This window comes from Paenibacillus sp. UNC496MF, assembly GCF_900113915.1.
Taxonomy (GTDB): domain Bacteria; phylum Bacillota; class Bacilli; order Paenibacillales; family Paenibacillaceae; genus Paenibacillus_Z; species Paenibacillus_Z artemisiicola.
Window position 1 is genome coordinate 63,501 of record NZ_FORE01000021.1, and the last position, 57,671, is coordinate 121,171.

A 57,671-nucleotide genomic window follows, 5' to 3' on the forward strand; every position below is an offset into this window, starting at 1 on the left:
CGCAAACCAATCCGCTTTTGCAGCGGAATGCCGCATGCCCAACCTCCGGTTGTACACGCAATCCAATCCGCTTTTCTGGAAGGTTTTGGAGGGATGGCGGCGAATAGCGTTACTAGCCTGCGCTTTCGCCGCGCCGCGTCGCGAGCGCAGCCGCACCCATCCCACGCTCTTGAAGGAGGAACTGGCATGACCGCGAAAATCGCATTTATCGGCGCCGGCAGCTTGGTGTTTACGAAAAATTTGGTGCGCGACCTGCTGACCTTCCCCGCGTTTCAAGACAGCACGATTGCCCTGATGGACGTCAATCCGGACCGGCTCGCGTTCGCGCAGGCCGCGGTGGAGCGCATCATCGCCGCCGGCGGCTACGGCGACGTCGCCGTCGAGGCGACGACGGACCGCGAAGCGGCGCTCCGCGGCGCGGACGGCGTCGTGATCACGATTCTCGTCGGCGATCTGGACGTGTACCGGCACGACGTGGAGATTCCTAAGAAATACGGCGTCGACATCAACATCGGCGACACGCGCGGACCGGCGGGCATATTCCGCTTCCTGCGGACGCTGCCGGCGATGCTGGACATTTGCCGCGACGTCGAACGCATCTGCCCGAACGCGATCGTCCTGAACTACACCAACCCGATGGCCATGCTTTGCCGCGCGCTGCAGGGCGAGACGAAGGTGCAGGTGACGGGGCTGTGCCACAGCGTGCAAGGGACGGCGGCCATGCTGGCCGGCTGGATCGGCGCGCCGACGGAGGAAGTGACGTATACGTGCGCCGGCATCAACCACCAGGCGTTCTACCTCGACTTCAAGTGGAACGGACAGGATGCCTATCCGCTCATCCGGGACGCGGTGGCGAACCAACCCGCCGTCTACAACGAAGAGATCGTCCGCAACGAGATGTTCCTGCACCTGGACTACTACGTGACGGAGTCGAGCGGCCATAATTCGGAATACAACGCGTGGTTCCGCAAGCGGCCGGAGCTCATCGAGCAATACTGCCTCCACGGGACGGGCTGGAATCCGGGCGAGTACGGCCTCATCGTGAAGTACGGCGAGAAGATGAAGAACCAGTGGCAGCAGCAGATGGAGCAGTGGCGGGACGCGCCGATCGACCTCGCGCGCGGCGAGGAATACGCGGCGTATATTTTCAACGCGGCGTTCGGCGACGGCACGCTGTTCAAGTTCAACGGCAACGTGCGGAATTTCGGCTTGATCGACAACCTGCCGGAAGGGGCATGCGTCGAGGTGCCGGTGCTGGCGTCGCGCCGCGGCCTCGAGCCGATCCATGTCGGCAAGCTCCCCGACCATCTGGCGATTCTCGTGAACACGAGCGCGCGCTGCGAAGAGCTGGCGGTCGAAGGCGCGCTGACGGGCGACCGGCGGAAAATCTTCCAGGCGGTCGCGTTCGATCCGCTGACCTCCGCCGTCTGCAGCCTGGACGAGATTCGGCGCATGGTGGACGAGCTGTTCGAAGCGAACCGCGGCTGGCTGCCGCAGTTCGAAGGCTACGGGCGCCAAGAAGCGCAAGCGGCGGGGCCGCGTACGGGCGCCTAACGGCGGCCCGGGGAAGGAACGGCCATGGCAGACAACGGAACGGCCCCGGCTGCGGGCGATCATCCGCGAGGCGGCGCCCGAAGCGCAGGAGAAGATCAGCTACGGGATGCCGGCCTTCGAGCAGCACGGCATCCTGGTGTATTACGCGGCCAACAAGCAGCATATCGGCTTCTATCCGACCGCGAACGGCATCGCGGCGTTCAAGGACGAGCTGGCCGCGTACAAGAGCTCGAAGGGCGCCGTGCAGTTCCCGTTCGGCGAGCCGCTGCCCGCGGAGCTGATCCGCCGGATCGTCGCGCGCCGGACCGCGGAGAACGAAGCGAAGGCGGGCGCCAAGAAGGCGAAGAAGCGGTAACGCGCGCGGCGCGCCGATCATCGGCGAACGCAGGCGGACGGCGGCAGCGCGAGGAAGCCGGGGCGGCGATGCCCCGGCTTCTTCGCGTGCACACGGCTTCCCGTGCGCGGCATACGCATTTTCGGTGCTTTACGGACTCGGCGCCCGGCGCCATTCGTGCTACAATAAGCCTGATTTCTAAAAAAATAACCGGTAAAGGATCCTGTGCGATGATTAAAATCAACAAGCCGCAAGCGGAAGCCGAGCTCATGCGGTTCGTCGGGACGGAGGCGTACGTGCACAGCGAAGCGACGTCGTTCGTGTTCGTCCGCAACTTCAAGGTCAAGGTGACCCACGCCTACCTCGCGGGCGAGGCGCCGTCCTTCCGCGCCGCGCTCCGGTTCGACGGGCACGGCTGGCTGCGCATGGAAGCGCTCACGCATTTCGAAACCGACGAATACGGCCGCCTGCTGCTGGCCGGCTACGACGACAGGGGACGCATGCATACCGCGCTCCACCTTGGAAAGGAGCCGTTTCCGGAATGAACACGCATGCACAAGAGACGCGCAAGCTGCTGGCGGTATTCGCCCATCCCGACGACGAGACGTTCATCTGCGGCGGCACGCTCGCCAAGTACGCGAGCGAAGGCGTCGAGATTACGCTGGTCAGCGCGACGAAGGGCGATATGGGCCGCCGGATGGGCAATCCGCCGTATCTGAACCGGGAAACGATGGCATCCGCCCGCGAGCAGGAGCTGCGCGAAGCGTGCGACTGCCTCGGCATCGGCGAACTCATCTTCTTCGGCATCCGCGACAAGACGGTGGAGTTCGAGGACGAGGAATCGCTGACGGGGCGCATCGAGGCGCTGATCCGCGAGATCGGGCCGGACGTCGTGCTGACGTTCCACGAGCGGTACGGCGGCCATCCGGACCATTGCGCGATCGGCAAAGCGGCGACCGCCGCGTTTCGCCGCTCCGCAAGCAAGGGCGCGCTCTATTTCATTACGTTCGGCGACGCGATGGAGCATCCGAAGCGCTACGGCTATACCCGCAAGGACGTCATCAAGGTCGACGTCGGCGCCCATCTGGAGGCGAAGCTCGCCGCGTTCCGCGCGCACCGCTGCCAGACGGAGATCGACGAGTGGGTATGGCTGGCCGACGACGAGGCGCTGTCCCGGTTCGGCGATTACGAGTATTTCCTGAAAGGCGACCCGGACGCGCCGCAGCGGGCCGGCGACGATTTGTTCTAGCAGGCTATCGCGCGACGGGCGACGGTCTGCTTGAGCGTGCGGAGCATGGAGCCGCGAATGGAAGCGTCGTAGGAACGCGTATGCCGCAACCGGAATAGCCCGGGCAATGTTGCCCGGGCTATTCTTGCGCAATGGCCGTGTTATGTTCCGCGCGCCTTCCGCCCCTCGCGCCTTAACCGGGCATCGACTCGCCCAGCGCGGCGGCGGCGAGGCTCGAGACGACGGCGTTGTCCATCGGCGGGTTATGCAGGCCGGCGCGCACGTCGCGGTAATACCGCTCGAGCGGATGGCTGCGCGACAGGCTCGCGCCGCCGACGATGCGCATCGCGAGGTCGACGATCCGCAGCGCGTTGTTGGTCACGGCGTATTTCGCCAGGCCGAGCTCCGGCTTGAGCGACGTCCGGCCCTCCGGCTCGCGGTCCCAGCGGTCCGCCGCCTCGTAGAGCAGCGCGCGCGCCGAGCGTAGCGCGATCTCCATCTCGCCGATCTGCTGCTGCACCGGCGGCAGGGCGGCGATCGGCTTATCCATCGTGTTCGGGCGGTACGTGCGCGCGAAGTTCAGCGCGAAGTCCCGGGCGGCGAACGCGATCCCCATGTAGCAGGCCGGGATGTGCAGCATCCAGCCGGCTCCGTCGTCCGTGCCCTTGCCCGTCAGCCGGCCCTCCGGCGCGGCGTAGGCGCCGTCCAGCACCACGTCGTGGCTGCCGGTCGCGCGCATGCCGAGCGTATCCCATGTCTCCACGACCGTCACCCCGTCGCCCCTGCGGACGAGAAATTCGCCCGTGGCGTCTTCGTCCGGGATATGCGCGGTTACGACGAACCGGTCGAGAATCGGCGACAGCGTGCTGAACGTCTTGCGGCCGGTGATCCGCCAGCCGCCGCCCTCGGCGGGCACGGCGACCGTCTCCGGCCGTCCGCCGCGGCTCGGGCTGCCCGTCGCCGCTTCGCTCGCGAACGTGTTGATCATCGCGCCGTCCGCGACGATGTCCCGGCACAGCCCGGCGAAGGCCGCGTCCGGCCATTTGCGGGTCGTCCGCAGATGCAGCAGCTGGCCGACGTGCCAGCCGACGGCGAGCGCGGTCGAGCCGTCCCCGTACGCCAGCCGCTCCTGCAGCAGGACGAGCTCGTGCAGCGATGCTTCTTCCCCGCCGTATTCCTTCGGGACGGTAATGCGTAAGTACCCCGCTTCCCGCAGGTCCGCGAAGTTGTCGAACGGAAACGACCCTTCCCGGTCGTGACGCTCCGCCCGTTCCGCGAAGCGCGCGGCCAGCGCCTCGATTTTCCGGACCCGGGCTTCTTCCATCTCGTTGCGAATATAGCGATCGATATAACGGCTCATCCGTGTCTCACTCCTTTACATCTCGTATTATACCAAGCGGCGCGCGAAAGGGGAGGGCGAAACGGCGTTTTGTCCGATTTCTTCCGGCTCGGGCGCACTGGTTGCGCCGGCTAGGGCGCATTGGCGCGCCGGCCGCTTGGAGTCCCGGCGCGCCCGGTTACGGCCGCGCGCCGCGCAGCCGGCAAGCGGATTTCGCCCAAGGCCCGCTCATCGCGCCGGCGCCAAACGCCCCCCTCCCAGCCATGGAAGCGTTGACAACCCGGCCCGGCAGGCGGCAAACTGGCAGTAGACGCCATCCTACACGATTCTACACGAAGCGGAGATGCTCCACGATGCTCAGATGGACCCTACAAGCTTTGCGCGGAATCGCGCGCCCCTTCCAGCTCAGCCTCCGGTACAAGCTCATGCTGCTCATGGTGCTAATCGCCGTGCTGCCGCTCTCGCTCGTTACGCTGTTCGCGACGAACACGACGAAGAAGTCGCTCGCGAAGGAGGTCATCCGTTCGAACGAATCCCGGATGGAGTGGGCCTCGAAATATTTCGACGAGAAGTTCGACCAGCTGCAGGCGGTCTCCTACTCGCTCCTCCTCGACAATACGTTGTTCCCCAACGCCAACGGCGGCCCGGTCCAGAGCACGGGGTCGCCGTCGTTCGTGAACCAATACACGCTCGACCGGCTGAAGTCGCTGTACAGCGCCAATAACAAGAACATCGCCCAGATCGCCCTCTACCTGAAATCCCAAGGCCGGCTGTACGTCGTCGACAAGGACGCGGGCGTCTCGACCGACCAGCTGAAGACGCCGCAGGCGGATTGGGGCGCGATCGGGCGGACGCACGAAAGCCTGAACCTGCTCCTCAACAACGGCAAGAACACGTTCTCCATCGTGCGCAGCATGAACCGCTTCTCCGACCGCGGGGTGCTCGGCGGCGTCATGCTCGAGGTGCGGTGGAAAATGATGAACAGCGTGCTCGACATGGTCCATTCGGAGGCCAACAGCGAGGTGTTCGTGGCGGACGCGGACGGCAACGTCATGTACAATCCGTACGGCGAGCGGATCACGACCGGCAAGGAGACGGTGAAGGCGGCGCTCTCCGGCCCGGACGGTCCCGGCTACGCGGAATCGAAGCGCGGCTTCCTGTTCTACCAGCCGAGCGTCTCGGGCCAGGTCTGGATCGTGAAGTTCATCCCGATCGCGTACGTGACCGAGGGCGCGTCGTCGACGCTGAACTTCAGCCTGTTCACGGCGCTGGCGTTCGCGATCGTGGCGATCGCGGCGTCGGTGCTGATCGCGTACGTGACGACGCGGCCGATCATCCGGCTGACGAAGTCGATGAAGGCCGTCGAGATCCAAAATTTCGAGGTGGACATCCGCGAGCCGCGCAGCGACGAGATCGGGACGCTGGAGCGCCGGTTCAACTCCATGCTCGGCCGGATCAAGGAGCTCATCCAGACGGAGTACAAGGCGACGATCGAGAAGCGGACGGCCCAGGTGAAGGCGATGCAGGCGCAGATCAACCCGCATTTCCTGCATAATGCCCTGCAGGCGATCGGGGGCATCGCGCTGTCGCGGAACGTCCCGGAGATCAACGATCACGTCCAGGCGATCAGCGACCTGTTCCGCTACGCGATCCGGATGAAGTCCGACCTGGTCACGGTCGCCGACGAGCTCGAGCACGTCGAGAACTACCTGCACATCCAGAAGCTGCGGTTCCAGAGCATGATCGGCGTGCGGATCGAGGCGGACGAGGACTGCCACGGCTGCCGGATTCCGAAGTTCTCGCTCCAGCCGATCGTGGAGAACTGCTTCTTCCACGGCCTGGAGGGCAAAATGGACGCCTGGACGATCGCGATCCGGGTGGAGAAGGTGCTCGACGAGATCGAAATCGACATCGCCGACAACGGCGCGGGCATTCCCGACGCGCGCCTGGCGGAGATCCGCCGCCGGCTGAGCCAGCCGGCGGACGGCCCCGAGCACGGCGACGGCATGGGGATGAGCAACGTCAACGCGCGGATCAAGCTGCTGTTCGGCGAGGAATACGGCCTGTTCGTCTCGAGCGAGGCGGGCAAGGGCACGACGGTCAAGCTGCTTATACCCGCGATCGAGGAGGGGGAAACGGAATGAAGGCGGTCATCATCGACGACGAATTTTGGACGCGGGACAGCATCAAGCGGCTCGCGGATTGGACGCGCTTCGGCATCGAGCAGGTCGAGGAGGCGGAGGAGGGCCTGAGCGGCCTGCGGATCATCGACGAGATCCGCCCCGACATCGTCATCACGGACATGCGCATGCGCGGGATGGACGGCGCGGAGCTGCTGCGGAAGCTGACGGAGGACTATCCGTTCATCCGCAAGATCGTCATCAGCGGCTTCGACGACTTCGCGTACACGAAGCAGGCGATCCTCTCCAAGGTCGACGAATACATCCTGAAGCCGGTCCAGGCGGAGGAGTTGAACCGGGCGCTGGAGAAGGCGGCGTCGGAGCTGCGCATCGCCCGGGGGCTGCACGCCGCGCAGCCGCTCGGCAAGGACGTCATGAGCGTCGTCACGGCGTACAAGGAGCAGATCTCGCGGCAGTTCCAGGAGCTGCGGGCAGGCGCGGTCGGGGAGTCGTTCGCGTCGCTGGAGGCGCTGCTGCGGACGCAGGCGCAGGCGGCGCCGGGGCTGTATCATCTGCTCTACAAGCATTTCATGCTGCTGCTCGGCGAGCTCGCGGCCAAGGCCGGCGCCGACGACGCGTCCGCCCTGCCGGAGCAGGCGGCGTCGTTCTTCGTGACCGACTTCACGCCGCTCGAGCAATGGATCGGCATGCTGCGCGCCGCGTACGGGGCGGTGCTCGAGCAGACGATCCAGCTCCGCCGCAGCAAGCACCGCATCGACATCGAGGACATCCGGCGGTTCATCGACCGTTCGTTCGCCGAGCCGATCACGCTGGAATCGGTCGCGGGGCTCTACTTCGTCAGCAAGGAGCATCTGTCCCGGACGTTCCGGCAGGCGACGGGCTCGACGGTGATGGATTACATCATCGCGAAGCGGGTGGAGGAGGCGAACCGGCTGCTGCAGGCGTCCGCGTCGATCAAGAGCGCGGCGGAGGCCGTCGGCTACTCCGACCTGACGTATTTTCACCGCATCTTCAAGAAAATCACGGGCATGACGCCGGCCCAGGCGAGGCGGGAAGCGGCGGACGAGCGCTGAGCAGGCGCTGAACAATCGTTAAGCAAGCGCTAAGCAAGCGCCGCCGAATATCAATATCGTCCATAACAACGCGCAAATGCGGTCCAATGCCAAGCGCGACGCCTCCCCGTTATACTCGTTACGTAAGCGTTATCACAACCTAGGGAGGTCTTGTAATGAAGAAATCCATCTCGATCTTGGCAGCGGTTGCTTTGCTGGGATTGACGGCAGCTTGCTCTTCGGGGGGCGGCAATAACAACAACGGCGGCGACACCGGCAACGCGGGCGGCGACGGAGGCAACCAGGCGGCGAACAACCAGCCGGCCGATGCGGCGGGCGGCAACGAAGCGGCGGCCGCGCCGAAGAAGGTCGAGCTGAAGATCTTCCTCGGCGGCCTCGACCGCTTCCGCGAGCAGTTCGACGGGTACTTCGAGAAATTCGCGGAAAAAGAGAAAGCCGAGAAGAACATCGAAGTGACGTTCAACTCCGAATATCCGGGCGCGGACAACGCCCCGCAAATTCTCAAGACCCGCCTCGCCACGGGCGACGTGCCGGACGTCTTCAGCCTGCACGCCGGCAACGACATGCCGTCCTTCTACAAGGCCGGCTACCTGACCGACCTCTCCGGCCAGCCGCTCGCGGGCAAGCTGATCGACGGCATCAAGGACCTCGTCTCCATGGACGGCAAGGTCGTCGCGGTGCCGATGGAAAGCTTGTCGTGGGGCTACCTCTACAACAAGAAAATCTTCAACGACCTCGGCCTTACGCCGCCGACGACGCTCACCGAGATGAAAGCGGTCGTCCAGAAGCTGAAGGACAATAAAATCACGCCGTTCCTGCTCAGCTACAAGGAAAGCTGGATTCCGCAATTGTTCCTGCCGCTGACGGTCGGCGGGCTCGTGAACAGCAGCCACAAGGATTTCATGGACAAAATGAACAGCGACCAAGGCAGCTTCGCCGACATCAAGGAGATGTTCGACATCATCGATCTCGTCAACGCGAACGGCACGGACCGCGCGTTCGAGAAGGGCAACGACGACGGCGCGGCCGACTTCGCGAACGGCAAGGCGGCGATGTGGGTGCAGGGCACGTGGGACGCGGACGCCATCCTGAAGATGAACGACAAGATGGAATTCGGCGTCGCGCCGCTGCCGATCAACGACGACCCGGCTTCGCTCCGCATCAACGTCTCGGTGTCCACGGCGCTGTCCGTGCCGCCGAACAGCAAGAACAAGGACGTCGCGACCGACCTGCTGAACTTCATCCTCGACGACCAAGCGTCGAACGACCTGTACCAAAGCCTGAAGTTCAACCCGGTATCGAAGAACCATACGTTCAAGCCGTATCCTTGGGTGGAAGACGCCGCCGTATACGTGAACAAGGGCCAATCCTACCGCGATCCCGCGATTCCGTCCGCGGTCAAGGACGAGTCGGGCAAGGCGCTGCAATCCTACTACGACAAGAAGCTGTCCAAGGAAGACGTCATCAAGGACCTGGACAAAGCGTGGAAGGAAGCCAACGCGGCGAACAAGTAACCGACCGGACCCGGATCACAACGAGCGCACCCCGCTTTCGCCGCCCCGCGCCGGCGGAAGCGGGGCGCGTCTTCCCTAAGGAGTGAATGGAACCATGACGAGCCGACGCCGCAAGGCGACCGTGTCGCTCATTTTGTTCGTGCTGCCCGCCTTCGTGCTCTACCTGCTGTTTCTGGTCATCCCGATGCTTCAAGGCTCGTACTATAGTTTCACGGACTGGAACGGTCTGAACAAAACGTACGGCTTCGTCGGCATTCAAAATTTCGTCGAGGCGCTGCGGGACGACCGGTATTTCCGTACGGCGATCCTGTTTACCGCCAAATACGTCGTCTTCGCCGTGATCTTCACGAACGTGCTCGCCCTGCTGCTGGCCCTGCTGATCGAATCCCGCACGCGGGCGAAGGGGCTGTTCCGGACGATCTTCTTCATGCCGAACATGCTCAGCGTCATCATCAGCACGTTCATGTGGGTGTTCGTGTTCTCGAAGGTCATTCCGGCGCTGTCCGAGCACGCGCTGTTCGGTTTTCTGGATTTGTCGTGGCTCGGCGATCCCAAGATCTCGTTCTGGTCGATCCTGCTCGTCTCCGTCTGGGGCGGCGTCGGCACCCTGATGCTGATCTACATGTCGGCCATCCAGGGCATCCCGCAGCATCTGAAGGAAGCGGCGATCATCGACGGGGCGACGCCGTTCCACATGCTTCGCTACATCACGCTGCCGCTGATCGCGCACGCGCTGACGATTTGCATCTTCCTGACCCTGAACAGCTCGTTCAAGATCTACGACCTCGTCTACGCCTTGACCGGCGGCGGTCCCGGACGAGGCACGCAGGTCATTACGATGAATATCCTCGAGGAAGCGTACCAAGGCAATAACCGTTACGGGTATGCCAGCGCCAAGGCGATCATCCTGTTCTTGATCATCCTCGTCATTACCATGATTCAAGTGACGGTCATGAAGAAGCGCGAGGTGGAAGCATGAGCAAGCGCGTCTATTCCGCGTTGGGGTGGGTCGTGCTCGCCCTGCTGGCCGTTTACTTCCTGTTCCCGATCTACATGGCCATCGTCAATTCGTTCAAGACGGAGGGCGAGGTGTACAGCTCCGTTCTGGGCTGGCCGTCCGCCTTGAAATTCAATAATTACGCCGAAGCGTTCAAGAAAGCGAACATGCTGCACAGCGGCTGGAACACCGTCGTCGTCACGGTGACGGGCATCGTCGGCATCGTCGCCTGCAGCTCGCTCGCCGGCTACAAGCTGTCCCGCACGCGCGGCAAGCTCAGCAACGCCATCTTCATGCTCTTCGTCGCGTCGATGCTCATTCCGTTCCAGACGATCATGGTCACGCTGACCAAGATGGCCCGCGACCTCGGCCTGCAGGGCTCGCCGTTCGGACTCGGCGTCGTCTGCGCGGGACTCGGCGTCAACATGGCGATCTTCCTCTACCACGGCTTCGTGAAGGGCATCCCGCGGGAGCTCGACGAATCCGCGAGCATGGACGGGTGCGGCGAGTGGAGAGGGTTCTTCCTGATCATCTTCCCGCTGCTGCTGCCGATCACGTTCACCATCGTCGTGCTGAACCTGCTTTGGCTGTGGAACGACTTCCTGCTGCCGGTGCTGCTGCTGAACGACTTCCGCCAATACACGCTCGTCCTGACGATCAACATGTTCTTCGGCAAGTACAGCCGGGACTGGGCGCTCATTCTCGCTTCGCTGATCCTGGCCTCGATTCCGATCGTGCTGATCTTCGCGTTCTTCCAGCGCTGGGTCATCCAGGGGATCACGGACGGGGCGGTCAAGGGGTAACGGAACGCGGGCGCCGCGACGATCGGATTCCGGATTGCCAACGCTTCGGCCTTGTGCTAAGATAATGAAAATTCAGACAACGCGATGATGAGAAAGAAAGGCAAACGGTCCTTCCGTCCAGAGAGCGAGGGGAAAGCTGAAACCTTCGCCGGAAGCCCTTGTCCGATGTCGCCCTCGGAGCGGTCGCCCGACATCCCGGCCCCGGCGCTTGATGCCCGGAGGCGAGACGTAGGCGCGAACGGGCCGGCACCCGTTAACGTGCCGCAGGCAGGACGCGCCGGATCGCTTCGATCGCACGGCGGACGCTCCTTGCCTCATGAGGCCGGCATCGCGAGATGGCGGCAAACCAGGGTGGTACCGCGAAATCGAACCCCTTTCGTCCCTTGGCCAGACAGGATGTCTGCGCCTTCGGAGGAAAGGGGTTTTTGGTGTATACGGCGAACGCGATGAAGAGAAAAAAGCGCAGGACGTGCTTACGTCCAGAGAGCGGGGGGAACGCTGAAACCCTCGCCTTAAGTCCCTGCGCGATGTCCTCTCGGAGCGGCCGACCGAAACCCGCGACCGGCGCAGGCGCCGCTGTCGCGGGCGGTAGGCTCGGACGGACGGGCACACGTTACCGTGCCGCGGGCAGGCGCGCCGCAGAGGCGCTCCCTGCCTCGAGAGGCCGAAGCCGCGAGGTTTCGGCGAACCCGGGTGGTACCGCGAAACGATCGACCTCTTTCGCCCCTTGGCCAGACAGCCGACGTCTGCCGCGAGGGGAGGAAGGGGTTATTTTCGATTCGGGAGGAACCGGGCATGAAGCGAATGGAATGGATGGAACAGGCGGAATTGGGAACCCAGGACGAGCAGGCGGAACAAACGAGCATGGAAGCGATGGACGGGCAGGTACGGGCGCAGCGGCTGGGGCTGGATGGTCAGGCGGAACGGGCGGGACTGGCGGAGCAAGCGGGAAAAGGAACGACGGAGCGGGAAGGCCAAGCGGAACGGGCGGAACCGTCGGGGCAATCGGAACAGGCGGGAGAAACGGATGAGACGGAGCGGTGTTCCGCCGCGGCGAGCGGAGAGTATCCGCTAGAACCGGAGACGATCACCGGATCGGAAGCGCTGCTGCGCGGCCTGCTGGCCGAAGGCGTCGAGTGCGTATTCGGCTATCCGGGCGGAAGCGCGCTGAATATCTACGACGCGATGACGGACAATCCGGACTTTAAGCATCTGCTCGCGCGGCACGAGCAGGGCGCCGTGCATGCGGCGGACGGCTACGCGCGGTCGACGGGCAAGGTCGGCGTCTGCCTCGCGACCTCCGGACCGGGCGCGGCGAATCTCGTGACCGGCATCGCCACGGCGTACATGGATTCCGTGCCGCTCGTCGTCATCACCGCCAACGTGCCGACGGGCCTGATCGGCACGGACGCGTTCCAGGAGGCGGACATCGTCGGCATCACCATGCCGATCACGAAGCACAGCTATTTCGTGCGGGACGCGGTCGACCTGCCACGCATCGTCCGCGAAGCGTTTTACGTGGCGAACAGCGGCCGCAAAGGACCGGTCCTGATCGATATTCCGAAGGACGTGTCCAATCAGCGCTTCGCGTACCGGCCGGCCGAGGACGAGCCGCGGGTCCGGGGCTACGAGCCGGCGCCGGCCGTGGATCCCGGCGAAGTAGAGCGGCTGCTGGGCGCGATCGCGGCGGCGGAGCGGCCGGTCATCATCGCCGGCGGGGGCGTCGTCTACGCGGACGCGTCGGCCGAGCTGCTGGCGTTTGCCGAACAGACCCGGGTTCCGGTCGTCACCACGCTGCTCGGGCTCGGCGGCTTCGCGAGCAGCCACGAGCTGTGGCTCGGCATGCCCGGCCATCACGGCGAATACGCGGCGAACATGGCGATTCAGCGCGCCGACCTGCTGGTCGCGATCGGCGCGCGGTTCGACGACCGCGTGACGATGAAGCTGGACGGCTTCGCGCCGCTGGCGAAGACGATCGCCCATATCGACATCGACCCGGCGGAGGTAGGCAAGAACGTGCGGACGGACATCGTCTGCATCGGAGACGTCAAGGACGTGCTGCGGCTCGCGAACGAAGCGGCCAAGCCGGCCCGGTCGGAGGCCTGGCGCGCGGAGCTGCGGGCGAACAAGGCGGCGTACCCGCTGCGGTACCGCGATTCGGAGACCGAGCTGAAGCCGCAGTTCGTCATCGAGCTGATCCACGAAACGACGGGCGGCGACGCGATCGTGACGACGGACGTCGGCCAGCATCAGATGTGGACCGCGCATTACTACAAGTTCAACCGCCCGCGGTCGCTGATCACCTCCGGCGGCATGGGCACGATGGGCTTCGGCTTCCCGTCGGCCATCGGCGCCCAGCTCGGCAATCCCGGACGGCTCGTCGTCTCGATCAACGGCGACGGCGGCATGCAGATGTGCGCGCAGGAGATGGCGGTGTGCGCCATCCATCATATTCCGGTCAAGATCGTCGTCATCAATAACCAAGTGCTCGGCATGGTCAAGCAGCAGCAGGAGATCATGTACGAACGGCGTTACAGCCAGATCGACCTGGCGGGCAGCCCCGATTTCGTGAAGCTGGCCGAAGCGTACGGAATCAAAGGTCTGCGGGCGAGCACGAAGGCGGAAGCCCGGCAGGTCTGGCGGGAAGCGCTCGATACGCCCGCGCCCGTGCTCGTCGAGTTTAAGGTCCCGATGGACGAGAACGTCTATCCGATGGTCGTCGCCGGCACGACGCTGGACCGGATGATCCTGGGCGGGTTCGGCGAACATGAGGCATGAGTAGGGCAGAAGAACGCCAGGGTTGGCGCGGATTGTGTCCGGACGATGCCGGCGATTTGTGAATAGTCTGTAAATTAATCCAAAATAAATGGCTCCAGGCGAGTAGGCCTTGGAGCCATTTTTGTCGAATTTTCGCGAATTCCGGGATGCTTGGCCCGATTAAAACGGAGTTTCGCGCTCGTACCTTTACAATCTCTTAAGCGGTATGCGCAAAAGCGGTGGTTTATACTTTATACGCTGCATATTAGCTATTTTTCAACATATGTCGGATTACGATTAACGGGTCGGGTGGATGGGATTGCAGCAGAGGAGTGGATGGACTGAATTAGCGCGGAAATCGTTTTGATGGCATAGGGCAAAGGTCGTGCGGTCATCAATGGTATTACATATTTCTAGGGAGCGTGAAACACGGGAATGCAGTCATTTATACGAAAGAACCGGAAGTGGATCGGGCTGGCGCTGACGTTCGTCTTGCTGGCCGGCATGCTGCTTCCGCAGCCGCGGACGGCGCGCGCGGACGGAGCGCCGGAATTATTGGCGAAATGGGATAATTTCAGCGCGACGACCATGATGGCCACCGAAGGCAGTGCGGCTAATAAAGGCAATGCCGCGACAGCTTTTTCATCTGTAGGCGCTTCAGGAACCATAAGCTATCCTGGAGGAGCTACGACAGGTAAAGCGGTTTCCAACACGGGCTGGGCGGCGGGAACGTCATATTGGCTCGTGAGGCTGAGTACGGCTGGCTACGCCGGGATTACGCTTTCCTCGGCACAATACAGCTCGGGAACCGGTCCCAAATCCTTTACGTTGGAATACAGCAAGGATAATTCGAATTGGAATACGGTTGTTCAGAAATATGACGTCGGAACCAACTTTACTACGGGCGTGCTTTCTACTATTAGTCTGCCGTCCGGTGCGGACGATTCTTCCGATGTCTATTTAAGATGGCGGGTCGCTGATGATTCGACCTCTGTAGGCGGCGATGTAATCGGAACTGGTGGTACGAGCCGGATTTCGGACGTTTCTATCTACGGCACGCCGATCGGCACATCGACGCCGGCCAGCGCGACGGGCGTGACGCTGGACAAATCGGCGCTGACGCTGCCCACGGGCGGAACGGACAAGCTGACGGCTTCCGTCCAGCCGAGCAACGCGACGAACAAAGCCGTCACCTGGACGTCCAGCGACGCCGCGGTAGCGAGCGTCAATAACGGTACCGTGACGGCGGTAAGCGTCGGCACGGCGACGATCGCGGTCACGACGGCGGACGGCGGCTTCACGGCGACGGCCCAAGTGACGGTCGACGATACGCCGGTCGCCGTAACGGGCGTCGCGCTCGACAAGAGCAGCCTGTCGCTCGACGCCGGCCAGACGGGCCAGCTGACGGCGACGGTGCAGCCGACCAACGCGACGAATAAAGCGGTGCAATGGTCATCCGACAACGCCGCTGCCGCCACGGTCGACGGTACCGGCAAAGTCACGGCCGTCGCGGCCGGATCGGCCGTCATTACGGCAACGACGGCGGACGGGAATTTTACCGCTTCCGCTACGGTTACGGTATCGACGCCGGCGACATACACGGCGGGCGACGTCGTCATCAGCCAGCTGTACGCGAACGGCGGCAACGGCGGCGCGTTCTACAACACGAAATATTTCGAGTTGTACAACCGTACGAACGAAGACATCAACTTCAACAATAAGTGGGCGCTTGTCTATACGTCCGCGGGCAACGGCACCATCGGCAACGGCTATAAGCTGACCGGGACGATCAAAGCCCACGGCTACTACCTCGTCTCCGGAAGCACGAGCACGACGGGCGGTCCGCTGCCGATCGCGGCCGACCAATCGGCCGGCACGGCGCTCAGCCCGAGCGCGAGCGCGGGCGGCATCATCACGCTCGCCTACTCGACGACCGGTATGACGGATCAGGACGATCCGCGGGCGATCGACATCGTGGCGTTCGGCGACGGTTCGAACAAGAACTTTACGTTGAAAACCGACCATTGGGGCGCGCCGTTCTACAACGGCAGCATCAAGGGCGGCGCCATCGTGCGCAAGACGGATGCCGGCTCCGATCCGCGGCATGCGTTCGGCCTCGGCAACGGGTATTTCAACCGGGACACGGCGAACGACTTCGTCCTGAACGCGCCGGACGTGCAGACCGATCCGAAAGAAATCGTCATTCACAACTCGAAATCGATGACGACGCCGGACGCGTCGAAAATCACGCTCGTTAGCGCGGCGGGCAGCGCGGTCGTAACGGGCGCGGCAGGCTCCGTACCGGCATCCGCGTCCGTCCAAGCGTACGTCGTGACGGACGGCGCCGTAACGGCGGCCGGCCAGCCGGCGACGGCGGAAGCGGACGGCTCCTTCAGCTTGACGTACAGCGATGAACAAGGCAACGGAGTCGTCTACGTGACGTTCAAGGACGGCGGGCAGCCGGAGAGCTTCTACGCGCATGTCGACGCGGCGCCGGCGGCAACGTCGACGATCGGAAGCCTTGACGGCACGGACGCGATCGGCGTTCCGCTGAACGTCGGCTACGCCACGACGATCGAAGGCATCGTAACGTCCGCCAACCAGGCGGTCGGCACGGAGAACGCCAGCTACTACGTGCAGGATAGCACGGGCGGCATCCATGTCGTCAGCGCGCAGGCGCCGGCGGAGACGATTCAACCCGGCCATAAGGTGCTGCTCGAAGGCAAGGTCGCTTTCGCGGCAGGCTCCATGCAGTTCGTACCGACGACGGTCACGGACGAAGGGATGGACGCTCCGGTCGCCGCGGCTTCGGCAACGGTTGCCGACCTGAGCAGCTCCGCGAAGGCAGAGCCGCTGGAAGGCACCGTCGTTACCATTCGCGGCAAAGTGACGAACATTCCGGCGAACGGTCCGGATTACAACGTCACGATCGCCGACGATGCCGGCAACGTGGCTAACGTGAAGATCGCCGCAAACTCGGGCATTGACGTCAATGCGGCGGTTTCGCTGGGCGACACGTTCGGCTTCACGGGCATCGTGGAGCAGGCCAAGTGGGGTTCGCCGTACACAAGCGGCTACTACCTCGCGCCAAGAAACGCGGCGGATATTAAAGGCGACATGCAGTTCAGCCATACGCCGCTGGCCAAAGCGTACGTCGGACTGGACATTCCGTTCGCCGCGAAGGTCAAATACGCGGATTCCGTAACGCTTTACTATAAGAACGAAGGCGACGCGAGCTTCGCCTCGATTCCGATGGTCGCAACCGACAACCTGAATTACAACGCCAAAATTCCGAAAGAAAACGTGAACGCGGCGGAAGCGAAAATCCTGTACTACATTGAGGCGGAAACGTCCGGCCAACCGAAGCAAAATTCCGGTACCGCCGCGGAACCGCACGAAGTACCGGTCGTCGAGGATACGGACGGACCGGCGTACTCGAACGAGCAGCCGGCGCCTAGCGACCGGGTCGAGAGCTATCATCCGGCCGTGTCCGTGAACGTCGACGATCCGAACGGCGTCGATACGGCCACGCTCGCCATCTCGATCGACGGCAAGAACCTGACGTCCAAGGCCGAGCTTTCCGAGACGCAGATCAAGCTGACGCTGACGTCGGATGACGATCTGGCGGTCGGCACGCACACGGTTCAAGTCAGCGGCAAAGACAAGCTGGGCAATGCGTCCGCGCATTCCTGGACGTTCGAGGTGCTGGAGCGGTTCACCGGCGGCAACCACTACCGGGGTACGACGCACAACCATACGAACATTTCGCATGACGCGCAAGGCACGCCTGAAGACGCGCTGAAGGCAGCGCAGGCGCACGGCTACGATTACTTCGCGTTCTCCGATCACTCGCACGACATCGACGCGGAGCTGGTCGGGCAAGACACCGTCGACCATAACGGCATGCCGGAACGGACGGGCGGTTCGGATTGGCAATTGACCAAGGATTTGGCCGACCAATACACGAAGGACGGCAGCTTCGTCGTCTTCCCGGCGTTCGAGATGACCTCGACGACATGGGGCCACTCCAATGTCTTCGGCACGACGAACTTCATCGACCGCGTACAGAACGGCGGCAAGTACCAAAGCCTGCAAAACTACTACGCATGGACGCTGACCTACGATAACATCGTGGCGCAGTTCAACCATCCGGCGATGGGCGCCAACGCGTTCGACAATTTCATTCCGTACGACAAAAACGTGGACAAGCTGTTCACGATGCTCGAAGTCGGCAACGGCTCGGGCAACTACTCGTACGTGAACGCGGAGAACAAATTCTTCAGCGCGCTCGACCTGGGCTGGCATGTCGCGCCGACGTACGGCGAAGACAACCACGACGGCACGTGGGGTCAGACGAAAGAGCGCACGATCATCGTCGCGAAAGACCTTTCGCAGGAATCGCTGCTTGACGCGATGCGCAACATGCACGTGTATTTCAGCGAAGATCCGAACGCGCAGTTGGACGTCCTGGCCAACGGCTATTACATGGGCGCGACCGTCGACTCGAAGACGCTGAACTTCGACGTGACGGGCAGCGACCCGGTATCCGAGAGCGCCGGCGATCCGAAATACAGCTTCATCAAGACGCCTTCGAACGACAATGTCGCGAAGGTCGAGCTGGTCACCAACGGCGGCCGCGTCATCGACACGTACACGCCGTCCGGCGACAGCGCGTCGTTCAACTGGAAGCCGAGCGTGAACGTGGTCGGCGGCCAGCAGTGGTTCGTCATCCGCGTGACGCAGAAGGACGGCGACCGCACGTATTCCGCGCCGATCTGGTCGCCGCAGGATCCGCTGTCCGTGAAGGTCAACGATCTGTCCGTCGCGGAGGGCGCGGCCATCGCCGGCGTGCCGGCGACGCTGAAGGCGGGCTTGTCCAACCTCGGCACGATCAGCCTGACGAATTTGACGGCGCATTTCTACTACGACAGCATCGACGCGGCGCATCTGATCGGCGACGCGACGATCGAGTCGCTGGCATCGAACCAGAGCGCGACCGCCAGCGTCAGCTGGGCGAACCCGACCGCGGGCGACCATAAGCTGATCGTCGTCCTTGAGGCAGGCGACGGCAACGATTTGGGCGACAACCAATTCGAGCAAGCGCTCAGCGTCAAGGCGCCGCTCGGCATTAAAGTCATGATCGACGCGACGCACGGCAACGAGAATACGTCAACCGACACGGGCACGTACAAGGATAACCTGACGTCCCTGACGCTGACGCTGAAGCAGCAAGGGTACACGGTCATCGAGAATAAAACGGCTTTGACCGCCTCGCTTCTCGCCGACGTCGGCGTTCTCGTGGTCACGCACCCGAGCACGCAGTACACGCCGGCCGAAATCGATGTGCTGAAAACGTACGTCCAAGGCGGCGGCTCGCTCCTGATGAGCGAGAAGAGCAATTACAACGGCACGCCGCAAAACTTGAACAGCCTGCTCGCAGGCATCGGCTCGGGCATGCTCGTGAATAACGACGGCGTCTTCGACGAGACGAAGGAAGGCAACTTCTGGTCGACGCCGCTTACCTCGAACTTCTCGCTGCGCCTGCACAATTCGCCGGTCGATAGCGGGCTCACGGACTTCATTCCGCTGCTCGACTTCTACAGCGGTTCGAGCTTGGCCGCCAATGACGGCAGCGGCGGCAAGAAGGCGCTGGCCGACAGCGATACCGTGACGATTCTGGCGCGCGGCAACGAGACCACGTTCCAGGATAGTCCGCAGGTGAAGGCGGACACGTATCCGTACAACGTCTACACATCGAACGGCAAGAACGGTCCGGCGCTGACGGACGTCAAGGGCGGCTCGGTCATTCCGCTCGTGGCTTCCGAACAGATCGGCAAAGGGCGCATCGTGCTGTCGGGCATGAACATTTTCAACGATAAGCAGATGACGCAGAACGACGGTCCGACGAACAACATTCCGTTCTCCGTCAACGTCGTCAACTGGCTTACGAATCGCGAACCGAACGTCATGCCGATCAACGAAGCGCGCCAGCAGCCGGAAGGCACGAGCGTCGTGATCGAAGGGCAAGTGACGACGACGGCGTTCTATGATTCGGCTTACATGCAGGATGCGAGCGGCGGCGTCGTCGCGTTCGGCGAAGTGCCGGCAGGCTCGCTGAAGCTTGGCGATACGGTTCGCGTCTACGGCAAGATCAGCACCTTCGAGAACGACAAGGAGCTGGTGTTCGACCGGTTCGCCAACAGCATCGTCGTGCTGAAGTCGGGCACCCCGGTCGAGCCGAAGAAAGTCACGACGGCGGATTCCGTATCCGATTCGTACCAGGGCCAATTGGTCCAAGTGGAAGGCACCGTCAAAGAAATCAAGGATAGCAGCACGTACATCCTCAATGACGGCTCCGGCGACGTTACGGTCTTCGTGGACGGCTACATCGTCAATCAAAGCGGCGTGCAGGTGCCGACTATGAAGGTCGGCGACACGCTGAAAGCCGTCGGTTTGAGCGGCAAATATTCGCTGGGCAGCCGGATCCGCGTACGGGATAGCCGAGAGCTGTCGGTAACCCCGGGTGGCGGCGGCGACACGGGCGGCGGCTACATCCCTCCGGTCACGACGCCTCCGACGACGACCTATACGGTCACGGCCGGAAATCTGACGGATAACGGCAGCGGCGCCAAGTCGGTTACGCTTCCGGCAGGCACGCAGGAAGTCAAGCTGGGCGCGGATCTCGCGAACACGCTTAAAGGCGGCAGCCTCGCGCTGAACGCGGGCGACCTCGCGCTGACCGTTCCGGGCGATCTGCTCCAAGCGCTGATCGGCAAAGTGCCGGCGGACGCGCAAGGAAGCAGCACGATTTCGCTGCGGCTCATTCCGCTGACAAGCGAGGAAGCGGCGCAGGCGATCGCGAAGGGCGAAACGTCCTCCGGGGCGGACCTGAAGCCGGCGGGAGACATCTACGCGTTCCGTCTGACCGTTACGACGGCGGACGGCAAGACGACGGATCTCTCGACCTTCGACCAGCCGATTACGATTAAGCTGAAAGTCGGCGCAGGCGTCAACCCGGCTCTTGCAGGCGTGTATTACATCGCCGACGACGGCACGCTGGAATTCATCGGCGGCACGTACAAGGACGGCTACATGACGGCGCGAATCAGCCACTTCAGCCAATACGCGGTACTCGAATACGGCAAGTCGTTCAGCGACGTTCCGGTGACGTACTGGGCTGCGGACGTCATCCGCGAGCTGACGGCGCAGCACATCGTCAATGGCACGAGCGCGAACGCGTTCGAACCGAAGCGCGGCGTCACCCGCGCGGAATTCGTCGCGCAGCTCGTTCGCGCGCTGCATCTGACGGAGAAGGGACAAGCCTCCTTCGCGGACGTGAACGCGTCCGACTGGTTCGCGGACGACGTGTCCATCGCGGTTCAAGCCGGCATCGTACAAGGCAAGAGCAGCAGGGCGTTCGATCCGAACGCGTCGATCACGCGCGAGGAAACGGCCGTCATGCTGATGCGCGCTTACGCGCATGCGGGCGGCAGCACGCCGGCCGGCTCCGATGGCATGGCGTTCAAGGACCAAGCGAAGATCGCGCCTTGGGCGGTATCGTACGTGAACGCGGCGGCTTCGCTGCACCTCGTGCAAGGACGCGGCGCGGGCAGCTTCGATCCGAAGGGCATGACGACCCGCGCCGAAGCGGCTCAAATCGTGTACAACCTGCTTCACCGCTAAGGCATGAACGATAATCGCATCGACTGCTGAGATCCAACGACACGCAACAGGAGGATGCCGCTCGCGAGCGGCATCCCTGTTGTCTTTAATAAGGAGGAGAATGACGGAATGCACGCATTGCGCACCATGCGATTGCTGGCCGTGATATTGACGGCGGGAGCGCTAGCGTTCTTGACGGTCCCCTGGAAGGCGGAGGCTCACGCGTACAGCGCCGGCTACACGACGCTCGACCTGTCCCGCGCGACCACGGAAATGACGTATTCGCTCGACGAGCTGTCGGTCATCGAGCTGGTCGGCGGGGACGTCAACAAGAACGGCATGCTGGAACAGGAGGAGTTCGACGCCGTCAAGGATTCGCTCGTCGCGCTGCTGCAAACAAGCATCGCGATCAAGATCGGCGGCGTCTCGACGCCGTGGACGAAGGTCGTCAGCTGCGTGCTTGACCGGCAGGGCGACGCCACGAAGGCGATGCTGAAGGCTTCGTACCCGCCCGTCGGCTCGGGGCAGCCGATCGCCATGACGGACCGGCTGTACGAGCAAACCAAAACCTCGTCCACGTACGTGGACTTGCTGACCGTCGATTACGGCAAGCAGAAGAGCACCGCCGCGCTGTCGGGCGACAACCGCTTATGGGCGATGCAGATGACGGAAACCGAGTACGCGGATCTGCCGCAGGACGCAAGCGCGCTGTCGGCGGGGACCGATCAGCCGGCCAAGCCGGACGCGGACGGCCAAGCAAACGCGGCGACGCAGCCGGGCGAGGCTTCCGCGACGGACGCGGCGGCGGAATCGCCGACCTCGGGCTGGCTGTCGTTCTTCAATCTCGGCATTCATCATATTTTGGGCGGCTACGATCACCTCTTGTTCCTGTTCTCGCTGCTCATCGCGAGACAATCGTTCAAGCAGTACGCCTCGATGATTACGGCATTCACCGCCGCGCACAGCATCACGCTCACGCTGACCGTGCTCGGCATCATCGACGTGTCGCCGCGGATCGTCGAGCCGGCCATCGCGCTCAGCATCTGTTGCGTGGCCGTCGACAACATGGTCCGCGGCCAGGTCAGCTACCGCTGGGTGCTGACGTTCCTGTTCGGCCTAATCCATGGCATGGGCTTCGCGGACTTGCTGAAGGAGATGTCCTTGCCGAAGAGCGAGCTCGCCGTCGATCTGATCAGCTTCAACCTCGGCATCGAAGCCGTGCAGCTGTCGCTCGTCGCCCTGCTGCTCCCGCTGCTGTACCTGCTGCATAAATGGCAGCACGCCCGCCGTGCCGTCATGGCCGGTTCCGCGGCCGCGCTCGTGCTCGGCGCCGTCTGGCTCGCCGAACGCGTATTCGTCTAGGAGGAAGAATCGTCATGCAAACGACCGTAACGGCCGCCAAGCCGCGGAGGGGGAGCGGCAATGCCGTCATCGCCGCCTCCGTCGCGATCATCGTCGCGCTGTATCTGCTCTCGAAGCTGCCGCCCGGCGCCGTGTTCCAGAACCAAAAGCTGCAAATCATCAAAATGATGTTCATCAGCGTCATCATCGAGGCGCTGCCGTTCATCCTCGTCGGCGTCATCGTCTCGGCGCTGCTCGAGGTATTCGTGCCCGAGCGGACGATCCGCCGGCTCATTCCGCGGAATCCGCTGCTCGGCATCGTCGTGGCCAGCTTCATCGGCATCATGTTCCCGATCTGCGAATGCGGCATGGTGCCGGCGATTCGCAGGCTGATCGCGAAGGGCATGCCCTTGTACGCCGCGACGACGTTTCTGGTCGTGGGCCCGATCTTGAATCCGATCGTCTTCTGGTCCACGCTCACGGCGTTCCGCAACAAGCCGGAGCTCGTCTGGTCGCGGATGGGACTCGCGTTCCTGACGGCGGTCGCCATCGGCCTGATCGTGCACCGGTTCGTGAAGACCGACCAACTGAAGCCGGTGCCGGGCGGCAGGCACGATCGCGGACACGACCATGACCATGCGCACGACCACTCGCACGACCACGCCCGTCATCACGACCACGCCCATCTTCATGCGCACGTCCGTCATCATGACCATGCGCAAGAAGCGGCTCTTTCCCGCAGCCTGGCCGCCCGGAGCGTGAACAAGCTGACGGACGCCATGAGCCACGCGATCGGCGAGTTTTTTTCGATGGGCAAATACCTCATGATCGGCGCGCTGCTCGTGGGCGTGCTGCAGGCCTTCGTGACGCGGAGCAGCCTGGAAGCGCTCGGACACGGCCCGGCCGGCTCGAACCTCATCATGATGGGGCTGGGCTTCCTGCTGTCGCTCTGCTCGACGTCGGACGCGTTCGTCGCGCAGTCGTTCACGACGACCTTCGCTTCCGGCGCGCTCGTCGCGTTCATGGTGCTCGGCCCGATGCTGAACCTGAAAGGGCTGCTGATGATGACCGCGGTGTTCAAAACCCGGTTCGTGCTGCTCTACGCCGCGCTCGCCGCCGGATTCGTCTATGCCGGCACGTGGGCGCTCGGCCAATTCATATTGCCATGAGAGGAAGTCGTGCCATGAACGCGAGCCGAATCGCGCCGCTGCTGCATCATATCGTCCGACTGGCGATTCTGCTCGGGCTGACCGCGTATGTCGCCTATCTGTCGGCCACCGGGCAAATTCTGCTCTTCATCGCCCCGCAGCTCGTCAAATACGCCGATCTCGCCGCCGGCTGCATGGCGCTCTTCATGCTCGGCCAGCTGTACCTGCTGATCCGCTCCTTCCGGGCGCCCGCGGCAGCCTGCGACTGCGGCCACAGCCACGGTCACGACGACCATGGGCACAGCCACGAACCCGCAGGCGGTCCCGTGAAGAATGGACTGGTATACGGCTTGTTCGTTCTGCCGCTGCTGCTCGGACTGCTGCTGCCGAACGAAGCGTTCGCCGGGTCGCTCGCGCACAATAAGGGGATGAACCTCGGCGTCTTCTCCGGGGGCGGCATGCCCGCGGATCTGGCGCGGCTGGACGGGACCGAGGATCCCGACCTGAAGCAGCTGTTCCGCTCGGATACGTACGACCGGGATTACGCCAAGCTCGGCATGCTGCTGTACAAGCAGGATACGATCGCGATGAGCGACGAATGGTTCATCGAGAAGCTGCAGGCGATGAATACGTTCGCCGACAATTTCCAGGGGAAGAAGCTGCAAATCCGCGGGTTCGTGTACCGGGAGGAGGGGCTGGCGGCCAATCAGCTCATCATCGGGCGCATGGCCATGACGCACTGCATCGCGGATATTTCGCCGTACGGCATTATCGCCGAAGCGGACAACGCGGGGGGCTACGCCAACGATTCCTGGGTAACCCTGACCGGTACGCTGGCGACCGCGACCTTCCACGAGCAGAAGGTCGTCAAGCTGACGATCGAAAGCGCGGAGCCGGCGTCGGCGCCGGAAATTCCGTACGTGTACCCGGACTGGGACTTCGGCAAGAAATTGAAGTGAGTTCTTGCAGGTAATGCGAACCCTTGCATCGGAATCCAATAAGCGAAGTGAAAACGGAATGGAAACGGGAAACGGAAATCGGCCATTCCGGCGAGACATTCGAAACGAGACGGAGAGATGAATGCCATGCTGTTTAACGCGGGGAGCCTGCTGGTGGTCGGGCTGATCGAACTGTACTTCAACGTCCTCGGCTATCGCAAACGAACCGTAAGGCCGCGGCGCGCCGGACTGCGCGCGGCGCTCCTGTCCGCTGTCGCGGCGGGACTCGCCTTCGGCGCCATCCTGGCGCAGTCCTTCGACCTGCGGCTCGCCGCGCTATTGGGATTCGCGGCGCTGTTCGGCGCGGTCGCCGGCGCCACGAGCGGCGCGGCATATGGCCCGCCATCAGCCGTGAACGGCGGGCTCGCCGGCGTGCTTGCCGGCTTGGCCGGTACGGTGCTCGGCAGCTTGTTCTTCGGCTCCGGCACGGTCGTTCTCGTGACGGCGCTGCTGTTCGCCGGCTGCGCCTTCCTCATTCAGCGTGCGGCGGATCGGGCGCCTGCCGAGCGCGGCAGCGCAGCCGCCGGCAAGGCCCGCCACCGTGCCGCTGCCAGCCAGGCCGGCCGCCGGGCGAAGACCGGCGCAGCGGCCGCAGCGGCGGCCAAGCCTTCCTACCGCGGCAGCATCGTCCTCGGCGCCGGCGCCGTGGCGCTGTTCGCCGGCGCCCTGCTGCTGCAGGACCGGCTGCAGCTCGGCGGCATCGGCCAGCCGACGTCGCAGGTCGCCGCGATGGACGACGCGAACGACATGCAGGTCGCCACGATCGACGTCACCGGCGCCGGCTTCGCGCCGAAGGTGACCGAATTTCAGGCGAACGCCATGATCAAGGTCGTGTTCAACGTCAAGGCGAGCGCCGGCAGCGGGCTCAAGATCGTGTCCAAGGATTTGAACTTCAGCGCCGACGTGAAGCCGGGCCAAAACATCTTCCTGCTCAACAATCCGCAGCCCGGCGAATATGCGATCGAAGTCGACGGCAAAGGCAAGGCCGGCACGTTCACGGTCAAGCCGGCCGTCAAGCTGTAAGAGAAGCCTGCGCCTGACGGGATCCTGCGGCCGAGCGTTTCGGCTGGCGTCTTGGCAGGAACCGCTCGCTTGAAATCGGCGCCGCCAATAACGGCACGAAAAAGGAACACGTCATGAAATCGACGTGTTCCTTTTTTGCATGGCTTGAAGTTGGCCGGCTAGCCTGTACGTTGACGTGGCTCCGCAATTTTATATTAAGCGGTCCGTTCAAAGCTGCCGCTCACTTGAATGCCCCTCGGCCTCGGGCTTAACCGCTGCCGGGAGCTTCTCGTACTTCGGAATCATGCGGGACGACAGGAACGCGACGGCAGCACGAGGAGCACGATTCCGATGCACCCGCTCATGCCCTTCTACGGCGCGGGTTACGCGGAAGGTCTTGCGGGGTTGAAGGCGGACGGAGGAACGAGCATCGTGCCCGTGCTGGCTTATATGGCGGAAATCGGGGTCGCTTTAGCCATCATTGCCGCGCTCCTCTAGATGAAGCTCACGGAAAGCGATTATGCGGCGCTCCATCAAGATCCGCAATCGCAGGCGGATGGCAATCGCGCGGCATCCGGCGGTACGGAAAGCCCGGACGGAGCGGCGCATGCTTCGGGCTGGTTTTCGTTCTTTACCTTGGGCAGGGGTCATATTTTGGGCGGGTACGAACATCTCTTATTCCTGTTCTCGCTGCTGATCGCCAGGCAGACGTTCAAGCAGTACCCGAACATTTACGATCGCGCACATCGCTGGAAATGCTCGAGGCGGGCCGTGACGGCGGGCTCCGCGATCGCCCTGATCCTAGGCGCCTATTGGTGAATCGACCGCATCGTCGTCCTATAAGCGCGCATTCTTTTGCCGTTACGAACGAAGAGACGCCGGGGCGAGCCCGAGCGTCTCTTTAGGTTGGCGACAGGTTCCATCATAGACATGATCTATGGCTTCTGTAAAATCTATGCATTCGTTCGCAGAGGGGCTTTCGTAGTATAGTGGTACTAGCCTTCGGGCCAAGCCGGGGGCTCATACGGTTGTTGTCATTTTTCTCCTTCTCGATTATTAAAATAATGATAAGCTTTCGTAAGCAGCTCCGCCAGCTGACGGCTTTCGTCCTCGCCCAGATCGTCGATCAAGCCGCCGAGCGAGTCGCGGATGTACAGCTCGGCCGACTTGGCGACCTCCTTGCCTTTGGCCGTCAGCCCGATGCCGACGGAACGCCGGTCGTCCGGATCGACGGTGCGCTCGATCAGATCCTCCTCGATCAGCTTCTTGATCAGCTGCGTGACCGTCGGCGTCGTCACGAGCAGCCGTTTGCTGAGATCGGAGATGCGCGGCTTGGGATTGCCGTTGTTCTCATACTCCATGACGGAGAAGAGGATGCGGATGTCGCTGCGCGTCAGGCCGTTGACCGGCTTCTCCCGCCACTCGGCTTTGGCGAACAGGATGAAGGCGTCCCTCAGCCGCTGGATGATGTCTTGTCGGTTGTCGTTCATGGCGTGCATGCTCCTATCGAAATCGGTTTTGTGCGTGCCGGGCGGCGTCCCGCGGGACAAGACGAAGCGCGCGGGAGGCGGCTTCGCCGGCCTGCGAGAGGCTGCCGGAAGGGAAATGTTGTACTTGAAATAGACGACACGGGTCATTATTATAAAAGTTAAGTTGGTAAACTAATTATTTTTAAGTTTCGTATTTTGGCAGGATATGAGGTGGATCCGATGGTCAAGATTGGAGTCATGGGCACGGGCTACGTCGGGCTCGTACACGGCGCCGTGCTTGCCGGGCACGGCTTCCGGGCGACGTGCATGGACGTCGATGCCGGCAAGATCGGCCGGTTGTCGCGGGGGCAATCGCCGATCTACGAGCCGGGGCTCGACGAATTGCTCGCCGCCGGCCTTCGCGCGGGCACGCTGTCGTTCACGGCGAGCGCCAAGGACGTCATCCGCGGGAGCGACGTGCTCTTCATCGCGGTCGGCACGCCGGCCAAGGAGGACGGCAGCGCCAATCTTGACCACGTTCAGGATGTCGTGCAAGCGATCGGCCGTTACGCGAACGGCCCGAAGACGGTCGTCTGCAAGTCGACGATGCCCGTCGGCACGGCGCGTTCGATCGCGCGTTATCTCGACGGCGCGCTGAAGGCCCGGAACGCCCCGTACCGCATCGACGTCGCGTCGAATCCGGAGTTTCTCCGCCAGGGCAAGGCGGTCTCCGACTCCCTCGCGCCGTCAAGGGTCGTCGTCGGCACCGAGAGCGAGGACGCGAAGCGGATGCTGCAGACCGTCTACGCCGACCATCTGCGGCAGGACGTGCCGTTCCTATACACGAACTGGGAGACGGCCGAAATGGTCAAGTACGCGTCCAATTCGTTCCTCGCCGTCAAAATCTCGTTCGTGAACGAGCTGGCGCTGCTGGCCGAGAAGGTCGGCGCGAACATCGGGGACATCGCCGCGGGCATGGGGCTCGACGAACGGATCTCTCCGCACTTCCTGCAGGCCGGTCCCGGTTACGGCGGCAGCTGCTTCCCCAAGGACACGCAGGCGCTGCTCGACGCCGGCCGCCGGAACGGCGAAGAGGTGTTCGTCGTGAGCGCGGCCGCGGCGGCCAACGAGAAGCAGAAGCGGCGGATGGCGGACAAAATCGCCGAGGCGCTCGCGTTCGGCGGCTCGCTCAAGGGCAAGACCGTCGCCGTGCTGGGCTTGTCTTTCAAACCCGAGACCGATGATATCCGGTACGCGCCCAGCTATGATATCATTAACGGCTTGTTAAGCCGGGGCGCGGCCGTGAAGGCGTATTGCCCGCAGGGCATGAGGCAGGCGAAGCGGCAGTGGACCGAATGGGACGGCGCCGTCGCCTACTGCGAGAGCGCGGCGGAATGCGCGCAGCACGCGGACGCCCTCGTCCTGATGACGGAATGGCCGCAATTCCGCGACCTTGGTTGGGATCGGATCGCCAGAAGCATGCGCGGCGGCCATTTCTTCGACCTGCGCAACCAGTTCGCGGACGATCCGCGGATCCGGCGGCTGTTCCGTTACTATCCGGTCGGTTCGATCGAACCGGCGTACACCCTGGAGGAGGCGCAATGAGTACCTATTGCGTAACCGGGGGAGCGGGTTTCATCGGCTCCCATTTGTGCGAGCGGCTGTTGAAGGCGGGCCATCGCGTCGTCTGCGTCGACAATTTCAACGAAGCGTACGATTACAAAACCAAGATTAAGAATATCCTGAATAGTATCGGAATGGAACCGGATTTTCAATTTATCCACAAAGAAACCGATCTGCTTCGTCTGCAGCGGGCTGTCGCCGGGGACAGCTTCAAGCTCGCCGTCGCGGATATTCGCCATGCGGACGAGTTGGACGCCGCGTTCGCGGGCGAGCGGATCGACGCGGTCATCCACCTCGCGGCCATGGCCGGCGTGCGGCCGTCCATCGCGGACCCGCTGCTGTACGAGGACGTGAACGTCCGCGGCACTATCCAGCTGCTGGAGGCGATGCGACGGCACGGCGTGCGCAAATGGCTGTGCGCCTCGTCCTCCTCGGTCTACGGCAACAACGAGAAGGCGCCGTTCGCGGAGGACGACGCCGTCGACCGGAGCATCTCGCCGTACGCGGCAACGAAGAAAGCCTGCGAGGTGCTCGGCCATACGTACTATTATTTGCATGGCATCGATACGGTTATGCTCCGGTTCTTCACCGTGTACGGCGAGCGGCAGCGCCCGGATCTGGCCATTCATAAATTCGCGGCCATGCTCGACCGCGGCGAACCGCTGACGGTCTACGGCGACGGGTCGTCCAGACGCGACTACACGTACATCGGGGACATCGTCGACGGGATCATGGGCAGCCTGCGGTACGTCGAAGCGCGGGACGCCGTCTACGAAATCGTGAATTTGGGCACGAACCGGACGGTCTCGCTGCTTGAGCTGGTCCGGGGCGTGGAACGGGCGTTCGGCAAGAAGGCCGTCATCCGCTGGCTGCCGAATCAGCCGGGCGACGTCAGGCAGACGTACGCGGACGTGTCCAAGGCGGGCCGGCTGTTCGGCTACGCGCCGCGGACCGATTTTCACGACGGGTTATGCAGGTTCGTCACATGGTATAGGGGGAATAACTATGGTCAAGCTCTCGATCGTCGCGCCGATCTATAATGAAGAAGAAAATATTTTGCTGCTGCACGAGGCGATTACGAACGCGGTCCGGCAAAAAATAGAGAGCTACGAGATCGTGCTCGTCAACGACGGCAGCAGGGATCGGAGCGCGAGCATCCTTAACGAGCTCGCGGAGCGGGATCCGGCGGTGAAGGTCATCCATTTCGTCAAGAATTGCGGGCAGACGGCCGCGATCTATGCCGGGATGAAGGGCGCCTCCGGCGAGCTGATCGCGCTCATCGACGCGGATTTGCAGACGGACCCGCGGGATATTTTCAAGCTGATGCCGTACATCCCGAAGATGGATTTCGTGAACGGCAAGCGCGTCCGGCGGAAGGATTCGCTCGTGAAGAAGGTCTCGTCGCGGATCGGCAACGGGGTCCGGAACTGGCTGACCGGCGATACCATCTACGACACGGGCTGCCCGATGAAGCTCATGAAGCGCGAGGTGGCCGAGAGCTATTATTTGTACGAAGGGATGCACCGGTTCCTGCCGACGCTGGCGAAGATCAACGGCTTCCAGGTCATCGAGATCGCGGTGTCCCACCAGGAGCGGCAGCGCGGCGTATCCAAGTACGGCGTGCTCAACCGGGCGTTCGTCGGGCTGATGGACGCCATCGTCATCGGCTGGCTGCGCAAACGGGTCATCCGCTACCAGATTCGGGGACAATAGCATGTGGTGGCATTCCTTGTTAGGCGGCATGTCGGCCGGCGGCGTGGCTTGGATCGTCTTCGGCTTCGTCGGGCAGATCATGTTCACGATGCGCTTCATCACCCAATGGCTGGCCAGCGAGAAGGCGAAGCGGACCGTCGTGCCGCTGTCCTTCTGGATCTACAGCATTCTCGGCAGCGTCGTCCTGTCGATCTACGCGATCTACCGCAAGGACCCCGTCTTCATCCTCGGCCAGCTGCCGAGCGTCTTCATTTATTGCCGAAACATTATTTTGGAGCGGAGAAATAATGTGGCGAGCGCGGCGGAAGTGAAAACGATGGATTCCTAGATGAAGCATAACGATGCCGACAAGCGCGGCATCCTAACCCTAACGCAAGAAGCCCCCTTCATGAGAAGGAGGCTTCTTATCGTTTCGGTTCCCTATCCGGCTCACGCGGACGGCACGGGTTCGGCGTCCAGCAGCCGGAACAGCTTCGCGCCGACGTCCGCCGTTCGCGCGGCGAGCGCGACGGTGCGGCGCAGGCCGGGTTCCGCCAGAGGCACGGCCTGCAGGTTCATCTGCTTCGCCTCCGCCGCGAGCATTTCGGGCAGCACCGTGATGCCGGCGCCGACGGCGACGTTGAACAGAAATTCTTTATTCCCGTCGACCTCCAGCTCCACGTCGGGGCTGTACCCGTAGCTTTCCGCCAGCGTTTTGACCCGGTCATGGATCTCGCATTGCGGGCTCGCGAAGACGAATCGCTCTTTCCTCAGCTCCTCCAGCCGCAGCGACGTCCGTCCCCGGAACGGATGGTCTTCCGGCAGCACCGCGACATAGCCTTCGGTAAACAGCGTCTTGCTCCACATCCGGTCGCCCGCGAAAGCCGCATCCAGCAGGGCGGCGTCGAACGCGCCCTCCTGAAGCTCGTCCCGCAGCGCGGCCGACGTTTGCCGCACCTTGATCGTGACGGGATGGCCGGCGTCGCGGTAATCGCGCAGCCGTCCGGGATGAAGCCGCGTCACGACGCTCGGCAGACAGCCCAGCGTATACCCCGGCTCGGCCTTGAACCGGCGCATGCCCGCTTCGATGGTGTCCAGCGAGGCCACGACGGGCATGATCCGCTCCAAGAAATGCCGGCCGGCCTCCGTCAAATCGACCCCCGCCGCGCTGCGCCGGAACAGCTCGATGCCGTAGGTCGCTTCGAGCTGCCGGATTTGCTTGCTGATCGCCGGCTGGGTCAGGCTAAGCCTGTCCGCCGCCTTGGACAAGCTCTTCCATTTCGCCGCCTCGGTAAAGCTTCGAAACCATTCCACCTGCATCCGCAGTCCTCCTATAATGAACGGTTATACCCTCCCAACAGAGCGGAAGTTCCGTAACCGTCCAGATCGCGTTATCATCAAGTGCATCCATCCTAACACAGCCGCATCCGAACGGAGAAGCTGGAAGGGTTGGCAATCTTGCCAAAAATATCCGCGACGAAAAGGAGAATGTTCGATGTCCGAAGTATTGGATGTACTCGGCCCGCGCCTGCAGCATCTGACCGCGCTTTCCGATAATCAAGATTACTGCCTGATGAAAGGGGAACTCTTTCCCGGCGTATTCGTGCCCGTGCATAGCCATGAGGACCGCGAAACGTTCGTCGTGATTTCCGGGGAAATCGAAGCTTGGCTGGACGGCGCGTGGTCCGTCTACCGTGCCGGCGATACGCTGGATATCGCGCCGAACCGGAAGCACGCGTGGCGGAACGTCTCGAGCGAGCCGGTGACGCTGCTGATCGCCTCGACGATGAAGATGGGGCAATTCTTCAAAGAAATCGGGCGTCCGGCCGCTTCCGTGCCGCCGGGTCCGCCCGAGCCGGCAGCGGTGGGGAACTTCGTCCAAACGGCGATTTCGTACGGCTACTGGCTCGGCACGCCCAAGGAGAACGCCGCGATCGGCCTGATGATGGGCTAAGCGAATCCCGTTCCTGCAGCAACGAAATAGAGCCGGTTCAGCGCGCGCTGAACCGGCTCTTCCCTTTATAGAACGGGCACGGACCGGGCCAGGCGGAAGCCCAGGTCGTCGATGCGGAACGCCGGGTGGCTGCGCCGGCGGCAGGTCGCCCCGCAGCCTCGGGCTTCCTCGGCCCAGCTGCCGCCGCGAAAAATCCGATAGCTCCCGTAAATCTTCGGGTCGTAGACGTCCCAGCACCACTCCCACGCGTTTCCCAGCATATCGTACAACCCCCAGGCGTTCGGCGCCTTCCCGCCGACGTCGCGGATCGCGCCGCCCGCATTGCCCGCATGCCAGGCGATGTCGTCCAGCGCGCCGTAGCGGTAGCCCGTCGTGCCCGCCTTGCACGCGTGCTGCCATTCCGCTTCGGTCGGCAGCCGGTAACCGTCGGCGTCCCAATCGCAGAACACCGTCTCGCCGTCTTCCCCGATCGCGTACGCGGGCGCGTAGCCGGTTCGTTCCGAGAGCGCATTGCAAAAGGAGACGGCGTCGAGCCACGACGCGTTCACGGCCGGCTTGCGCCGCTCGCCGGCCGCCGGCTCCGGCAGATTCGCGACCGCGGCGTACAGCTCCGCGGTGACGGGATGCCGGCCGAGCGCAAACGGCCGCAAGGCCACGGTCCAGCGGCGGTTGACGCGGTCGTCGCGCAGATGGACGTCGCCGCCCGGAATGACGGCCATCGGATAGTCGGCGAGCGGGCCGCGCGCTTGAGACATGAGCGTCCCTCCTGTCAGGATTGAATTTTACATACTTTACCATAGCGGGGATGGACTCTTCAACACCCGCGATACCCGTTTTGCGCGACGGCGGATATCGCCCGCATGCTAGGAAGCCGCGGGAACTAGGCGGATGTGCCCGTTTTCGGCCGGCGGGCGCTTCCGGGACAGGAATCGGGCGTCCCTCCGGAGAAGAAACTATCGAATCCGGTCCGGAATCAAGAACCGAAAGGGGAATGGAACAGATGACGTTCGATTTGATGCATGATCCGTATCCGTCGCGGCGAACGGCGGTCGTGGCGCGAAAAGGAATGGTCGCGGCTTCGCAGCCGCTGGCCGCGCAGGCGGGGCTGCGCATGCTGCAGCAGGGCGGTAACGCCGTCGACGCGGCGATCGCCGCGGCGGCCTGCCTGACCGTCGTCGAGCCGACGGCCAACGGCATCGGCGGGGACGCTTTCGCCATCGTCTGGCAGGAGGGACGCCTGCACGGCTTGAACGCGAGCGGCCGCTCGCCGATGGCGCTGACGCCGGACGCGGCGCGGGAGCGCGGCGCCCGCGACAGCATGCCGGCCGACGGCTGGCTCCCGGTGACCGTGCCGGGCGCGCCGTCCGCCTGGGCGGCGCTGTCGGAGCGGTTCGGCCGGCTGCCGTTCGCGTCGCTGCTCGAGCCGGCCGCGGAGTATGCCCGCGAAGGCTACGCGGTCACGCCGGAGCTCGGCGCGACGTGGGCCCGGGCATTCCGGGCCTGGGAAGCGAAGGCCGGCGATCCGCTGTTCGCGGAATGGTTCCGCGTGTTCGCGCCGGAGGGACGGGCGCCGCGGCCGGGCGAAACCTGGCGTTCGCCGGGCCACGCGCGGACGCTGGAGGCGATCGCCGCGTCGAAGGGCGAGGCGTTCTACCGCGGCGAGCTGGCGGAAGCGATCGACCGGTTCGCCCGCGAGACCGGCGGCCTGCTCCGCTCGGCGGATTTGGCGGCGCATCGCCCGGAATGGACGGATCCGATCTCCGTCCGGTACCGCGGCTACGACGTATGGGAGATGCCGCCGAACGGCCAGGGGCTCGTCGCGCTGATGGCGCTGAACGTCCTGGACGGCATTCCGCTGGCGCACAGGGATACGCTCGAGACGGTTCACGCCCAGATCGAAGCGTTGAAGCTGGCCTTCGTCGACGGGCTGCGGCATATTACGGATCCGGCGATGATGAAGGCGAGCGTGGAGGAGCTGCTCTCCCCGGCTTACGCGGCGCAACGGCGGCAGCTGATCGGCGAACAAGCGCTGATGCCCGCGCCGGGCCGGCTGCCGAGCGGCGGGACCGTCTACTTGGCGGCGGCCGACGGCGAAGGGAACATGGTGTCGTTCATCCAGAGCAACTACCGGGGCTTCGGCTCGGGGCTGGTCGTGCCGGGGACGGGCATCGCGCTGCAAAACCGGGGAACGTCGTTCTCCCTGGATCCCGGCCACGCGAACGTCGCGGCGCCCGGCAAACGGCCGTTTCATACGATCATTCCGGGTTTTCTCACGAAGGACGGCGCGCCGGTCGGCCCGTTCGGCGTCATGGGCGGCTTCATGCAGCCGCAGGGCCATCTGCAGGTCGTCTCGAACCTGATCGACTTCGGCTTACACCCGCAGGCGGCGCTGGACGCCCCGCGCTGGCAATGGCTCGAAGACCGCAAGGTCGCCATCGAGACCGGCTTCCCCGAGCATCTGGCCCGGCAGCTGGAGCGGCGCGGCCACCGGATCCAGCTCGTGCTCGACCGCAAGGCGTTCGGCTGCGGCCAGGTCATCTGGCGCGACCCGAGCGGCGCGCTGATCGGCGGCACGGAGCCGCGGACGGACGGCTGCGTGGCGGCTTGGTAGCGGTTGAGGGCCGAGGCGGGGCAAGGGCAGGGCAATTACAGGTAAGTGAAGAGCAAATGCCGGGCAGGGGCAGATGCAGGTAAGTGAAGGTAAGGTAAGTGAAGTGCAATGTGGAGCAAGGGCAAGCAGGATCGGCGTGTGCGGTGCATGGTCGATCGCCCTCTACGGGTCCGTCGTGCTGCGCGACGTGCGCATTCCCGCAGGCGCGACCGTGAAGCTGCAAATCGACAAGACCGACGAGCTGGACAATTGGGACAGCTTGAAAATCGATTACGTGCTGCTGCTCGGCACGTAAGCCCCTCCGCCGCGGGCGAAAGCCGAAGCAAGCCGGATGGCGCGTCCGCCTGGACGCGTCCTTCCGGCTTGCGGCTTGTTTGGCCGCCGGTACGTTCTTCCGAACCGCCGCCTCGCGCCGTTGACTGACAAGGGTTGTCACTTCCCGCGGCTACAATGGAGGCAGAGCAGGGAAATCCGCGGAGGAGGGTTCGGCATGACGAGTCAGGAGATGCGCCGAAACGAAGACATCGGCTTTTTGTTCGTGAGCGGCGCGGGCTTGCGCGGGAGCATTTGGACGGAGGTGACGGACGGGCTGGAGGCGCCGGCGCTTGCGGCGGACTATCCGCTGCGCGACGGTCCCGCCGCGGAGCGGCTGCGGCTCGGACTGGCCGACTATGCGGCGCATGTGCGCAAGCAGGCGGAAGCGTGGCGCGTCCGGCGGATGGTCGTCGTCGCGCATTCGATCGGCGGCGTCGCGGCGCTGCCGGCGGCGGCGGCGCTGGCCGAGCGCGGAAGGCTGGCCGGCCTCGCGGCGGTCGGGGCGGCGATTCCGCGGGAAGGCGGTTCGTGGCTGTCGGCGCTGCCCATGCCGAAGCGGGCGGTCGCGTCCGCCTTGATGCGGCTCTTCGGCACGAAGCCGCCGGCGGCGGCGATCCGCGCCGGGCTGTGCGACGGCTTGGGCGAAGCGCAGACGGAAGCCGTCGCGAGCGGGTTCGTGCCGGAGGCGCGGCGCCTTTACACGGAGCCGTGCCGCGCGGCGGTGCCGCCGGTCCCGTCGGTCTATATCAAGCTGACGCGGGACAAGGAATTCGATCCGCGGCTGCAGGATCGCATGATCGCCAATCTGTCGCCGGGCCGCGTCGCCGCGCTGGAAGCCGGCCATCTGCCGATGCTGAGCGACCCGGAGGGGCTGCGCGCGATTTTGAATTCGTTTCGGGCAGAGTTGGCGGAAGCGGAGTTGTAATGCGCGCGGTCAGCCGCTAAGATGGGTAAGAACAAGCAGGGAGGCTTGGCTGGCAGGTATGGAGCGAACGCTTTCGTCAGTCGGCCTTCCTCTGTTTTCCATTTATTATTTTCGATCTACTTTACCTACCTGCTACCATCTGAACGAGTAACTACGCGGCGAAGGAGAGGAGGACCGTCATGGGAGAATTCGAAACGGTCGCGGCGACCCGCGAGCCCGTCACCGTCGCCCGCATCGCGCGCGACCTTGCGGCGCTCGGCGTGCGGGACGGCGACGTCCTGCTCGTGCATGCGTCGCTGTCCGGCATCGGCTGGGTGTGCGGCGGGCCGCAGGCCGTCGTGCAGGCGCTGCTGCAGGCGGTCGGCCCCGAAGGCACGATCGCCATGCCGGCGCAAACCGGCGACTGGAGCGACCCGGCCGAGTGGAGCAACCCGCCCGTGCCGCGGGCGTGGCTCGAGACGATTTACCGCGAGATGCCGGCTTTCGATCCGCTGACGACGCCGACCCGGGGCATGGGCCGGATCGCGGAGCTGTTCCGGACGTTCCCGGGAACGGTCCGGTCGGCGCATCCGCAGGTGTCGTTCTCCGCGAACGGCAAGCAGGCCGCGGCGATCGTCGCGGATCATCCGCTGACGCCGCAGTTCGGCGCGGATTCCCCGCTTGGCAAGCTCTACCGGCTGCCGGAAGCGAAGGTGCTGCTGCTCGGCGCCGGCTACCATGCCTGCACCGCCTTTCATTTGGCCGAAACGCGGCTGGACCGCATGCCGGCGAAGCGGATGGGGACGGCGATGACCGAAGCGGGCGCGAGGACATGGAAATGGTTCGACGACTTCGCCTACGATTCCGCGGACTTTACGCTCGTCGGCGCGGAGTTGGACGCGCGCGGCATGCCGGCGCGCGGGGCGGTCGGCAGCGCGGACTGCCGGCTGTTCGGGCTGAAGGCCGGCGTGGACGCGGCCGAAGCGTGGCTGCGGGAGAATCGGACCGGGCTGCAGGGATAATCGAAGAAGCGAAGAAGCGAATCCGGCTTCGCGGGTTCTGACGCTTGCTTCGTTGCCGGAAGCAGCCGCGCTTGCGAGCGCGTGAAGGTTAAGCTTGCGGCATTTTCCGTTTGTTGAAGCAAGAGCCCGCCGATATTCGGCGGGCTCTTTGCGCATTTGAGGCGGTCAGGGACTACGATCAGGGGTTATCCTTCTTCCGCGCTTCGTACAAGCTGTCGATCTTGGCGAGAACCAAGCTCGGATCGGCCGGATATCCGCCATAGAGCGGCAGGACTTGCGAGACGATGCGGTAAAGGCGCGTCGGCTGAGCGCTGTCGTGCTCGGTCAAAGGCGCCGTCTGGCGCAGCGCATCCGCCGGAGGCCGTTTCCAATCCATAAACCGGAAGTAAACGCCGTTCAGCCGCGCTGCGGTTTCCGACGCGCGAAGCCGCCGATAGTCCTGGATGTTGGCGTTGGCGTCCGTCGGGGCCTGCCTGCGTTGCGGCGGGCAATTCGAGGAAGACGCTCCGCTCCGCCGGTTCATTCCATCTGCCGTCCGCGTTCAGGTTCGCGACGGCCTGCGAAGCCGGGTCTGAATAAAATGCCGGCCACCGTTCGATTTGCCGCATCGGCCCGTCCGCGAACCGCCGAAGCCGGGCGAAATCCGGGTCGAGCAGCGCAGCGGCAAAGTTGCCGGTTCCTGTCGCGAGTTTTCTTATAAATGGCAAAAATTCGGTCCAAAAATCGTAAATTGGGACTTCCGCCGCTCCTCCGATTCCGTTAACATGAATGAATCAGATTAGAAATGAGGGACGGGTTTGCATCACGCGCACGGGACTTACGATATGATGCTGGTGTGGTTTTCTTATGTGGTGGCGGTCGTGGCCTCATACACCGTCTTGGACCTGGTCGGGCGGATCGGCACGGCGAAGGGCGCTTCCCGCTGGGGCTGGCTGCTGTTCGGCGCGGCGGCGATGGGGCTCGGCATCTGGTCGATGCATTTCGTCGGCATGCTGGCCTTCTCGCTCAGCGTCTCGGTCGCCTACGACCTGGACAAGGTCGTGCTGTCCGTGGCGGCGGCGATCGCCGCGTCCTTCGCCGGGCTGTTCGCGGTCGGCCGCAGCCGCCCCTCGGCGCGGCGGCTGCTCGCGGGCGGGCTGCTGCTCGCGACCGGGATTTCGGCCATGCATTATACGGGCATGGCGGCCATGCAGATCGGCATTGCCTACGATCCGCTGCTGTTCGCCTGCTCGATTCTGATCGCCGTCGCGGCTTCGCTCGCGGCGCTGTGGCTGGCGTTCTACCTGCGGCGGGGCGACGAGCGGGGCGGCGTCTGGAAGAAGCTCGGCGCCAGCCTGATCATGGGGGCGGCCGTCGCCGGGATGCATTACACGGGCATGCGCGCCGCGCGGTTCGAGACGGACGCCGCGCCGCACGCCGTCCGCGGGATCGTGCTGAACCATACGTTCCTGCCCTACGTCATCGCGGGCGGCACGCTGTTCACGCTGGGCCTGTCCCTGTTCGGCATCTACATTTCCAACCGGCTGTCCCGCCAGGATTCCGAGCTTCAGCAAAGCGAGAATTGGTACAAGTCGCTGTTCGACAATAACCAGGACGCGATCATCTCGATCGACACCTCGCGCCGCATCACGGGCTTCAACGCGGCAGCGACCGAGGTGACGGGGTTGTCCGGCGAGTGGCTGCGCAGCCGCGGCATCGACGACCTGCTTCCGCATATCGCCGAGGAGGAGCGGGAGCGGACGCGCGAGCATTTCCGGAGGTCGCTTGGGGGCGAGGCGCAGAGCTATCAGACGGCGTTCGTCCATCGCGACGGGAGACGCATCGAGCTGAGCGTCGTCCACGTGCCGGTCGTGCAGGACGAGGGCATCGTCGGCAGCTATATGATCGCCAAGGACGTGACGGAGGAGAAGGCGGCGAAGGAGAGAATCCAGTACCTGGCCTTCCACGACGAGCTGACGGGTCTCCCGAACCGCCGGATGCTGAACCGGTCGCTCGCGGAGCTGATCGAGGGCCGGCCCGATCGGTTCTCCGTCATGGTCATGGACATGGATCGCTTCAAGCTGATCAACGATTCGCTCGGCCACACGTACGGGGATCAATTTTTGCAGGAAGTGGGCAAGCGGATCGTGGCCTGCCTCGAAGACGAGCGGGTGACGCTGGCCCGGATGGGCGGCGACGAATTCACGCTGCTCTGCGACGGCCGGTACGGGAAGGACGAGGCGGAACGGTTCGCGAAGCGCATCATCGCGGCCGTCGGGGTGCCGTTTCGCCTGAAGGAGAACGACTTCTACGTGACGGCCAGCATCGGCATCGCCTTCTACCCGCAGGACGGGGAGGACGCGGTACAGCTGCTCAAGAACGCCGATACGGCGATGTACGAGGTCAAGAAGAACGGGAAGAACGGCTACCAATTCTATACCGGGGAGCTGAACGCGCAGCTGCAGCACAAAATCGAGCTGGAGGTCGAGCTGCGGCAGGCGATCGGGGGGGATCAGCTGTACCTGGATTACCAGCCGCAAATCCGGACGGGCGACGGCGGGATGATCGGCGTCGAGGCGCTCGTCCGCTGGCGCCATCCGTCCAGAGGCGTCGTGTCGCCGGGCGTGTTCATTCCGATCGCGGAAGAGACGGGCATGATCTACGAGCTCGGCACCTGGGTGCTGCGGGAGGCGTGCCGCCAGATGAAAACCTGGCACGACGCGGGAGGCCCGCTTATCACGGTGTCGGTGAATCTGTCGTCGCAGCAGTTCCACCAGCCGAATTTGACGCAATACATCAAGAACATTTTGGAGGAAACCGGTCTGGCGCCGCAGTACCTGGAGCTCGAGATCACGGAAAGCATGATGATGGACGCCTCGGTCTCGATCGGCATCCTGAACGAGCTGACCGATTACGGCATCCGGATCAGCCTCGACGACTTCGGCACGGGCTACAGCTCTCTGAGCTATCTGAAGCTGCTGCCGATTCACAAGCTGAAGATCGACCGCTCCTTCATCCGCGACATTACGGTGAACCGGAACGATAAGGCGATCGTGGCAACGATCATCTCGATGGCCCAGCATTTGAACATGGACGTCATCGCGGAGGGCATCGAGACGAAGGAGCAGCTGGATATCTTGACGGACAACGACTGCGAGAAAATCCAGGGGTACTATTACAGCCGCCCGCTGCCCCCGGCCGAGGTGGAGCGGACGTTCTTCGCGCCGATGCGCGGCGCGGCTCTGCGCGGCTGACGGCAGCTGCCGGACGTCGGAAGCTGACGGCTGGACTGACCGGCCGACACCGGCCGCGCTTCCCCGGAGTTGCTCCCGGCCGCCGTTTCGGGCACAATAGAAGGCATCGCGGCATCCTGCGCAGGACGGCAGGAGAAGGAGGCGCCCCATGGCATTCGGAGTCACGCGCGAGGAGCTGGCGCGCTGGAAGGCGGCGGTGTCGCGCGGCGAGATCGCCTATTTGACCCACTACTGGCTCGAGCCGCGTTTCAAAGGTATCAAGACCGTCACGAAGGTCGGCTGCGGCGACCTCGAGAAGCTGGCCGCCTGGTGCCGGCGCAACGGATTGGATCCGGCCTACATTCACCGCCGCGACCCGTTCCCGCACTTCGACCTGATCGGCGAGAAGCAGGTGGAGATCTTGAAGCGGGAAGGGCTGCGGGAGCAGCTGGAGCGGTTCAAGCTGGTGTGATCGCAGCCGCGCCGGCAGGCAGCCGCGGCCGGGCAAGCTTTGCGGACAGGCGTCGTTTTCGCCCCATCGGGCGGAAGCGGCGCCTTTTTAGGTTGGCCGGCGCCCTCCCCCGGTTGCTTCCTTCCCGTACGGAATGGGTTAATAAAGAAGCAGAGGCCTTGCGCCGCAGGCGCGGGCCGACTTCAATCGATGAGGTGATGACGCATGACAATCCGAGTAGCGATCATCGGCTGCGGCTCGATCGCGGAGCTCCGGCACGCGCCGGAGTACGCGGCGAACGGGCATGCGGAGATCGCCGCCTTCTTCGACCATAACCCGGAACGGGCGCAGCGGCTGGCCGATCGGTTCGGCGGCCGGGTCGCGCCGAGCATCGACGACGTCATGGCGGACGAGACGATCGACGCGGTCAGCGTATGCACGTCGAACGAGACGCACGAGGAAGTGACGGTCAAGGCGCTGCGCGCCGGCAAGCACGTGCTGTGCGAGAAGCCGATCGCGATCTCGGTCGCCGCCGCGCGGGCGATGATGAAGGCGGAAGAGGATTCGGACGGCATTCTGATGATCGGCCATAACCAGCGATTCTCCAAGGCGCACAGGATCGCGAAGCGGCTGATCGATTCGGGCGAGATCGGACGGGTGCTGACGTTCCAGACGACCTTCGGCCACAGCGGGCCGGAGCATTGGGCGTTCGTGAAGAGCATGGACACGTGGTTTTTCAGCAAGGAGCGGTCCGGGCTCGGCGCCGCGGGCGACCTCGGCATTCATAAGCTGGATCTGGTCCGCTACTTGCTGGACGACGAAATCGCGGACATCGCGGCGTTCAGCGGGGCGCTGCATAAGACCGATACGGAAGGCGAGCCGATCGCGGTGAACGACAACATGGTGTGCATCGTGCAGACGGAAGGGGGCGTGCTCGGCACCGTGGCTCTGAGTTGGACGTATTACGGCGAGGAAGACAACAGCACGGTGCTGTACGGCGAGAAGGGGATATTGAAGATTTTCGCCAACGAAACGTATCCCGTCCAGCTGAAGCGGAGCGACGGCACCTCCAAGGAATACGAAATCGACGGCATGCAGACGAACGACAACCAGACGGAGAGCGGCGTCATCGACGCGTTCATCGAGGCGATCCGGAAAGGGAAGAAGCCGCCGGTCAGCGCGCGGGACGGGCTTGTCTCGCTGAAGCTGATCCAAGCCGCCTTGAAGGCGGCCGAGGAACGGCGCTCCGTGCGCGTGAAATAGCAGGAGGAAAGGCCCGCGTATGGATGCGGGCCTTTTGGGGCGTTTGCGGGCGCGGATGCGGATTCCATTGTTGCTGCTGGAGATAGGCGGCGCACCGCGGGCCTGTCCGATCGGCAGGCGGGCCGCCCCCGGGTCGCCGAGCCGCGCGGCGAAGCGCATCTTCGCGCGCCGGCCTCTCTGCGCAACCGGAGACGTATCGCCCGTATCGCTCGCGGAGTCGGCCTGCATCCGGTCAGGTTTCGCAGCCGGCTAAACTGCCGGCAAAAAAAACGCCCGAACAGAAGGAAGCCGCGCTTCCCGCGTTCGGGCGTTTCGTTAGGGATTCGTTTCGGTTCGCATAGGGAGGTTTCGCTCGAAACTCGAAATAAGGTTGATTCCGCTCGGCGTCGGCCGATCAGGCTTTGTCGTACACGATGCCGGCCGAAGCGGCCGTATCGCGGTCGTACAGCGACTGCGGCAGACGCGCCGGCGTCACGACGAAGCGCGGATGCGCCGCGACGCACTCGCCCGGCGCGATGACCGTGACGTCGCCGTTCAGGCTGCCGATGACCGCGCCTTCTTCGATAACGGCGCCTTCGCCGACGATGACGCGGGATAGACGCGCGCCTTGGCCGATGCGGGCGCCGGGCATCAGGACGCTTTCGCGGATGTCCGCGTCTTCCTCGACGACGACATCGCCGAACACGACGCAGCGGTCCAGATCCCCCTTGATCGCGCTGCCGGGATGCACGTACGAGCTTTGCACGTCCGCGTTCGGGCACAAGTAGGACCGCTCGGGCCGGCTCCGCACGCTGGACAGGATCGGCCACGGCTTCGCGCCGGCGGCGCGGTCGAGCTCGCCGTCGATGAGGTCCATGTGCGCCTCCCACAGGCTTTCGACCGTGCCGACGTCGCGCCAGTAGCCTTCGAACGGATGCGCCAGCAGAGGCGTGCCGTTCTTCAGCAGCCGCGGAATGATGTCCTTGCCGAAGTCGCGGCTCGAAGCCGGGTCGGCCCGGTCCGCCAGCAGCGCTTCCCGCAGCGCCTCCCATTTGAAAATGTAAATGCCCATGGAGGCCAGATTGCTCTTCGGCTTCGCGGGCTTCTCGGCGAACTCCGCGATGCGGCGTTGCTCGTCCGCGATCATGATGCCGAACCGGCTCGCGTCACGCCACGGCACGCGCTTGACCGCGATCGTGGCCGCCGCGCCGCTCTCGATATGGTCTTGAAGCATGCGCCGGTAATCCATGCGGTAAATATGGTCGCCCGACAGGATCAGCACATGCTCCGGCGCTTTCCGGTCGAGGAAGTCGAGATTTTGGTAAATCGCGTCGGCCGTTCCCGCATATCCGTGCTCGCCGGCGCGATCGGAAGGCAGCAGCTCGATGTCCGCCGCGCGGCCGTTCGCATGCCAGGAGGTCCCGTCCCCGATATGCGCATGAAGCGAATCCGCCATATACTGCGTCAATACCCCGATCGTGCCGATGCCCGAGTTGATGCAGTTGCTCAGCGTGTAGTCGATGATGCGGCAGCTGCCGCCGAAAGGCACGGCCGGTTTCGCCATGGACTCCGTCAACGGAGCCAAGCGCCGCCCCTCTCCTCCTGCCAGCAGCATAGCGACACAACCATTCGAATTCATTTCGTTTCCTCCCCGAAGTCCGTTGTACTAGTTTTATACACGCGGCAAAATAGGATGAAACGCCCAAAAACTTTTCCTGCGCACGGGGAAAAATCGGCGCTTCAAGCGGTAAAACGGCGGGTATATACCCGCGCGTTCGCGGCTGACGCATGTCCGGGAACGTCGGTGGGGGAAGGCGCGCAGACGAGAGCCGGGGCGCCTCCTGTTCCGCGGTTTCAAGGAGGCGTCCGTATCGGCGCAAGGCGGCGGCGGGCGGCCGTTCCCTCGCGCGTTCGCGCCGTGACGCTGCGTTGCGGCGTTAGTCCTGCACCCAGTTAGAGTATATGAGCAAGGCCCTGTATTATAATCCCTTCGGCCTGCTTCAGAAGCGAAAAAGGTTTCGACAATGCCCGGCATCCCGCGGACTGGCCCTGTCCAAGCATTCGCGGCGGGCCCGGCTACCGATACAGCGGGAGGCGGTGTATCAGTATTTTGGACTTTGGGTCAGTTTCCGGAGATGCGGGACGGGACGTCTACGCGGCCAGGAGATCCGCTACTTTGCCGGCAGCGACACCGCGGGCCTGCCGCCCGCCGAGGGGCTACGCCGCATTGCCGGCTCGCCGCGCTGCATAATTAACCATCGGCACCATGCCCTCAGCCATGCCCGGTCTTGTCCGCCGTCCCCGCGCCTGTCCGTTCCAGCCCCGGCCACACGGCCGACGAATGAGCGTCGCTCTTGCGCCTATAACCCACCAGCGGCATGTCGTCCTCGATGGCGATACGGTCGTAATCGGAAACTAGGCGGTAACGGGTTGTCGCGCCCAACATGCCGCTCGTCCGGTTGGTCTCGTTAGCCCCGTACCGTACTTAAGCGGCCACCACAGCGGTTATTTCGGACTTTCCGGGCTTTTGGCTTGGTTCGGCCGGCGGCTGCGGGGAGCCAGGGGGCGTTCGCGGCAAATCGGGAGAATTGGACGCCCGAACGCGAAGTGTACCTGCCGCATTCGGGGGAAATCGTACGGTAAACGACCGAAATGTACCTACTTTTGGCAGCGATGTTCGTCTACAATCGGCTTTACGTAAGCGCTGTCATCCTTGTGGGTCGCATCGCCGCCCGACGCGCGCCGCCTCCGGTGGGAAGAGACGAACGCCGAAATTAAAGCGCTCTCAACCGGGCGGAGCCGCGCGTTCGGCCGCGGCGGCGGGCAACCGCATACGGAAAGGAGGCATTGACCGACGCGGAGCCGCGGACGGCCGTTACCGTCCCTGCGGAGACCCTGCATCCAGTCGTACCAGCGTTTGCACGATCTTATTCATAAGGGGATGCGTACATTGAATCTTTATGCAATGCGTCTGCGAAAACCGTGGATCGGTTTTCTGCTGGCGGCCGTCATCGTCGCGCAGTTCGGGTGGACCGGGCCGCGGGCGAACGTGGCGGAAGCCGCCGACAACGGCCTCGCGCAAAAGCCGTACATGGGCTGGAGCAGCTACAGCTTGCAGGTCTACGACGGACCGTCCGGCAATTGGACGTCCGAAGCGAAAATCAAGCAAATGTCCGACGCGATGCACGAGAAGCTGCAGTCGCACGGCTACAACTATATCAATATCGACGCCGGCTGGAACGGCAGCATGGACGAATACGGACGTCCCGTGCCGAGCACGACGCTTTATCCCGGCGGCTTTGAGAACCTCGCCAACTACGTGCACAATAACGGGCAGAAGATCGGGATCTACATGATTCCGGGCATATCGCCGACGGCCGTGGAAGAGAATTTGCCCATTTATAACGCGCCCGGCTGCACGATCGGCGATATCGCCGTCAAACCGTACACGACCGCGGATTACTGGAACCTCGGCTACAAGATCGATTTCAGCAATCCGTGCGCGCAGAAGTACGTCGATTCCGTCGCGGACGAAATCGCGTCGTGGGGCGTGGATTTCGTCAAGTTCGACAGCGTGACGCCGGGCTCCGGCCATAACGACACGTCGATCGATGCGCGCGACGATGTCAAAGCGTGGTCCGAGGCACTGAGCAGGCACCGCATTTGGTTCGAGATTTCGTGGGCGCTCGACCATAACTACGTGGATTTCTGGAAGAAATACGCGAACGGCTGGCGCGTCGATTGGGACGTGGAATCCTATAATCCGGCCGTCGGCATGACGCAGTGGAGCAACGTCGCCCGCCTCTTCCCCGACGCGGAGCTGTGGTGGCGCGACGCGGGCCCGGGCGGCTGGAACGATTTCGACTCGCTCGATATCGGCAACGGCGCCACGTCCGGCCTGACGAAGGACGAACGGCAAACGGCCATGACGCTGTGGGCCGCCTCGTCGGCGCAGCTGTACATAGGCGACGACATCGCGAACCTGGACGATTACGGCCTTTCGCTCCTGACCAACGACGAGGTCATCGCCGTCAACCAGGCCGGCCATCCGATTCATCCGGTGTCCACGGCTTCGGACCAGCAGGCATGGTACGCCAACAACGGCGACGGCACGTACACGGTCGCGCTGTTCAACCTCGGCAGCAAAGGCGCCAAGGTCGGCGTGAACTGGAGCGACATCGGCTTGAACGGTTCGGCGTCGATCCGCGATCTGTGGAGCCATCAGGAGCTGGGCAGCTCCGACGCGGGCATCCAGCCGGTCTACCTCGAGCCGCACGCTTCCCGGCTGTTCAAAGTGACGGCGCAAAGCGGTTCCTCGATCGTGAATGACGACGATACCGGCATGAAATACGAAGGCGCGTGGACGCGCAACGGCGGAAACGAGCTGGTGCGGGACGCGCAGGACTTGTCCGTCATCGTGACGGATCCCGTCGTGACCGCGGCTGACGGACCGGCCGGAACGGGCGACGGCGCGAACGGCAGCCCGGACGGCGGCGCGCCTGCGGCGACGGAAGCCGCGGCTTCCCATACGGTCATGATCAACGATAACGATCCGGCCATTCAGTACAAGAACCAGTGGGGCTACAGCAATAACCGGCCGTTCAACGACTACCAGGGCGACGTTCATTACGGCGAGCCGAATGGCGGCACGCAGCCGGAGATGTCGTACGAATTCAACGGCACGGGCATCGAAGTCTGGGCCGAGAAAAGCTCCAGCAGCGGCAAGCTGGACGTTTACGTCGACGGCGAGCTGAAAGACACCGTCGATACCCAGGACGCCGTCCAAGCGGGCCAGGCGCCGGTGTACACGTTGACCGGGTTGGCACAAGGACCGCATACCCTGCGCGTCGTCCGCAACGACGGCGGCGAGCATTACTTCCTGTTCGACGCGCTCAAGGCGACGGCGGACACGCTGCTCGGCGCGCCGTCGTCGGCTAGCTTCAACAAGGACGTTCCCGCGGACATCGCCGTTCCGCTGCCGTTCGGCGCCGGCTCCCTGAGCGGCATCAAGCAAGGCGGGACGGCGCTGCAAGCGGGAACCGATTATACGGCAAGCGGCAATACGGCGACGATCAAAGCGGCGTATCTCGCGCAGCAGCCTTCCGGCCAGCAGGCGCAGCTGACGTTCTCGTTCGCCGGCGGCGACGCGCAGAGCCTGTCCATCGCGGTGAGCGGCACGTCGATCAGCCCGACGGCGGCGCAGTTCGATAAACGGCCGACGGCGCAGCGCGACATCGACGTGACCCTCGCGCTTCCGGACGGCAACAGCCTGACGGCCGTCAAGAACGGCGCGGATACGCTGACCGCGGGCGAGGATTACGCGGTCGACGGCTCGACCGTGCGCATCCTGAAAGCGTACCTGGCCGCGCAGCCGGTCGGCGATACGAGCCTGACGTTCGAGTTCGCGCAGAGCACGCCGCGCACGCTCGTCGTCTCCGTCAGCAACTCGGCTTCCCCGGGCCGCTACGCGATGATCAACAACAACGACCCGTCGATCCGCTACACCGGGGGCTGGAGCGGCAGCGGCGGCCGCAACCTGGGCGATTACAAGGACGACGTGCAGTGGACCGAGGGCGAAGGCGCCTTCTTCACGTATACGTTCCAGGGCACGGGCATCGACTACATCACGGAAGTGGATCAGGGCCAAGGCGACGTCGAGATCTTCATCGACGGCGTGAGCCAAGGCACGGTCAGCACCTACGGCGCGGACGCGCATAACAAGCCTCAAGTCACGGTTTTCTCCGCGACGGGGCTGACCAACGGCTTCCACACGCTGAAGGCCGTCAAGAAGACGGGTAAATTCATGCTGCTCGACGCGCTGCGGGTCCAGCTGCCCGACTTGATCGACATTTCGTCGGCCGATTACGAGAAAGGCGCGGCGGACGGCGTCAGCGTCAACCTGATGTTCAGCGCGGACAGCCTGAGCGGCATCTGGAACGGCGCCGCGGAGCTGGCGGAAGGATCGGATTACACGATCGACGGCCGGAAGGTCACGATCGCGAAAGCGTACCTGGACGCGCAGCCGGCGGGCACGACGAAGCTGACGTTCCGCCTGAAAGGCGATTACGCGGACGATATCCATGCCGCGACCGAGGACGGCAGCGCCTACCAGTACGCCTTCCAAGGAACCGGCGTCGAGCTGCTGGCTCCGACGAGCCCGAAGCAGGGCGACATGGAGATCTCTATCGACGGCGAGCTGAAGGCGACGGTAAGCGCCCACTCGGCGGACCGGACCGCGCAGACGAGTCTCTTCCGTTCCGACGCTTTGGCGGACGGCGCGCATACGATCCGCGTCGTCAAGAAGTCGGGCGAGCTGATGCTGGCGGACGCGCTGAAATTCAACGTTTCCGCGGGCACCGTTTCTCCGCCGGTTGGCTCGGGCGGCGGCATTGTGGCCACGGTTCCGTCCGCGCCGCAGGTCGTGCGCGCGACGCAGCCGGACGGTAGCGTGAAGGATGAGCTGGCGCTGACGGGCGATAACGCCCGCGCCCTGATCCAGAAGGCGGCCGGTCAAAGCGCGGTCACGCTGTCCGTTCCGGACGCGACCGATGCCGCCGCGCTGGCCAGCGTCAAGCTGGCGGCGGACGCGGTCAAGCAGCTGGCCGAAAGCGGCCTCGATCTCGATATCGACGCGGCGAACGTCAAGCTGCATATTCCGAACGCGCTGCTGAAGCAAGCGGGCGGCAATCTGTATATTGACTTGACGCCGGTCAAATCGGCGGAGCAGGGCGCGCGAATCGAAGGCCGCGCCAAAGCATCCGCGGTCGTCGCGGTCGGGGCGAACGGCGGCGCGGCGGAGCTTGCCGGCCGTCCGGTCGACATCGCGACCAACCTGCCGCAAGGCGAGGTGATGCTCGTGCTGCCGCTGCAGGGCGCGGACGCGAACGGCGCGCCGGGCACGCTCGGCGTCTACATCGAGCACAGCGACGGCACGAAGGAGTTCAAGCCGGGCGAGGCGGCGTCCTTCGGCGGCAAACCGGGCGTCCGGTTCGCGACGACGAAGTTCAGCACGTTCGCGCCGCTGAAATTGACAGGCGCGGCAGGCGCCAAGCAGCCGTATATCCAAGGCTTCGACGGGCATCTGTTCAAACCGGGCAACACGCTCACGCGCGCCGAGCTGGCGACGATTCTGTCGCGCGTCGCGCCGAGTGCCGGCGGAACGGCCGGCAAGGCGTACCAGGACGTGAAGCCGGGCCATTGGGCGGCCGCGGCCATCGCGAAAGCGACGGCGGCCGGCCTGATGAGCGGCTACGCCGACGGCAGCTTCAAGCCGGACCAGCCGGTCAGCCGGGCGGAAATGGCGGCAATCGCCGTCCGTCTGTCGGGCAGCGCGGCCAAGCCGGGCCCGGGCTTCACGGACACGGCCGGCAGCTGGGCGGAGCAAGCGATCCGCACGGCGCAAGGCGCGGGCTTCCTGCAAGGCTACGAGGACGGCAGCTTCCGGCCGGACCGCACGCTGACGCGTGCCGAAGCGGTCGTCGTGCTCAACCGCGCGCTCGGCATTCAACCGCTGAACGCGGCGCGGTCCTCGTGGAGCGACGTGCCGAGCGGCTTCTGGGCCCTCGGCGACATCGAGGCGGCATCCGCGGGCAGCGGCGGCGGTGCGCAGGACGCGTAAACGCCGAAGCAGCAAGCCATAGTCATCGAAAAAGCCGGGACGCGATCATGCGTCCCGGCTTTTTTGCGAGCGGGCGGCTTTTCCGCCCGTTGTTGAGACGGGGTCGGGGCGAGGAAGAGGCGTGCCGCGGCCAAGAACGGTACCCAGTACGGTACATGCGGCCGAACGCGCGATTTTTCGCAGCAGAACGGCATCCGATACCGTACATGCGGCTGAGCTCGTGATTTTCGCTGCAAGTGATCAGTGAAAATAAAGTAATGGGGAACGCTGTCTTAACATGAAAGAATAAGTGTTCGCGGAAATTAAAAACCATCTTACGAAATTATAAGATGGTTTTTGTATTAAAATAAGGTTCAACAAATTTCCAAGTCCGCTCAAAATCGTCTTGCGTGTGCTCATCCCAAAAGTCGGCGAACATGGGGTGATGAAAACGCGAAAACAAGCCAATCAAACACCGTTTTTCTTGGCGGTCCGTCATACCGGAAACGGCCCCGAGGCTGTCAATCAGGTCGTTCATGTGTCTTTCAACGAGCTCGGGCTTCGTGCTTAAATACTCTGCATAGAGTTTGAACATGACAGGTTCAGCCTTGTAAGCGGCGTGTTTAGCGCTCGCGAGCGTCCAAAACCAGTCGTGAATCGTCTCGGATCGCGACTTTTTCGGGTCAACTTTGTACGGGAACAGGTCAGCCAGCATAGCATCAAGCCAGTTAAAAGCGAGCAATTCCCAGAGATCTGCTTTATTCTTGAAATGCTTGTACAGTGCGGGTTGAGAGATATTTACGGCTGCTGCGATATCCGTCAAACTCACGTTTCCGTAGCCTTTTTCCAACAGCAGTTCCTGCGCTTTTTCTAAAATTTTTTCCTTGGTATTCATGCTTTGATTTTATCACAAGTTATAATTGTTGACAAATATAACTCCTAAAGCTATGATAGTATCCATCAAGCAGTTATAAAATTTATTAATTATAACTTGATAAAGGGGAAATCAATGTATGAAAGCACTCATCACAGGTGCAAATAAAGGCATCGGCTTTGCTATCGCGGAAGCTCTCGGAAAATCAGGCGTTGGAATTTTGGTTGGCGCACGCAGCGAAAGCCATGGCCAAGAAGCGGTGAAAAAGCTGTCAGCACAAGGTATTACAGCAAGCTTTGTCAAAATTGATTTGAACAATTTTGACACGATTCACAACGCTGCAAAAGAAATCGATCAGCTTGATCTGCTTATCAATAATGCGGGAATTCCTGACAGTCACAAGGCTGATCGTCCCGACCTTGACACGAAGAAAACAGCGTTTGACTACACGACCGACGACCTCCGCGAGACACTGGAAGTCAATTTCCTCGGGACGCACGAGATGATTAGAAGTTTCCTGCCTAAACTCGCTGCAAACGGAAAAATCGTGAACATCACGATACCGATTCAGCCGACTAATTACTGGCATCCGCTCGCTTATCAGACCAGTAAGGCCGCACAAAATGTGATGGCGATGAATTACGCGCTTGAGTTCAAAAATACGGGCAGCAGCAAACAGATTTTTGGCATCATGCCTGGCGGTGTGGCAACGGATCTCAACGGACATACCGCTGGCGCGTTGGATGGCTACATCAAATCAGCTGAAGAAGCAGGCGAGTTCATCGCGAAACTCGCGCTTGACGCGGAAAACCACAACGGTCAAATGATTCAACATGACGGGAAAATCGTTACGGATTACGAAGTGCAATTACACGGATAACGGATTAACTACTGGCAAATTCTTAGGAATTTTCAGATCTGATATGATCCAAACCAAATGATAAACAATCGTTCCAACTCCAAAGAAAAAGCCGCCAATAATATTGACGGCTTTTTCTTTAGATTTCGCGGCCAAGAGCGGTACCCAGTACGGTACATTCGGTCGAATTCGCGATTTCGCGGCCAAGAACGGTACCCAGTACGGTACATGCTTTCGAATCCGCACGCAGGAAGGGTAACTCCGCTCACGCAACCGCCGCCCCGTCGTCCGCCGCCCCGACCCGCTACAGCTTCCGCACCAAAATCCGGTACCCGAACGGATCCAGCTCCACCCGCTGCATGCCGTCCTTGGCCGGCGCATGGTCCCCGGTGAGCGCGTCGTGCCAGTCGTTCGTCTCCATCGCGTGCTCCAGCACGGTCCGCTCGCCGGTCGGATTCATCCAGACCGTGAAATGCTCGTCCTCGCCCAGCCGTTCGTAGACGATGCGCGCGTCTCCCTCGTCCGCCTTCAGGAAGCGGAAACGACCGCTCCGCAGCGCCGGATGGGACTTGCGCAGCCCGATGAGCAGCTTGTAGAAGTCGTACAGCTCCCGGTCCTGCCGTTCTTCGTCCCAGATCATGCATGCCCGGCAGTCGGGATCGCCGCCGCCCTGCAGCCCGATCTCGTCGCCGTAGAAGATGCACGGCGTGCCGATGTACGTGAGCAGAAACACGACCGAGAGCTTCAGCTTCAGCTTGTTGCCGCCCGCGCGCGTCAGCACCCGCGGCGTGTCGTGGCTCGACAGCAGGTTGAAGATCACCTCGTTCGTCCCCTGCGAATAGCGCATGAGCAGGGTGTTCATGCCCTCCGCGAACGTCCGGCCGTCGACGCCTTCGCCGGTGAAGAACCCGAGCACCCGGTCCGCGAACGGATAGTTCATGACGGAATCGAACTGGTCGCCTTGCAGCCATGGACGCGAGTCGTTCCACACTTCGCCGACGATGTACGCGTCCGGCTTCGCCGTCTTGACGACCTGCCGGAAGGCGCGCCAGAAATGGTGGTCGACCTCGTTGGCCACGTCGAGCCGCCAGCCGTCGATGTCCGTTTCGCGAATCCAGTATTCGGCGACGTCGAGCAAGTATTTCTTCGTCTTCGGGTTCGCCGTGTTCAGCTTCGGCATCTGGCCGAAGAAGCCGAACGTATCGTACGTGGCGATGCCGTCCTTCACCTCCGCGGGGAAGCTCCGCACGTGGAACCAGTCCGCGTACTTCGAATGCTCGCCGTGCTTCAGCACGTCCTGGAAGGGCGGGAACTGCTCGCTCGTATGGTTGAAGACGGCGTCCAGCACGACCCGGATGCCGCGCTCGTGGCATGCATGGACGAGCTGCTTCAGCACCGCCTTGTCGCCGAAATGCTCGTCGATCTTCATGTAATCGACGGTATCGTATTTATGGTTGGAAGGGGATTGGAAGATCGGGGTCAGGTAGACGGCCGTCACGCCGAGGTCGGCCAAGTGGTCGAGATGGTCCAGAATCCCTTGGAGATCGCCGCCGAAATGCGTCTCGTTGGTCGGCTGGCCGCCCCATTCCGCTTTCCCCTCCGGGTCGATCGACGGGTCGCCGTCCGCGAACCGGTCGGGCATGATCTGATAGAACACCGCCGACTTCGCCCACTCCGGCGCCGTGAACAGGTCGATTTCGTGAATATACGGAAACTCGTAATACCCGTTCACCGGGAACGGCTGCTCTCCGCAGGTGCCGTCCTCCGACAGATAGACCGTCTCCTCGCCCTGCCGCATCCGGAAAATATACGAGAACCGCTTGTACTTCGGCTTGACCGCCGCCTCCCAATAGTCATAGAAGCGGTCGGACGCGATTTTCAGCATCGGCAGCTCCTCATTGATGCTCGCCCAGTCGTATTTGTCGCCCGCGATGACCGTCACCTCGTCCACGTCGTCGCGCTTCGTCTGCACCCGCAGATGGATCGTGTCCATGTCGTAGGCATACGCCCAATTGCTCCGCGGCGAGTGGTGGAAACATTCCTGAAACATGTGCGCCAACTCCTTTTGCTTGTCGAATATTCGAAATAGAGGGGAAGTAAGAGGTGACACCGGCGAAACCAGCGAAACCGGGCTTCGCCGGCATGGGCGCCTTTCCGCGTTCCTATACACGTATACACGGGCGGGAAACCGGGTGAATCGCCTGCTCCCGCGCAACGTCCCGAACGGTAGGCCGAACGTCCCGCGGCCGGGCGAATTCGTCCCGGTGCTTGTTTCAAGGCGGCCGCCCGGGGGTAAATCCAGACTAGCCTCACCTGGCAAATCCATTTGAAAAGCGGAGGGATTCACGATGCAACCGATGAAACCGAGCGTTCAAATCGTACCGACGGCCATGGATGCGCTGCATACCGTACAGGAGCTGAACCGGCGTGGATACAGGCAGGAAAACATTTACGTGCTGGCGCACGACAGCAGCCAAACGAAATCGTTGTCCGACGCGGCGGACGCGAACGAAATCGGCATGAAGGAAGAGGGCATGTTCACCGCGATGGCGAATGTGTTCAAATCGAGGGGCGACGAAATTCGCTCGAAGCTGACGTCGATCGGCTTGTCCGACATGGAAGCGGAACGCTACGAAGAGGAGCTTGATCGCGGTCGTGTACTCGTTATTACCAACATCCACTAAGCATCGAATCGCAAGGCAATCGACCAACGATCCGAATCGTTGCGGCGAGGTCGCCGTCCTCCGGGACGCGCGGCCTGTTCGCGCGTGGAGATAGCGGGCTGCCGGCACGAGCCGGAGCCGACATGACGACAAAGGGGAAATTCGGGTGGGTTATCGCGGATGAAGACAAAGACAAAATTAATGATCAGCTTTATCGTCATGATGCTGGTGCTGATGTTTATTTCGATCGTCTGCTTGAACAACGTGTCGATGCTGGGCGGCAAGCTGGACGAGGTGTACGGCAACCGGTACCAGAAGCTGATGCTGGCGTACGACCTGCGGGGCTCGATCAACAAGGTGGCGCGGGGCATCACGAACGTCCTGACCGTGCCGACGGCGGACAATCTGGCCAAGAACGACGCCCTGCTGACCGACGAGCCGAAGAACGCCTTGGGCTACTTCGGGCAGTTAAAGCAGCTGTCCGATGCCGAAGCGGAACAAGCGTCGCTTAGCGAACTCGAGCGCAGCCTGACCGCCTATCTTCAATATACGGACGAGGCGAAGCGGTTGATCGCGGCAGGACACGGCGCCGATGCGGTCGCCCTGCGGGAGAAGGAAGGCGTCGCCAGCCAGGAGAATACGGTCAACCTGATCGACGACTTGACCGCCTTTCACCGCCGGGCCGCCGACGACGCCGTCGCATCGGCTAGAGCCGCGAACGAGAACACGCGGGCGGTCATGGTGACGACGATGGTGGCCGGCATGCTGATCGGCATCGGCACGATGCTTTGGAACATCGCCGGCTTGACGCGAAGTCTGAACCGGCTGACGGCCATGATCGGCGCCTATGCCCGGGGCATCAGCGATCCCGCCCTGCGCCGCCGCGCGGAGACCGGAGATGAATTCGGCACCGTGGCCAAGGCGTTCTTCTCGCTCGCGGACGATTTGGAGCGCAAGACGGAGGCCGAGCAGCGCTACAACAAGCAGATGGAGGACGAGGCGTGGGTGAAGTCCAATCTCGCCGCGACGACCGTGGAGCTGCAGGGCGCCGTGGAGCTTCGCCAGCTGGCGACGGCGTTCATGGACCGGCTCGTGCCGCTCGTCGGCGCGGCATACGGCGGGCTGTACGTTCGCGACGGCTACGGCGAGGACAGCCGGTTCCGGCTGCAGGGCGCTTACGCGCCGCAGGACGAAGCCGCCTTCGAGCGGCAGTTCCGGATGGGCGAAGGACTCGTCGGGCAATGCGCCCGCGGCGGGCAGCCGCTCGAGCTGGCCGAGCTGCCGGCCGACTACGTCCGGGTCCGTTCCGGTTCGGGCGAGACGCAGCCGCGCTCGCTGCTGCTCCTGCCGGTCGGCTACCGGGACCGGCAGCTCGCCGTCATCGAGCTGGCGTCGCTGCAGCCGATCGCCGGCCGGCGGCGCGAGCTGCTGGCGGAGCTGGCGGAAGGACTCGGCAGCGTGCTCAATACGCTGTTCGGCCGGCTGCAGATCGAGGAGCTCCTGCGGGAGTCGCAAGCGCTGAGCGAAGAGCTGCAGGTGCAGTCGGAAGAGCTCGTGTCGCAGCAGGAAGAGCTGCGCCGCTCCAACGATCAGCTGGAGGAGCAGACCCGTTCGCTGAAGAGATCGGAGGAGCTGCTGCAGAGCCAGCAGGAGGAGCTGGAGCAGACGAACGAGCAGCTGCTGCAGAAGACGCATCTGCTGGAAGCCGAGATGCGCGAGACGGAGCGGAAGAACGAACAGATCGAACGGACGAAGACGGCGCTGGAGCGGCAGACCGTGCAGCTGGCGCTGTCGTCCAAGTACAAGTCCGAGTTTCTCGCGAACATGTCGCATGAGCTGCGGACGCCGCTGAACAGCCTGCTGATTCTTTCCCAGATGCTGGTGGATAATAAGGAAGGGAATTTGAACGGCAAGCAGATCGAGTTCGCCTCGACGATCCATTCGTCCGGCAGCGACCTGCTCAAGCTGATCGACGAGATTCTGGATTTGTCCAAGATCGGCGCGGGCAAAATGAGCCTCGTCACCGAACACGTGACGATCGCCGAGCTGGAGCAGACGATGCGGCGGAGCTTCGGCCCGCTGAGCCAGCAAAAAGGGCTCTCCTTCGACGTGAAGGTGGCGCCGGACGTCCCGGAGGGCTTGTATTCCGACGGCCACCGCATGAAGCAGGTGCTGAAGAACCTGCTGTCGAACGCGTTCAAATTCACGCATCGGGGCGAGGTCGTCCTGGCGATCCGCTGCGCGCGGCCGGACGAAACGCCGGTCCGGGCCGAACAGGGCCGGATGCTCGCCTTCGAGGTGCACGATACCGGCATCGGCATTCCCGCGGAGAAGCAGCAGCTGGTGTTCGAAGCGTTCCAGCAGGTCGACGGCACGACCAGCCGCATCTACGGCGGCACCGGCCTCGGCCTGGCCATCAGCCGCGACTTGGCGGGGCTGCTCGGCGGCACCATCGAGCTGGCCAGCGAAGAGGGACGCGGCAGCACGTTCACGCTGTACCTGCCGGAGTATTACGTGGCCGCGAGCGCGCCGGAAGCCGGCGAAGACGCCAAGCTCGGCGAGCAGGCCGTGGAAGCGGCGATGCTGGCCGAGCCGGGGCGGCACGCCATCGGCGCCGTCCTCGCGGAGGCGGCGCCGGGCTTCGCGCCGCCGCCGAACCGCGCGGATGCCGCGCGCGTGCCGGCCCCGTCGCCGATCGAGGACGACCGCGGCGCCATCGGCCCGGAGGACCGCACCGTGCTCATCATCGAGGACGACGGGCCGTTCGCCCGCGTGCTGCTCGACATCGCGCGGTCCCGCGGGTTCAAGGGCATCGTCGCCATGCAGGGCGACATCGGCCTCGACGACGCGCGGACGTTCAAGCCGGACGCGATCCTGCTCGATATCATGCTGCCGGTCATGGACGGCTGGTCCGTCCTGCATCATCTGAAGCACGACGCGGATACGCGCCATATTCCGGTGCACGTCGTCTCCGTCATGGAGGAAGTACGGCAGGGCTTATCCATGGGCGCGATCGCCTACCTGCGCAAGCCGGCGGACAAGGAGCGGCTCGACCGGCTGTTCCAGCAGATCGAATCGTTCCTCGACCGCGACCTGAAATACGTGCTCGTCGTGGAGGACGACGCCGCCCAGCGGACGGGCATCATCGAGCTGGTCGGCGACGAGGACGTCGTCGTAAAGGCGGTGTCGTCGGGCCGCGAGGCGATGCGCGAGCTCGAGGACCGGCACTACGACTGCATGGTGCTCGACCTCGGCCTGCCGGATATCTCCGGCTTCGAGCTGCTCGACCGCA

The 57,671-nt window shown here is 63.4% G+C and carries 43 protein-coding genes (1 of these 43 only partly in view); 34 read left to right on the top strand and 9 right to left on the bottom strand.

Annotated features, from left to right (window positions below):
• The 5 genes from BMZ79_RS34895 to BMZ79_RS31050 all read left to right on the top strand — a co-directional run.
• A partial coding sequence (locus BMZ79_RS34895) for a hypothetical protein (RefSeq protein ID WP_218154847.1) occupies window positions 1-190 on the top strand: 190 nt, incomplete at its 5' end.
• Window positions 187-1,554 (top strand): alpha-galactosidase, encoded by a 1,368-nt coding sequence (gene melA / locus BMZ79_RS31035; protein WP_090648389.1) that lies wholly within the window; start codon window positions 187-189, stop codon window positions 1,552-1,554. The genes BMZ79_RS34895 and melA, both read left to right, overlap by 4 nt.
• A 58-nt stretch (window positions 1,555-1,612) precedes the next feature.
• Window positions 1,613-1,909, top strand: coding sequence for an iron chaperone (locus tag BMZ79_RS31040; protein ID WP_256253279.1), 297 nt, complete (start codon window positions 1,613-1,615; stop codon window positions 1,907-1,909).
• Between the two features lie 209 nt (window positions 1,910-2,118).
• Window positions 2,119-2,433, top strand: coding sequence for a DUF1806 family protein (locus tag BMZ79_RS31045; RefSeq protein WP_090648394.1), 315 nt, complete (start codon window positions 2,119-2,121; stop codon window positions 2,431-2,433).
• Window positions 2,430-3,137 (top strand): PIG-L family deacetylase, encoded by a 708-nt coding sequence (locus BMZ79_RS31050; protein ID WP_090648397.1) that lies wholly within the window; start codon window positions 2,430-2,432, stop codon window positions 3,135-3,137. The genes BMZ79_RS31045 and BMZ79_RS31050 overlap by 4 nt, the downstream gene beginning before the upstream one ends.
• Window positions 3,138-3,309: 172 nt before the next feature.
• Here the strand turns inward: BMZ79_RS31050 and BMZ79_RS31055 are convergent, their stop codons facing one another.
• Complete coding sequence (locus BMZ79_RS31055) at window positions 3,310-4,476, bottom strand: acyl-CoA dehydrogenase family protein (protein ID WP_090648400.1); 1,167 nt, start codon at window positions 4,474-4,476, stop codon at window positions 3,310-3,312.
• A gap of 332 nt (window positions 4,477-4,808) precedes the next feature.
• On the opposite strand from BMZ79_RS31055, the gene BMZ79_RS31060 reads away from it, so the two are divergent.
• From BMZ79_RS31060 to ilvB, 6 genes are all read left to right on the top strand, one after another.
• The gene (locus tag BMZ79_RS31060; RefSeq protein WP_177222439.1) at window positions 4,809-6,599 is read left to right on the top strand and encodes a sensor histidine kinase; all 1,791 of its coding nucleotides are present in this window, start codon (window positions 4,809-4,811) and stop codon (window positions 6,597-6,599) included.
• The gene (locus BMZ79_RS31065) at window positions 6,596-7,669 is read left to right on the top strand and encodes a response regulator transcription factor (RefSeq protein WP_090648405.1); all 1,074 of its coding nucleotides are present in this window, start codon (window positions 6,596-6,598) and stop codon (window positions 7,667-7,669) included. The genes BMZ79_RS31060 and BMZ79_RS31065 overlap by 4 nt, the downstream gene beginning before the upstream one ends.
• 155 nt (window positions 7,670-7,824) lie before the next feature.
• Complete coding sequence (locus tag BMZ79_RS31070) at window positions 7,825-9,183, top strand: ABC transporter substrate-binding protein (RefSeq protein WP_256253264.1); 1,359 nt, start codon at window positions 7,825-7,827, stop codon at window positions 9,181-9,183.
• A gap of 94 nt (window positions 9,184-9,277) precedes the next feature.
• A complete protein-coding gene (locus BMZ79_RS31075; RefSeq protein WP_090648407.1) occupies window positions 9,278-10,162 on the top strand; it encodes a carbohydrate ABC transporter permease in 885 nt (294 codons plus the stop codon).
• Window positions 10,159-10,983: a carbohydrate ABC transporter permease gene (locus BMZ79_RS31080; RefSeq protein ID WP_090648410.1), complete on the top strand. Its 825-nt coding sequence runs from the start codon at window positions 10,159-10,161 to the stop codon at window positions 10,981-10,983. Before BMZ79_RS31075 ends, BMZ79_RS31080 begins: the two co-directional genes overlap by 4 nt.
• Window positions 10,984-11,778: 795 nt before the next feature.
• Window positions 11,779-13,761 (top strand): biosynthetic-type acetolactate synthase large subunit, encoded by a 1,983-nt coding sequence (ilvB, locus tag BMZ79_RS31085; protein WP_256253266.1) that lies wholly within the window; start codon window positions 11,779-11,781, stop codon window positions 13,759-13,761.
• 392 nt (window positions 13,762-14,153) lie between these two features.
• Here ilvB and BMZ79_RS34605 read toward each other — a convergent pair whose 3' ends face one another.
• Window positions 14,154-14,408 (bottom strand): hypothetical protein, encoded by a 255-nt coding sequence (locus tag BMZ79_RS34605; protein WP_177222440.1) that lies wholly within the window; start codon window positions 14,406-14,408, stop codon window positions 14,154-14,156.
• Between the two features lie 427 nt (window positions 14,409-14,835).
• Here BMZ79_RS34605 and BMZ79_RS31090 point away from each other — a divergent pair, with 427 nt between their 5' ends.
• From BMZ79_RS31090 to BMZ79_RS34615, 7 genes are all read left to right on the top strand, one after another.
• Window positions 14,836-21,423: an Ig-like domain-containing protein gene (locus BMZ79_RS31090; RefSeq protein WP_177222441.1), complete on the top strand. Its 6,588-nt coding sequence runs from the start codon at window positions 14,836-14,838 to the stop codon at window positions 21,421-21,423.
• 108 nt (window positions 21,424-21,531) lie between these two features.
• Window positions 21,532-22,764 carry a HupE/UreJ family protein gene (locus BMZ79_RS31095; RefSeq protein WP_177222442.1) on the top strand — a complete coding sequence of 411 codons (1,233 nt, stop codon included), beginning with the start codon at window positions 21,532-21,534 and terminating at the stop codon, window positions 22,762-22,764.
• Between the two features lie 14 nt (window positions 22,765-22,778).
• Window positions 22,779-23,912, top strand: a complete 1,134-nt coding sequence (locus BMZ79_RS31100; protein WP_177222443.1) for a permease — start codon at window positions 22,779-22,781, stop codon at window positions 23,910-23,912.
• A gap of 14 nt (window positions 23,913-23,926) precedes the next feature.
• Window positions 23,927-24,850 carry a TIGR03943 family putative permease subunit gene (locus tag BMZ79_RS31105; protein ID WP_177222444.1) on the top strand — a complete coding sequence of 308 codons (924 nt, stop codon included), beginning with the start codon at window positions 23,927-23,929 and terminating at the stop codon, window positions 24,848-24,850.
• A gap of 117 nt (window positions 24,851-24,967) precedes the next feature.
• Window positions 24,968-25,912 carry a cupredoxin domain-containing protein gene (locus BMZ79_RS31110; protein ID WP_090648420.1) on the top strand — a complete coding sequence of 315 codons (945 nt, stop codon included), beginning with the start codon at window positions 24,968-24,970 and terminating at the stop codon, window positions 25,910-25,912.
• Between the two features lie 330 nt (window positions 25,913-26,242).
• Window positions 26,243-26,389, top strand: coding sequence for a hypothetical protein (locus tag BMZ79_RS34610; RefSeq protein ID WP_177222445.1), 147 nt, complete (start codon window positions 26,243-26,245; stop codon window positions 26,387-26,389).
• Complete coding sequence (locus BMZ79_RS34615; RefSeq protein WP_090648423.1) at window positions 26,390-26,710, top strand: hypothetical protein; 321 nt, start codon at window positions 26,390-26,392, stop codon at window positions 26,708-26,710.
• 215 nt (window positions 26,711-26,925) lie between these two features.
• Here BMZ79_RS34615 and BMZ79_RS31120 read toward each other — a convergent pair whose 3' ends face one another.
• The gene (locus tag BMZ79_RS31120; RefSeq protein ID WP_177222446.1) at window positions 26,926-27,381 is read right to left on the bottom strand and encodes a MarR family winged helix-turn-helix transcriptional regulator; all 456 of its coding nucleotides are present in this window, start codon (window positions 27,379-27,381) and stop codon (window positions 26,926-26,928) included.
• Window positions 27,382-27,600: 219 nt separating this feature from the next.
• Between BMZ79_RS31120 and BMZ79_RS31125 the strand changes: the two genes are divergently transcribed.
• The 4 genes from BMZ79_RS31125 to BMZ79_RS31140 are packed head-to-tail and all read left to right on the top strand — an operon-like array spanning window position 27,601 to window position 31,024.
• Window positions 27,601-28,965: a UDP-glucose dehydrogenase family protein gene (locus BMZ79_RS31125; RefSeq protein ID WP_090648430.1), complete on the top strand. Its 1,365-nt coding sequence runs from the start codon at window positions 27,601-27,603 to the stop codon at window positions 28,963-28,965.
• Window positions 28,962-30,023, top strand: coding sequence for a GDP-mannose 4,6-dehydratase (locus BMZ79_RS31130; RefSeq protein ID WP_090648432.1), 1,062 nt, complete (start codon window positions 28,962-28,964; stop codon window positions 30,021-30,023). Before BMZ79_RS31125 ends, BMZ79_RS31130 begins: the two co-directional genes overlap by 4 nt.
• Window positions 29,989-30,696, top strand: coding sequence for a glycosyltransferase family 2 protein (locus BMZ79_RS31135; RefSeq protein ID WP_090648435.1), 708 nt, complete (start codon window positions 29,989-29,991; stop codon window positions 30,694-30,696). The genes BMZ79_RS31130 and BMZ79_RS31135 overlap by 35 nt, the downstream gene beginning before the upstream one ends.
• Before the next feature lies 1 nt (window position 30,697).
• The gene (locus tag BMZ79_RS31140; protein WP_090648438.1) at window positions 30,698-31,024 is read left to right on the top strand and encodes a lipid-A-disaccharide synthase N-terminal domain-containing protein; all 327 of its coding nucleotides are present in this window, start codon (window positions 30,698-30,700) and stop codon (window positions 31,022-31,024) included.
• Between the two features lie 101 nt (window positions 31,025-31,125).
• Here BMZ79_RS31140 and BMZ79_RS31145 read toward each other — a convergent pair whose 3' ends face one another.
• Window positions 31,126-31,995: a LysR family transcriptional regulator gene (locus tag BMZ79_RS31145; RefSeq protein WP_090648440.1), complete on the bottom strand. Its 870-nt coding sequence runs from the start codon at window positions 31,993-31,995 to the stop codon at window positions 31,126-31,128.
• 175 nt (window positions 31,996-32,170) lie between these two features.
• Between BMZ79_RS31145 and BMZ79_RS31150 the strand changes: the two genes are divergently transcribed.
• On the top strand, window positions 32,171-32,629 hold the full coding sequence (locus BMZ79_RS31150) for a cupin domain-containing protein (protein ID WP_177222447.1): 459 nt from the start codon (window positions 32,171-32,173) through the stop codon (window positions 32,627-32,629).
• Window positions 32,630-32,694: 65 nt separating this feature from the next.
• Here BMZ79_RS31150 and BMZ79_RS31155 read toward each other — a convergent pair whose 3' ends face one another.
• Window positions 32,695-33,384, bottom strand: coding sequence for a formylglycine-generating enzyme family protein (locus BMZ79_RS31155; protein WP_256253268.1), 690 nt, complete (start codon window positions 33,382-33,384; stop codon window positions 32,695-32,697).
• 245 nt (window positions 33,385-33,629) lie between these two features.
• Here BMZ79_RS31155 and BMZ79_RS31160 point away from each other — a divergent pair, with 245 nt between their 5' ends.
• From BMZ79_RS31160 to BMZ79_RS31170, 4 genes are all read left to right on the top strand, one after another.
• The gene (locus BMZ79_RS31160; protein WP_090648445.1) at window positions 33,630-35,240 is read left to right on the top strand and encodes a gamma-glutamyltransferase family protein; all 1,611 of its coding nucleotides are present in this window, start codon (window positions 33,630-33,632) and stop codon (window positions 35,238-35,240) included.
• Window positions 35,241-35,376: 136 nt separating this feature from the next.
• A complete protein-coding gene (locus BMZ79_RS34620) occupies window positions 35,377-35,535 on the top strand; it encodes a hypothetical protein (protein WP_177222448.1) in 159 nt (52 codons plus the stop codon).
• Between the two features lie 195 nt (window positions 35,536-35,730).
• Window positions 35,731-36,480, top strand: a complete 750-nt coding sequence (locus BMZ79_RS31165; protein ID WP_090648447.1) for an alpha/beta hydrolase — start codon at window positions 35,731-35,733, stop codon at window positions 36,478-36,480.
• Between the two features lie 179 nt (window positions 36,481-36,659).
• A complete protein-coding gene (locus tag BMZ79_RS31170) occupies window positions 36,660-37,481 on the top strand; it encodes an AAC(3) family N-acetyltransferase (protein ID WP_090648450.1) in 822 nt (273 codons plus the stop codon).
• Window positions 37,482-37,659: 178 nt separating this feature from the next.
• On the opposite strand, the gene BMZ79_RS34900 is transcribed toward BMZ79_RS31170, so the two are convergent.
• Window positions 37,660-37,857: a hypothetical protein gene (locus BMZ79_RS34900; RefSeq protein WP_218154849.1), complete on the bottom strand. Its 198-nt coding sequence runs from the start codon at window positions 37,855-37,857 to the stop codon at window positions 37,660-37,662.
• Window positions 37,858-38,308: 451 nt separating this feature from the next.
• On the opposite strand from BMZ79_RS34900, the gene BMZ79_RS31180 reads away from it, so the two are divergent.
• From BMZ79_RS31180 to BMZ79_RS31190, 3 genes are all read left to right on the top strand, one after another.
• Window positions 38,309-40,714, top strand: a complete 2,406-nt coding sequence (locus BMZ79_RS31180; RefSeq protein ID WP_256253280.1) for an EAL domain-containing protein — start codon at window positions 38,309-38,311, stop codon at window positions 40,712-40,714.
• Window positions 40,715-40,862: 148 nt separating this feature from the next.
• Window positions 40,863-41,165, top strand: a complete 303-nt coding sequence (locus BMZ79_RS31185; RefSeq protein WP_090648457.1) for a hypothetical protein — start codon at window positions 40,863-40,865, stop codon at window positions 41,163-41,165.
• Between the two features lie 204 nt (window positions 41,166-41,369).
• On the top strand, window positions 41,370-42,407 hold the full coding sequence (locus BMZ79_RS31190; protein WP_090648460.1) for a Gfo/Idh/MocA family protein: 1,038 nt from the start codon (window positions 41,370-41,372) through the stop codon (window positions 42,405-42,407).
• A gap of 394 nt (window positions 42,408-42,801) precedes the next feature.
• On the opposite strand, the gene BMZ79_RS31200 is transcribed toward BMZ79_RS31190, so the two are convergent.
• On the bottom strand, window positions 42,802-44,025 hold the full coding sequence (locus BMZ79_RS31200; RefSeq protein WP_090648465.1) for a sugar phosphate nucleotidyltransferase: 1,224 nt from the start codon (window positions 44,023-44,025) through the stop codon (window positions 42,802-42,804).
• 1,326 nt (window positions 44,026-45,351) lie between these two features.
• Between BMZ79_RS31200 and BMZ79_RS31205 the strand changes: the two genes are divergently transcribed.
• Window positions 45,352-50,004 (top strand): X2-like carbohydrate binding domain-containing protein, encoded by a 4,653-nt coding sequence (locus BMZ79_RS31205; protein ID WP_256253271.1) that lies wholly within the window; start codon window positions 45,352-45,354, stop codon window positions 50,002-50,004.
• 322 nt (window positions 50,005-50,326) lie between these two features.
• Here BMZ79_RS31205 and BMZ79_RS31210 read toward each other — a convergent pair whose 3' ends face one another.
• A complete protein-coding gene (locus tag BMZ79_RS31210) occupies window positions 50,327-50,878 on the bottom strand; it encodes a TetR/AcrR family transcriptional regulator (protein WP_090648470.1) in 552 nt (183 codons plus the stop codon).
• A gap of 118 nt (window positions 50,879-50,996) precedes the next feature.
• On the opposite strand from BMZ79_RS31210, the gene BMZ79_RS31215 reads away from it, so the two are divergent.
• Entirely contained in the window at window positions 50,997-51,737 is a 741-nt protein-coding gene (locus BMZ79_RS31215) for an SDR family NAD(P)-dependent oxidoreductase (RefSeq protein ID WP_090648473.1), read from the top strand.
• A 283-nt stretch (window positions 51,738-52,020) separates the two neighbouring features.
• Here the strand turns inward: BMZ79_RS31215 and BMZ79_RS31220 are convergent, their stop codons facing one another.
• On the bottom strand, window positions 52,021-53,766 hold the full coding sequence (locus BMZ79_RS31220) for an alpha-glycosidase (protein ID WP_090648476.1): 1,746 nt from the start codon (window positions 53,764-53,766) through the stop codon (window positions 52,021-52,023).
• A 298-nt stretch (window positions 53,767-54,064) separates the two neighbouring features.
• Here BMZ79_RS31220 and BMZ79_RS31225 point away from each other — a divergent pair, with 298 nt between their 5' ends.
• Together BMZ79_RS31225 and BMZ79_RS31230 are read left to right on the top strand one after the other, a co-directional pair.
• Complete coding sequence (locus BMZ79_RS31225) at window positions 54,065-54,400, top strand: YflT domain-containing protein (protein WP_240546135.1); 336 nt, start codon at window positions 54,065-54,067, stop codon at window positions 54,398-54,400.
• A 159-nt stretch (window positions 54,401-54,559) separates the two neighbouring features.
• Window positions 54,560-57,671 carry the 5' portion of a response regulator gene (locus tag BMZ79_RS31230; RefSeq protein ID WP_090648479.1) on the top strand. 608 nt of this gene lie beyond the right edge of the window, so the window shows 3,112 of its 3,720 coding nt (coding positions 1-3,112); it begins with the start codon at window positions 54,560-54,562; its stop codon lies beyond the right edge, outside the window.

Excerpts from the sequence above, each read along its gene's own strand:
- BMZ79_RS31080 (WP_090648410.1), top strand. The coding sequence starts at position 10,159 with ATGAGCAAGCGCGTCTATTCCGCGTTGGGGTGGGTCGTGCTCGCCCTG.
- BMZ79_RS31180 (WP_256253280.1), top strand. The coding sequence starts at position 38,309 with ATGCTGGTGTGGTTTTCTTATGTGGTGGCGGTCGTGGCCTCATACACC.
- BMZ79_RS31105 (WP_177222444.1), top strand. The coding sequence starts at position 23,927 with ATGAACGCGAGCCGAATCGCGCCGCTGCTGCATCATATCGTCCGACTG.
- BMZ79_RS31120 (WP_177222446.1), bottom strand. The coding sequence starts at position 27,381 with ATGAACGACAACCGACAAGACATCATCCAGCGGCTGAGGGACGCCTTC.
- BMZ79_RS31205 (WP_256253271.1), top strand. The coding sequence starts at position 45,352 with ATGCGTCTGCGAAAACCGTGGATCGGTTTTCTGCTGGCGGCCGTCATC.
- BMZ79_RS31110 (WP_090648420.1), top strand. The coding sequence starts at position 24,968 with ATGAATGCCATGCTGTTTAACGCGGGGAGCCTGCTGGTGGTCGGGCTG.
- BMZ79_RS31055 (WP_090648400.1), bottom strand. The coding sequence starts at position 4,476 with ATGAGCCGTTATATCGATCGCTATATTCGCAACGAGATGGAAGAAGCC.
- BMZ79_RS31185 (WP_090648457.1), top strand. The coding sequence starts at position 40,863 with ATGGCATTCGGAGTCACGCGCGAGGAGCTGGCGCGCTGGAAGGCGGCG.
- BMZ79_RS31065 (WP_090648405.1), top strand. The coding sequence starts at position 6,596 with ATGAAGGCGGTCATCATCGACGACGAATTTTGGACGCGGGACAGCATC.
- BMZ79_RS31215 (WP_090648473.1), top strand. The coding sequence starts at position 50,997 with ATGAAAGCACTCATCACAGGTGCAAATAAAGGCATCGGCTTTGCTATC.
- BMZ79_RS31140 (WP_090648438.1), top strand. The coding sequence starts at position 30,698 with ATGTGGTGGCATTCCTTGTTAGGCGGCATGTCGGCCGGCGGCGTGGCT.
- BMZ79_RS31125 (WP_090648430.1), top strand. The coding sequence starts at position 27,601 with ATGGTCAAGATTGGAGTCATGGGCACGGGCTACGTCGGGCTCGTACAC.
- BMZ79_RS31165 (WP_090648447.1), top strand. The coding sequence starts at position 35,731 with ATGACGAGTCAGGAGATGCGCCGAAACGAAGACATCGGCTTTTTGTTC.
- ilvB (WP_256253266.1), top strand. The coding sequence starts at position 11,779 with ATGAAGCGAATGGAATGGATGGAACAGGCGGAATTGGGAACCCAGGAC.
- BMZ79_RS31100 (WP_177222443.1), top strand. The coding sequence starts at position 22,779 with ATGCAAACGACCGTAACGGCCGCCAAGCCGCGGAGGGGGAGCGGCAAT.
- BMZ79_RS31070 (WP_256253264.1), top strand. The coding sequence starts at position 7,825 with ATGAAGAAATCCATCTCGATCTTGGCAGCGGTTGCTTTGCTGGGATTG.
- BMZ79_RS31155 (WP_256253268.1), bottom strand. The coding sequence starts at position 33,384 with ATGTCTCAAGCGCGCGGCCCGCTCGCCGACTATCCGATGGCCGTCATT.
- BMZ79_RS31150 (WP_177222447.1), top strand. The coding sequence starts at position 32,171 with ATGTCCGAAGTATTGGATGTACTCGGCCCGCGCCTGCAGCATCTGACC.
- BMZ79_RS31160 (WP_090648445.1), top strand. The coding sequence starts at position 33,630 with ATGACGTTCGATTTGATGCATGATCCGTATCCGTCGCGGCGAACGGCG.
- BMZ79_RS31170 (WP_090648450.1), top strand. The coding sequence starts at position 36,660 with ATGGGAGAATTCGAAACGGTCGCGGCGACCCGCGAGCCCGTCACCGTC.
- BMZ79_RS31220 (WP_090648476.1), bottom strand. The coding sequence starts at position 53,766 with ATGTTTCAGGAATGTTTCCACCACTCGCCGCGGAGCAATTGGGCGTAT.
- BMZ79_RS31225 (WP_240546135.1), top strand. The coding sequence starts at position 54,065 with ATGCAACCGATGAAACCGAGCGTTCAAATCGTACCGACGGCCATGGAT.
- BMZ79_RS31060 (WP_177222439.1), top strand. The coding sequence starts at position 4,809 with ATGCTCAGATGGACCCTACAAGCTTTGCGCGGAATCGCGCGCCCCTTC.
- BMZ79_RS31130 (WP_090648432.1), top strand. The coding sequence starts at position 28,962 with ATGAGTACCTATTGCGTAACCGGGGGAGCGGGTTTCATCGGCTCCCAT.
- BMZ79_RS31200 (WP_090648465.1), bottom strand. The coding sequence starts at position 44,025 with ATGAATTCGAATGGTTGTGTCGCTATGCTGCTGGCAGGAGGAGAGGGG.
- BMZ79_RS34900 (WP_218154849.1), bottom strand. The coding sequence starts at position 37,857 with ATGGATTGGAAACGGCCTCCGGCGGATGCGCTGCGCCAGACGGCGCCT.
- BMZ79_RS31050 (WP_090648397.1), top strand. The coding sequence starts at position 2,430 with ATGAACACGCATGCACAAGAGACGCGCAAGCTGCTGGCGGTATTCGCC.
- BMZ79_RS31135 (WP_090648435.1), top strand. The coding sequence starts at position 29,989 with ATGGTCAAGCTCTCGATCGTCGCGCCGATCTATAATGAAGAAGAAAAT.
- BMZ79_RS31190 (WP_090648460.1), top strand. The coding sequence starts at position 41,370 with ATGACAATCCGAGTAGCGATCATCGGCTGCGGCTCGATCGCGGAGCTC.
- BMZ79_RS31145 (WP_090648440.1), bottom strand. The coding sequence starts at position 31,995 with ATGCAGGTGGAATGGTTTCGAAGCTTTACCGAGGCGGCGAAATGGAAG.
- BMZ79_RS34615 (WP_090648423.1), top strand. The coding sequence starts at position 26,390 with ATGAAGCTCACGGAAAGCGATTATGCGGCGCTCCATCAAGATCCGCAA.
- BMZ79_RS31095 (WP_177222442.1), top strand. The coding sequence starts at position 21,532 with ATGCACGCATTGCGCACCATGCGATTGCTGGCCGTGATATTGACGGCG.
- BMZ79_RS34610 (WP_177222445.1), top strand. The coding sequence starts at position 26,243 with ATGCACCCGCTCATGCCCTTCTACGGCGCGGGTTACGCGGAAGGTCTT.
- BMZ79_RS34605 (WP_177222440.1), bottom strand. The coding sequence starts at position 14,408 with ATGGTTCCTGAAGCGCCTACAGATGAAAAAGCTGTCGCGGCATTGCCT.
- melA (WP_090648389.1), top strand. The coding sequence starts at position 187 with ATGACCGCGAAAATCGCATTTATCGGCGCCGGCAGCTTGGTGTTTACG.
- BMZ79_RS31210 (WP_090648470.1), bottom strand. The coding sequence starts at position 50,878 with ATGAATACCAAGGAAAAAATTTTAGAAAAAGCGCAGGAACTGCTGTTG.
- BMZ79_RS31045 (WP_090648394.1), top strand. The coding sequence starts at position 2,119 with ATGATTAAAATCAACAAGCCGCAAGCGGAAGCCGAGCTCATGCGGTTC.
- BMZ79_RS31075 (WP_090648407.1), top strand. The coding sequence starts at position 9,278 with ATGACGAGCCGACGCCGCAAGGCGACCGTGTCGCTCATTTTGTTCGTG.